The 52,230-nt window shown below is 62.7% G+C and carries 41 protein-coding genes; 19 read left to right on the top strand and 22 right to left on the bottom strand.

Annotated features, from left to right (window positions below; all coding sequences use genetic code 11):
• Nucleotides 1–138 precede the first annotated feature (138 nt).
• Nucleotides 139–477 (bottom strand): hypothetical protein, encoded by a 339-nt coding sequence (locus ABD819_RS18765; RefSeq protein WP_345126816.1) that lies wholly within the window; start codon nt 475–477, stop codon nt 139–141.
• Nucleotides 478–600: 123 nt separating this feature from the next.
• Between ABD819_RS18765 and ABD819_RS18760 the strand changes: the two genes are divergently transcribed.
• The 3 genes from ABD819_RS18760 to ABD819_RS18750 all read left to right on the top strand — a co-directional run bounded on the left by ABD819_RS18760 (nt 601) and on the right by ABD819_RS18750 (nt 4,974).
• Nucleotides 601–1,767, top strand: a complete 1,167-nt coding sequence (locus ABD819_RS18760) for an esterase/lipase family protein (RefSeq protein ID WP_345126813.1) — start codon at nt 601–603, stop codon at nt 1,765–1,767.
• A 127-nt stretch (nt 1,768–1,894) separates the two neighbouring features.
• A complete protein-coding gene (locus ABD819_RS18755) occupies nt 1,895–2,302 on the top strand; it encodes a thiol-disulfide oxidoreductase DCC family protein (protein ID WP_345126810.1) in 408 nt (135 codons plus the stop codon).
• A gap of 221 nt (nt 2,303–2,523) precedes the next feature.
• Complete coding sequence (locus ABD819_RS18750; protein ID WP_345126807.1) at nt 2,524–4,974, top strand: reprolysin-like metallopeptidase; 2,451 nt, start codon at nt 2,524–2,526, stop codon at nt 4,972–4,974.
• Nucleotides 4,975–5,068: 94 nt separating this feature from the next.
• On the opposite strand, the gene ABD819_RS18745 is transcribed toward ABD819_RS18750, so the two are convergent.
• On the bottom strand, nt 5,069–6,313 hold the full coding sequence (locus ABD819_RS18745; protein WP_345126804.1) for a serine hydrolase: 1,245 nt from the start codon (nt 6,311–6,313) through the stop codon (nt 5,069–5,071).
• On the bottom strand, nt 6,313–7,428 hold the full coding sequence (locus ABD819_RS18740; protein WP_345126801.1) for a mandelate racemase/muconate lactonizing enzyme family protein: 1,116 nt from the start codon (nt 7,426–7,428) through the stop codon (nt 6,313–6,315). The genes ABD819_RS18745 and ABD819_RS18740 overlap by 1 nt, the downstream gene beginning before the upstream one ends.
• Nucleotides 7,429–7,738: 310 nt before the next feature.
• On the opposite strand from ABD819_RS18740, the gene ABD819_RS18735 reads away from it, so the two are divergent.
• From ABD819_RS18735 to ABD819_RS18720, 4 genes are all read left to right on the top strand, one after another.
• Complete coding sequence (locus tag ABD819_RS18735) at nt 7,739–8,785, top strand: sensor histidine kinase (RefSeq protein ID WP_345126799.1); 1,047 nt, start codon at nt 7,739–7,741, stop codon at nt 8,783–8,785.
• Nucleotides 8,785–9,525 carry a LytR/AlgR family response regulator transcription factor gene (locus ABD819_RS18730; RefSeq protein ID WP_345126796.1) on the top strand — a complete coding sequence of 247 codons (741 nt, stop codon included), beginning with the start codon at nt 8,785–8,787 and terminating at the stop codon, nt 9,523–9,525. The genes ABD819_RS18735 and ABD819_RS18730 overlap by 1 nt, the downstream gene beginning before the upstream one ends.
• Before the next feature lie 174 nt (nt 9,526–9,699).
• Nucleotides 9,700–10,062 carry a hypothetical protein gene (locus ABD819_RS18725; protein ID WP_345126794.1) on the top strand — a complete coding sequence of 121 codons (363 nt, stop codon included), beginning with the start codon at nt 9,700–9,702 and terminating at the stop codon, nt 10,060–10,062.
• A gap of 399 nt (nt 10,063–10,461) precedes the next feature.
• Nucleotides 10,462–10,758, top strand: coding sequence for a hypothetical protein (locus ABD819_RS18720; RefSeq protein ID WP_345126792.1), 297 nt, complete (start codon nt 10,462–10,464; stop codon nt 10,756–10,758).
• A 41-nt stretch (nt 10,759–10,799) separates the two neighbouring features.
• Here the strand turns inward: ABD819_RS18720 and ABD819_RS18715 are convergent, their stop codons facing one another.
• Entirely contained in the window at nt 10,800–11,072 is a 273-nt protein-coding gene (locus ABD819_RS18715; protein WP_345126789.1) for a hypothetical protein, read from the bottom strand.
• A 24-nt stretch (nt 11,073–11,096) separates the two neighbouring features.
• Entirely contained in the window at nt 11,097–11,756 is a 660-nt protein-coding gene (locus tag ABD819_RS18710; RefSeq protein ID WP_345126786.1) for an outer membrane beta-barrel protein, read from the bottom strand.
• Between the two features lie 106 nt (nt 11,757–11,862).
• On the opposite strand from ABD819_RS18710, the gene ABD819_RS18705 reads away from it, so the two are divergent.
• Nucleotides 11,863–12,096, top strand: a complete 234-nt coding sequence (locus tag ABD819_RS18705; protein WP_345126784.1) for a hypothetical protein — start codon at nt 11,863–11,865, stop codon at nt 12,094–12,096.
• A 123-nt stretch (nt 12,097–12,219) separates the two neighbouring features.
• On the opposite strand, the gene ABD819_RS18700 is transcribed toward ABD819_RS18705, so the two are convergent.
• Nucleotides 12,220–12,945: an outer membrane beta-barrel protein gene (locus tag ABD819_RS18700; protein WP_345126781.1), complete on the bottom strand. Its 726-nt coding sequence runs from the start codon at nt 12,943–12,945 to the stop codon at nt 12,220–12,222.
• Nucleotides 12,946–13,755: 810 nt separating this feature from the next.
• On the opposite strand from ABD819_RS18700, the gene ABD819_RS18695 reads away from it, so the two are divergent.
• The gene (locus ABD819_RS18695; protein ID WP_345126778.1) at nt 13,756–13,959 is read left to right on the top strand and encodes a hypothetical protein; all 204 of its coding nucleotides are present in this window, start codon (nt 13,756–13,758) and stop codon (nt 13,957–13,959) included.
• 478 nt (nt 13,960–14,437) lie between these two features.
• On the opposite strand, the gene ABD819_RS18690 is transcribed toward ABD819_RS18695, so the two are convergent.
• On the bottom strand, nt 14,438–16,552 hold the full coding sequence (locus ABD819_RS18690; RefSeq protein WP_345126776.1) for an SBBP repeat-containing protein: 2,115 nt from the start codon (nt 16,550–16,552) through the stop codon (nt 14,438–14,440).
• 310 nt (nt 16,553–16,862) lie between these two features.
• On the opposite strand from ABD819_RS18690, the gene ABD819_RS18685 reads away from it, so the two are divergent.
• Entirely contained in the window at nt 16,863–17,120 is a 258-nt protein-coding gene (locus tag ABD819_RS18685) for a hypothetical protein (RefSeq protein ID WP_345126774.1), read from the top strand.
• Nucleotides 17,121–17,173: 53 nt separating this feature from the next.
• Here the strand turns inward: ABD819_RS18685 and ABD819_RS18680 are convergent, their stop codons facing one another.
• Together ABD819_RS18680 and ABD819_RS18675 are read right to left on the bottom strand one after the other, a co-directional pair.
• Entirely contained in the window at nt 17,174–17,965 is a 792-nt protein-coding gene (locus ABD819_RS18680; protein ID WP_345126771.1) for a toxin-antitoxin system YwqK family antitoxin, read from the bottom strand.
• Between the two features lie 50 nt (nt 17,966–18,015).
• Nucleotides 18,016–20,499, bottom strand: a complete 2,484-nt coding sequence (locus tag ABD819_RS18675; RefSeq protein WP_345126768.1) for a glycoside hydrolase family 31 protein — start codon at nt 20,497–20,499, stop codon at nt 18,016–18,018.
• Nucleotides 20,500–20,725: 226 nt separating this feature from the next.
• On the opposite strand from ABD819_RS18675, the gene ABD819_RS18670 reads away from it, so the two are divergent.
• The 4 genes from ABD819_RS18670 to ABD819_RS18655 all read left to right on the top strand — a co-directional run bounded on the left by ABD819_RS18670 (nt 20,726) and on the right by ABD819_RS18655 (nt 27,335).
• Entirely contained in the window at nt 20,726–22,036 is a 1,311-nt protein-coding gene (locus tag ABD819_RS18670; RefSeq protein ID WP_345126766.1) for a glycosyltransferase family 4 protein, read from the top strand.
• A gap of 44 nt (nt 22,037–22,080) precedes the next feature.
• Entirely contained in the window at nt 22,081–22,584 is a 504-nt protein-coding gene (locus ABD819_RS18665) for a YdeI/OmpD-associated family protein (protein ID WP_345126763.1), read from the top strand.
• A gap of 72 nt (nt 22,585–22,656) precedes the next feature.
• Entirely contained in the window at nt 22,657–24,555 is a 1,899-nt protein-coding gene (locus tag ABD819_RS18660; RefSeq protein ID WP_425554036.1) for a glycoside hydrolase family 13 protein, read from the top strand.
• A gap of 239 nt (nt 24,556–24,794) precedes the next feature.
• On the top strand, nt 24,795–27,335 hold the full coding sequence (locus ABD819_RS18655; RefSeq protein WP_345126759.1) for a T9SS type A sorting domain-containing protein: 2,541 nt from the start codon (nt 24,795–24,797) through the stop codon (nt 27,333–27,335).
• A 193-nt stretch (nt 27,336–27,528) separates the two neighbouring features.
• Here the strand turns inward: ABD819_RS18655 and ABD819_RS18650 are convergent, their stop codons facing one another.
• Nucleotides 27,529–28,212: a hypothetical protein gene (locus ABD819_RS18650; protein WP_345126756.1), complete on the bottom strand. Its 684-nt coding sequence runs from the start codon at nt 28,210–28,212 to the stop codon at nt 27,529–27,531.
• A 737-nt stretch (nt 28,213–28,949) separates the two neighbouring features.
• Between ABD819_RS18650 and ABD819_RS18645 the strand changes: the two genes are divergently transcribed.
• A complete protein-coding gene (locus ABD819_RS18645; protein WP_345126754.1) occupies nt 28,950–29,261 on the top strand; it encodes a hypothetical protein in 312 nt (103 codons plus the stop codon).
• A 221-nt stretch (nt 29,262–29,482) separates the two neighbouring features.
• Here the strand turns inward: ABD819_RS18645 and ABD819_RS18640 are convergent, their stop codons facing one another.
• The 3 genes from ABD819_RS18640 to ABD819_RS18630 all read right to left on the bottom strand — a co-directional run bounded on the left by ABD819_RS18640 (nt 29,483) and on the right by ABD819_RS18630 (nt 32,704).
• Nucleotides 29,483–30,028, bottom strand: a complete 546-nt coding sequence (locus ABD819_RS18640) for an REP-associated tyrosine transposase (RefSeq protein ID WP_345126751.1) — start codon at nt 30,026–30,028, stop codon at nt 29,483–29,485.
• Between the two features lie 56 nt (nt 30,029–30,084).
• Nucleotides 30,085–30,456, bottom strand: a complete 372-nt coding sequence (locus ABD819_RS18635; protein WP_345126749.1) for a transposase — start codon at nt 30,454–30,456, stop codon at nt 30,085–30,087.
• A gap of 199 nt (nt 30,457–30,655) precedes the next feature.
• A complete protein-coding gene (locus ABD819_RS18630; RefSeq protein WP_345126746.1) occupies nt 30,656–32,704 on the bottom strand; it encodes an alpha amylase C-terminal domain-containing protein in 2,049 nt (682 codons plus the stop codon).
• 329 nt (nt 32,705–33,033) lie between these two features.
• Here ABD819_RS18630 and ggt point away from each other — a divergent pair, with 329 nt between their 5' ends.
• The gene (gene ggt, locus ABD819_RS18625) at nt 33,034–34,788 is read left to right on the top strand and encodes a gamma-glutamyltransferase (RefSeq protein ID WP_345126743.1); all 1,755 of its coding nucleotides are present in this window, start codon (nt 33,034–33,036) and stop codon (nt 34,786–34,788) included.
• Nucleotides 34,789–34,974: 186 nt separating this feature from the next.
• On the opposite strand, the gene ABD819_RS18620 is transcribed toward ggt, so the two are convergent.
• From ABD819_RS18620 to ABD819_RS18610, 3 genes are all read right to left on the bottom strand, one after another.
• Nucleotides 34,975–35,343: a hypothetical protein gene (locus tag ABD819_RS18620; RefSeq protein WP_345126740.1), complete on the bottom strand. Its 369-nt coding sequence runs from the start codon at nt 35,341–35,343 to the stop codon at nt 34,975–34,977.
• Nucleotides 35,344–35,561: 218 nt separating this feature from the next.
• Nucleotides 35,562–35,912: a hypothetical protein gene (locus tag ABD819_RS18615; RefSeq protein ID WP_345126738.1), complete on the bottom strand. Its 351-nt coding sequence runs from the start codon at nt 35,910–35,912 to the stop codon at nt 35,562–35,564.
• Between the two features lie 159 nt (nt 35,913–36,071).
• Complete coding sequence (locus ABD819_RS18610; RefSeq protein WP_345126735.1) at nt 36,072–37,160, bottom strand: NYN domain-containing protein; 1,089 nt, start codon at nt 37,158–37,160, stop codon at nt 36,072–36,074.
• 298 nt (nt 37,161–37,458) lie between these two features.
• Here ABD819_RS18610 and ABD819_RS18605 point away from each other — a divergent pair, with 298 nt between their 5' ends.
• Nucleotides 37,459–40,473: a TIM-barrel domain-containing protein gene (locus ABD819_RS18605; RefSeq protein ID WP_345126733.1), complete on the top strand. Its 3,015-nt coding sequence runs from the start codon at nt 37,459–37,461 to the stop codon at nt 40,471–40,473.
• Nucleotides 40,474–40,623: 150 nt separating this feature from the next.
• On the top strand, nt 40,624–41,160 hold the full coding sequence (locus tag ABD819_RS18600; RefSeq protein WP_345126731.1) for a GNAT family N-acetyltransferase: 537 nt from the start codon (nt 40,624–40,626) through the stop codon (nt 41,158–41,160).
• A gap of 40 nt (nt 41,161–41,200) precedes the next feature.
• On the opposite strand, the gene ABD819_RS18595 is transcribed toward ABD819_RS18600, so the two are convergent.
• From ABD819_RS18595 to ABD819_RS18575, 5 genes are all read right to left on the bottom strand, one after another.
• A complete protein-coding gene (locus ABD819_RS18595; protein WP_345126729.1) occupies nt 41,201–41,860 on the bottom strand; it encodes a phosphatase PAP2 family protein in 660 nt (219 codons plus the stop codon).
• 331 nt (nt 41,861–42,191) lie between these two features.
• Nucleotides 42,192–42,929: a phosphatase PAP2 family protein gene (locus ABD819_RS18590; protein ID WP_345126727.1), complete on the bottom strand. Its 738-nt coding sequence runs from the start codon at nt 42,927–42,929 to the stop codon at nt 42,192–42,194.
• A 319-nt stretch (nt 42,930–43,248) separates the two neighbouring features.
• Nucleotides 43,249–43,806 carry a YceI family protein gene (locus tag ABD819_RS18585; RefSeq protein ID WP_345126725.1) on the bottom strand — a complete coding sequence of 186 codons (558 nt, stop codon included), beginning with the start codon at nt 43,804–43,806 and terminating at the stop codon, nt 43,249–43,251.
• 55 nt (nt 43,807–43,861) lie between these two features.
• A complete protein-coding gene (locus tag ABD819_RS18580) occupies nt 43,862–44,413 on the bottom strand; it encodes a hypothetical protein (protein WP_345126723.1) in 552 nt (183 codons plus the stop codon).
• A gap of 260 nt (nt 44,414–44,673) precedes the next feature.
• Nucleotides 44,674–45,879, bottom strand: a complete 1,206-nt coding sequence (locus tag ABD819_RS18575; RefSeq protein ID WP_345126721.1) for a helix-turn-helix domain-containing protein — start codon at nt 45,877–45,879, stop codon at nt 44,674–44,676.
• Between the two features lie 328 nt (nt 45,880–46,207).
• Between ABD819_RS18575 and ABD819_RS18570 the strand changes: the two genes are divergently transcribed.
• A complete protein-coding gene (locus ABD819_RS18570; protein ID WP_345126718.1) occupies nt 46,208–47,170 on the top strand; it encodes an aldo/keto reductase in 963 nt (320 codons plus the stop codon).
• Nucleotides 47,171–47,580: 410 nt separating this feature from the next.
• On the opposite strand, the gene ABD819_RS18565 is transcribed toward ABD819_RS18570, so the two are convergent.
• Entirely contained in the window at nt 47,581–51,831 is a 4,251-nt protein-coding gene (locus ABD819_RS18565) for a beta strand repeat-containing protein (protein WP_345126715.1), read from the bottom strand.
• Nucleotides 51,832–52,230: the final 399 nt, after the last annotated feature.

The following is a 52,230-nucleotide window of genomic DNA, read 5'->3' as shown; positions in this document are numbered from 1 at the left end:
AACGGCCCCACCTGGCCCTGAATTACTTAACCCCCAATCAAGTCCATTTGCAAGGAAAAAGCCCCGCCGGAAAATCCGAGCAGGGCCCTTGCCTTATTCCTGTCAACATATAGCCGGACGAGACATAGTTGCCGCAGGCTATTTGCGGTTCGTCAGGTCGGCGGGAGCGGCTAGCTGGCCGCTGGCGGTTTGCGAGGAAGCGGCATCCTTGCCGGCGGGGGCCGAATTCAACTGGTCCTGCACGGTGCCATTTTTGATGGCGATGGCCGAGCCTTCGCCGGAAGGCGGCAATACGGTTTGCTGGTTGTTGATGCTGTCGCGGTTCACGTCCGAAGTGTGCCAGCCGGGCGCGTTGGTGAAGCCGCGCTTGAATTGCGGGTTTTTGCCGGGGCTCCAGCTATTGTCGCAGGACGAAAGCGAGGCCGCGAGGGCGGTGCCCAGCAGCAGGGCCAGGGCGGAACGAGTGAAAAGCTTCATGAAGTAGTACTTGGGATTGGGAATGCAAAGTACGTTGATTTCGAGCGGAAGGCCAACGGAATACCCGCCGCGGCGGTACTTTCGGGTGGCGCAGCCGTCCTGTGGCCTCCACTTTTTCCGCTCATGCCCGATTCTGAGTCTCCCTCGCCTTCCCGATTTCGCCGGGCCCTCGGGGCCGTCGGGCGCGCCGCGCTGCTGCCCGTGAAGGGCGCGAGCTACCTGGTACGCTCGGGCAAGGCCCACCAGCACTTTTTTCTGCCCGTGCTCAACGGCGCGCTCGGCGACCAGCTGGCCGCCCGCTTCGACGCCCGCGCCATTCGCATGAGCTTCCGGCGCGGCGGGCAGGACGTGGCCGTGGCCGACCTGCGCTTCACCGAGCCGCACCAGAAAACCGTGGTGTACGTGCACGGCCTGATGGGCGACGAGCTCATCTGGCAATCCGGCTTTGGCGATGCGCCCGGCAGCCGCCGCTACGGCCCCCGCCTGGCCGAAGAAACCCGCAGCCGCGCCCTCTACCTGCGCTTCAACTCCGGCCTGCACCTGTCCGAAAACGGCCGCGAGCTCAGCCGCCTGCTCACCGAGCTGGTCGTGACTTACCCCGATGCCATCGGCGAGCTGGTGTTGGTGGGCCACAGCATGGGCGGACTCATCATCAGGAGCGCGGGGCATTATGGAAATGAATTAATAATTAATAATGAAGAATTAAAAATTGAGGCTGAAGTTCCCGCCGCATTGGTGCCGAACGACGAATTATTAATTATTAATTCTCAATTATTAATTAAAAACCAAGCGCCTTGGCTGTCCCACCTGCGGTCCATATTCCTCATCGGCACGCCCAACGACGGCTCGTGGCTGGAGCAGAACTCGCACTTCACGGCGCGGCTGCTGGAGCGTATCAACCTGTTTCCCACGCGCTTCCTTAGCAAAGCCCTCAACCAGCGCAGCAACGGCATCAAGGATTTGCGCTACTCCATTCTGGTGGATGAGGACTGGCAGGACGCCCACGCCAACGACCTCACGCCGCCGCGCACGGCCGTGCCGCCCCTGCCCGGCGTGCACTACCACATTCTGATGGGGGCGTGGCTGCGCGCCACCCGGCCCTCGGCCCTGCGCGAATACTTCGGCGATGGGCTGGTGGGCCAGGGCAGCGCCCGCGGTCACGCCACCTTCGGCGATGAAGCGGCCCTGCCCGCCGGGGCCAACGTGCGCACGGCCGTGTTCAGCCAGCAGCACCACGGCGGCCTGCTCACGCATCCGGAGGTATTCCAGTACCTCAAGCAATGGGCGTGAGTTAGTGGTTAATGGTTAATTATAAATGGTCAATGATTGCAGACCAAGTCAACAACTAACTGTTTATCCAGCGAAGCCGGGTTGAAATAGAATAATCATTAACCACTTACCACTAACCACTATCCCCATGCCTTCCGACATCATTTTTTTCGATGGCGTGTGCAACCTCTGCAACGGCTTCGTGCAGTTTGTCATTCGGCAGGACCCCAAGGGTCGCTTCCGTTTCGCGGCCCTGCAAAGCGAAGCCGGGCAGGCCTTGCTGGCTACATATGGCCTCACGCCCCCCGCCGGCGCGGCGGAGCTCGATTCGGTGCTGCTGCTGAGCGGCGGGCAGTTCTACTCCCACTCCTCGGCGGTGCTGCGCATTGCCCGGGGGCTGGGCGGCGTGTGGGCACTGGCGGGCGTGGGCGGGCTGCTGCCCCGCGCCTGGCGCGACGCGCTCTACCGCTTCATTGCTCGTAACCGCTACCGCTGGTTTGGGCGGCAGGAAAGCTGCATGCTGCCCACACCGGAGCTGCGGGCGCGGTTTCTGTAGGGGGCCGGGCCGTTTTTCATCATTCCAATACGCAGTTAGACAAATGTCATAAAACCGTTATCAATATTCTCTGAATCACTTTTAACGAGAACTTTTTAAGACTTTGGAGGGATATAAGAAAGTACATATGCCCTACCGGGCGCAGATTTTGACGGTGTGCCGGCCCTGCCAGCTCCTGCTGCCCCGGTGTCCGGCACCTGCCTTTTGCCTGATTCCCTGCTATGATGAAACGGTATTCTGTTGCCTCCCTGCTGCTCGCTCTGGCCCTGGCCCCGGCGGCCCGCGCCCAAACGCCCACCGCGCTGTGGCAGCCCGCCCCCGCCCCCCAGGCCCGCGGCGATGCCAGGCCCGAAGCCGGCCGCTGGTTTAGCCTCGATGCCGCCCAGCTGGCCGCCCGCCTGGCCCCGGCCCCGCCCGAAACCCGCCCCCGGGAGGCCGTGGTGCTGGAGCTGCCCTACCCCGATGGCCGCCTGCACCGCTTCGCCATTACGCACGTACCGGTGCTGGCCCCCGCCCTGGCGGCCCGCTACCCCGAAATTCAGACCTACGCCGGCCGCGGCCTCGACGAGCCCACGGCCACCGTGCGCCTCGAAACCGCACCGGCCGGCCTGCACGCGCAGGTGCTTGGGGCCGGCGGCGAGGTCGTAGCCCTGGCCCCCGACCCGGCGGCCCCCGGCCGCTACCACAGCCAGCCCGGTACCCCGCCGGCTTTCAGCTGCCAGGCCCTGCCGGTGCCCGGCTTTGCGGCCCGGCCGCAGTCGGGGGTGGGGGCGGCCCCGCCCGCGCCCTATGGCAGCCAGCTCCGCACGCTCCGCCTGGCCATGGCCGCTACCGGCGAATACACCCAAAGCCTGGGCGGCGGCACCGTGAGCGGTGCCCTTGCCAGCATGGCCACGCTGGTGAACACGCTCAATGCCGTGTACGAGCGCGACCTCGCGCTGCGGCTGCAGCTGGTGGCCAACAACAACCTGCTGGTGTACACCGACCCCGCCACCGACCCCTACGACAACGCTAACCTCACGACGATGCTGAACGGGAACCAGGCCATCGTGGACGGGGCCATTACCAGTGCGGCCTACGACGTGGGCCACGTGCTGGGCTACCGCGGCGGAGGCTACTCGGGCGTGGCCTACGTGGGCGTCATCTGCAACGGCACGTACAAGGCCCGCGGAACCTCTACCGGGGCATCGGCTTCGCTGATGGCCACGGTGCTGATGCACGAGATTGGCCACCAGCTGGGCTCGGGCCACACCTTCAACGGCGACCAGGGCAACTGCGGCAGCAGCAACCGCGGGGCCAACACGGCCTATGAGCCCGGCGCGGGCAACACCATTATGTCGTACGACTCGCGCTGCGCGCCCGACAACGTGGGGAGTGCCGTCAATTTCTTCCACGCGGGCAGCCTCACCAACATCATTCCTGAGCTGGCCTGCGCCGGCACCACGGCCAGCGGCAACCAGCCGCCCAGCCTCACCGTGCCCCCCAGCAACACCTACACCATTCCGCTGAGTACGCCCTTCACCCTAAGCGGCAGCGGCTCCGACCCCAACGGCGACGCCCTCACCTACTCCTGGGAACAGCTGGATTTGGGTAATGCCTCGGGCCTGGCCGGGGCCCCGACCGATGTATCGGCCCCGCCGCTGTTTCGCAGCTTTGCGCCGGTAGCCAGCCCTACCCGCACCTTTCCGTCGCTCCCGAACATTCTCAGCGGCACTGCCTCGACGAGTGAGCAGCTGCCGCGGGTAGCGCGGCCGCTCAACTTCCGCCTCACCGCCCGCGACAACCGCGGCGGCGTGGCCGGGGCCAACGTGACGCTGGCCGTGGCTGCCGCCGGTCCCTTCGCCGTCACGGCCCCCGGCGCCGCTTTCACAGCCGCACCGGGCAGCACCTACGCCCTCACCTGGAGCGTGCTGGGTACCGACCAGGCCCCGGTGAGCTGTGCCAACGTGCAGGTGCTGTTTTCCAGCGATGGGGGCCTCACCTTCCCCACGGAGCTGCTGGCCAGCACGCCCAACGATGGCTCGGCCAACGTGCGCCTGCCCGGCACCGCCACCACCCTGGGCCGCCTCAAAATTCAGGCTCTGGGCAACGTTTTCTTCGCCATCAACAACGCCAACATCACCCTGGCCGGCACGCCGCTGCCCGTCGAGCTGGTCGCCTTCAGCGCCGAGGCCCGCGGCCCCGTCGCCCACCTGGCCTGGACCACCGCTTCTGAAAAAAATAACGCCGGCTTCGAGGTCGAAGGCTCGCCCGACGGCCGCGCCTTCCGCCGCCTGGGTTGGGTAGCCGGCCAGGGCAGCAGCAGCGCGGCGCGCGCCTATCAGTTCGACGACGGCACCCTGGCCACCGCCGCCGGCCCGCAGATGTACTACCGCCTGCGCCAGCTCGACACCGATGGCACGGCCACTTTCTCGCCGGTGCGCACGGTGGCCGTGCCCACCAGCCGCCCCGCCCTGCTGCAGCTGTGGCCCAACCCGGCCCACGGCACGGTAGCAGTGGGTGGCATGGCCCCCGGCGAGGCCGTGCAGCTGCTCGACCTCGCCGGCCGCGTACTGCTCAGCGCCGTGCTGCCCGCCGAAGGGCCCTTGCAGCTGCCGCTGCCCGCCGGCCTCGCCCCCGGCGTGTACGTGGTGCGCAGCGGCAGCCAGACCCGCCGCCTGGCCGTGGAATAATCCCGCGAAAGCCTTCCGGCTAAGAACCTATCCGAACAGGCGGTCATGCTGACCGTCCTTTTTATCGGCTATCCGGACGCTTTTCGCTTCGACGTTACTTCTTCGCGCCCGCTTTTCGGCGGCACTCGGCCTCGTACACGCGCCGGCCCAGGTCGCGCAGGAAGGGAAAGCCGATGCTGTCGTACTCGTACTTGTCGTCATTCAGCACGCCGTCGGCATTCACGTAGAGCACGGCGCTGAGCAGGAATTCCACGCCGTGGGACTCGTCTTGCACGTAGGCATTGTCGATGAGAAAGCCGTAGGCCTCACCGATTTTATTGAACACCCGCACGCCGGGCGGCAGCGGCGCGATGCCGCCCCCACCGAGCAGGAATTTTACATACGTATCCGGGAAATGAGCGGCATCGTAGCGCGGGTGCGGGCTTTCGCGGGGCCGCTGCGAGAGGGCCTCGCGCAGCAGGGCATAGTCGGCGGGCAGCAGGCGGAGGCGCTGGGCGGGCGGAGTGGCTTCGGGAAATAGCACCCGGCGCAGCAGCAGCTGCAAGTCGGGCAGCGAGTGGGCGTTTTTCTGGCTGAAATCGAGGGGGCCGGGCACTTGCTGGTCGTTTTGGAGGTAGGCTTGGCCGATGGCTTCGCCCCGCAGGCCCAGCTGGGGCCAGGGGCCGGCGTAGTAGGCGGCGGGCTGCCGCAGCAGCAGCTGCGTGGCGGCGGTGTCGGCGAAGAAGCCGATGGGGTTGGTGTGGCGGCTGCCGGGCTCCTGGTCGCCCACAGAGAGGCGGTGCAGCAGGCGGCTCCGGCGCAGGCCCAGCCGGCGCATCTCTTCATTCAGCTCCTGCGGGCCCACAAACTCGTAGAGACGATTGAAGGCGTCGTTATCACTCACGATTAACGCCTTGCGCACGTAGTGGGCCACGCTGGGCCGGCCGCTGGCGCTGCTGGTGTCGCGCTGTACCCGCGACTGGCCCGCGAAGGCCGAATCGGTGAGCATGGGCGAATCGGCGGTCAGGCCGGGGGTTTGCGCGCTCAGCGCCCGCAGCTTTTGCAGGGCCAGGGCGGCGCCGGCCAGCTTCACGGTGCTGGCCGGGTAGAAGTAGTCGCGGGGCCGCACCCGGTAGCCGTAACTGCGGAAGTGGGGCACGCCCGCCGCATCGCGCCGAATGCGGGTGTAAAGGATTTGCAGGCGATACTTTTCCGGATTTGCCAGCACGCGGGCCAGCCCGGTGGTATCGTGCCGCAGCACCTGGCGCAGCGGGTTTTGGAGCAGCTGCGCGGCGGCCGGGCCGGCCCCGGCCAGCACCAGCGCCAGGATACTCAGCAATTGAAAACAGGTCTTGCGCATCAGAATACAACTTGTTCGGCGCGGCGCAGCCAGGCCTCGTCGATGGTGGCGCCCAGGCCCGGCGCGGTGGGCACTTCGATAACGCCGCCGGGGCGGTACTGGATGCCGCCCACCACGGGGTCGGCGGTGAATAGTAGCGGCGTGTCGAAGTCGCAGTGCCGGATGGCGGTGTTGGTGAGGGCCAGGTGGGCGGCGGCCGTCATGCCCAGCCGCGATTCGAGGAAGCCGCCCACTTGCAGGGTGAAGCCGGCGGCCTCGCCTAAGCGCGCGATTTTCCGGGCCCGGTGGAAGCCTGAGGACTTACCGAGCTTGATGTTGAACTGCTGGCAGGCCCGAAGCGCAATGAGCCGCTCGGCGTCGTGCTCGTCGCCACAGCTTTCGTCGGCCATTATCGGGATGGGCGAGGCGGCCGACACCCGGCTCAGCTCCATGAAGCGGTGGCGGAGGATGGGCTCCTCGCAGTGCTCGATGTTGAATTCGGCCAACGCCCGGAGCACAGCAATGGCCGTATCGGCCGTTTGCCAGCCTTGGTTGGCGTCGATGCGCAGCGGGTGCGCGGGCCCGATGCCTTCCCGAATGGCCCGGATGCGGGCCACGTCATCGGCCAGCGCCCCGCCCAGCTTCACCTTGATGGCCGGGAAACCCTGCTGCTGAAAGCGCACGGCATCGGCCCGCATTTTATCGGGCGGACCGAGGCTCACGGTCATGTCGGTATGCAGCACTTTGTCATTATTACCGCCCAGAAACTGGTAGAGCGGCAGGCCCGCCTGCTGGGCCGCAATGTCGTGCAGGGCCACGTCGAAGGCACTTTTGATGCTGGTGTTGCCGTAAATGATGCGGTCCATCTCGGCCAGACAGCCGGTCAGGTCCAGAGCGTCGCGGCCTTTGAGGGCCGGGGCAAAGTACTGGGCCACCGCAAAGCAGGTATCGATGCTTTCGCCGTTGATGGTCAGAAACGGGCTGCATTCGCCGAAGCCGGTGCAGCCGTCGGCGGTGCGCAGGCGCACCACCACGTTCTGCACGTGGCGGATGGGGCCCAGGGAAATGACGAACGGCTCGTGCAGCGGCACAAGTAGCTTGTAGATGTTGATGGATTGGATAGTAGTACCGGCCATGCGCTAAATGTACAGCCGCCGCCAATTACCAAGTGCGTACCGGCTGGCCCCGGCCCGTTGGTACCGAACAACGGGGCGTTGGTGTAATAATTTTTGGGCAGCGCAGGCGAGAGGCGAGGTTTGTTTCATCACTCCGGCAGAGCCGGACCTCCCTACTGCCCCTCCCCTTTTTTCTGCAAAACCCACCGCTTTCCCCTTGCCCCAGCGGCTGCCGGACACCGCCTGGGCCTATGCCAACAAGGCAGGAGGCACCTTCACCCCCGTTTTTATGAACACATTTGCGCTTTCTCCACCCGCTCCCGCTTTTTCCATGCCCTTGCCCACGGCCCGCGTCAAAACCGTTCTGATTCATCTGGCGGTATGGCTGGCGTATTATGTCTTTGAAGTCGGCTTCGTGCTGCTCTTAGGGTCGCCGATGCCGAATGGGTGGGACACGGCCCTGAGCTGGTCGCTGTACGCCGGACTGATTTACGTGAATGCGCTGTGGCTATTCCCGGTGTTTTTGCAGCAGCGGCGGTATGTTTCTTACGGGCTGAGGCTGGTGGGAATACTGCTCATTTATGGGGCCCTCAAATGCGTGGTGAGCGGCCACTTGTTGCCGTATCTGGGAGTCACCAAGCTTGTGATGCCCTACGGCAACCTGTACAGCTTTCTGGCGATGAGCTATTTCCGGGCCTTCACCTTCCTGGCCTACAGCATGGTGTATGCCTACGCCACCTACGCCATTGGCATGCAGAAGCAGCTGCGCGAGCAGGAGCACCAGCTCCGCATCCAGGAGCGCAGCCTGCTCGAAGCCGACATCGCCTTTCTCAAGAGCCAGATTAACCCGCACTTCCTTTTCAACGCCCTCAACTTTCTGTATTCGCAGATTTACCCGCTCTCCGAGCCCACGGCCAAGAGCGTGCTGCTGCTCTCCGACATCATGCGCTACGCCCTGAACGAGGGCGGCGAGCAGGGCAAGGTGATGCTGGAAAAGGAGGTGCAGCACCTGCGCAATTACCTGGCCCTGAATCAGCTTCGCTTCGGCCACAATCTGCAGGTGCAGTTTGAGGTGGAAGGCAGCACGCAGTTTCTCATGATTCTGCCGCTGGTGCTCATCACCTTCGTCGAGAACTGCTTCAAGCACGGCGAGCTGTTCGACCCGCAGCACCCGCTGCTGCTCCGGCTGCAGGTGCGCGAAAACGAGCTCACGCTCTACACCCACAACCGCAAGCGCACCGGCCCCATCGAGCATTCCACCGGCATCGGGCTTGATAACACCCGCCGCCGCCTGGAGGCCGTGTACGCCAACCGCCACCGCCTCACCATCGCCGACGAGCCCACCACCTACGCCGCCCACCTTCACCTCGCCCTCTAGTGTTAAACTGCCTGATAGTTGACGATGAGCAAGGGGCCATCGATATTCTGCGTCAGTACGTGGAAAAGACGCCCTACCTCACCCTGGCCGCCACCACCACCAACCCCGTGGAGGCCCTGCGCCTGGCCGCCACGCTGCCCATAGACCTGGTGTTTCTCGACATCCACATGCCCCAGCTTTCCGGGCTCGAGGTGATGCCGCTGCTCACCGGCAAGTGCCAGGTTATCCTCACCACGGCCTACAGCGAGTTTGCCGTGGCCGGCTTCGAGCTCGATGCCATCGACTACCTGCTCAAGCCCATTGCCTTCGAGCGCTTCCTCAAAGCCACCCAGAAAGCCCTCAAAGCCCAGGCCCCCGTGACCCAGCCGCTGGCCGTGCCGCCCGACAACTACATCTTCGTGAAGGGCGAAAGCAAGGGCCGCATGCGCAAGGTCGCCTTCGACGACATTGTGTACGTGGAGGGCCTGAAAAACTACGTGTCCATCTACACCGAGCAGGAGCGCATCATCACCCTGCTCAACATCAAAGACCTGCAGGACCGCCTGCCCGCCGCCCAGTTCATGCGCGTGCACAAGTCCTACATCGTGTCGCTGCCCCACATCAAGGCCCTCGACGGCAACCAGATTCTGTTCCGCGACGGCAAGGCCGTGGCCCCGCTCGGCGACACCTACCGGCGTGGTTTCTTCGAGGCCCTGCAGCGCAACGTGGTGGGCGGCAAAGCCAGCGCCGGGCTCGACTAACCCCCGTCGCGGGCCTGCTGCCGCGCTTGTGGGCCCGTGTTGGTACCGCCAAAAAGCCGGTTGGTGTAATAAAATTCCATTGGCCCCTTCCCCTTCCTAGGTTTGTTTCATGCTACCGCGGTTTCGCTGCGGGCCGGGTAGCCCGCTGCTTTTCTCACCTCCTTTCTGCGCCCCATGTTCACGATTTCCACCCTGCGTACGGCCACCGTTTTGTTCGGACTGCTGGTGGCGCTGCCGGCCCGGCCGCTGCGGGCGGCGCCGCCCGTAGCCCGGCTTGCCCGCGTGGCCCCCAGCGCCGGCACCCGCCCCGACACTGCCGACACCACCACCGGCCGCCGCCGCTACGGCGTAATTCCCCGCGTGTGGCACCGCATCGCGGCCCCGCTGGCGGCCGCCCAGCGCCAACCCCTGCTGCACCTGCGCGTGGGCCGCTTCGCGCTGGCCGTGCAGTCGCCGGCCGAGCGCTGCGCCCTGGTAGTGTCGGTGCTGAAGCCGGATGCCCCCGGCGCCCCGCTCGCCTTCGGCCTCGGCTTCTAATGGCCCGGCCGGGCCACGCCCGCTCCTCCGTCCTATCTCGCCCCCGGCGATACCCCGACTGTACCCCTTTCCCATTTCCAACCACTGCCTTGCTCACCGCTTTCGGCTACCCACGAAGCCCCGGCAACTGCTGATTTCTACCCCTCAGCAACCGCAGACGCCCCGCTGGCCCCGAATTTACCCTTCGGCCCAGCGGGGCGTTTTGGCTGGTATCGCTGAAACCCAAGCGGCGGGAGGGGCAGCTTAAATCCGTAATAATTACACGCAACCTATGAAGTAGGCCGGCGGTCATACCCGAGCAACCCGCTTTTTGTCTTTCACATGAAAAACACTTTTACTTGGAGTCTACTACTGCTACTTATGGCAAGTGGGTGCCGGAAATGTGAAGAGGGCCCGGCCATGACTTCAGAATCCTGTGCCCCGGATAAGCAAGGGGTGAAAGCGGTTGCGAATGTGGAAGGCACCATTGGCTTCAATTCCAGTCTGCAACAATACTTTATCCGGCGGGCAATACCGGGCACCATTGACTCGGTAGATTTCGGCCTGCTTTGCGGAGCCGTACCCGCCAACCTACAAGTGGTGGGTACCACTGTGCTGTTCAGCGGCACTTACAAGCCCTACGACAAGCAGCCCCCGTTTGGTCCAGCCGGCCAGACGTATTATTACCTGGGACTGACCAAGGCCGTAGTGAAGTAGGCCCGCTGGCGCACCTCTGCGTAAAACGAAAGGCGCACTCCTTACTTGGTCGGCGTAGCGGCCCGCTGGCGGTAGGCATCTTCGGCCAGGTAAAAGACCGTTTCTCGCTGATACGGCTGCAAATCCCAGCTCGGCTGCGCCCGGGCTACACTCACGGCCGCCTGCTGCAGCGCGGTGAGCTGCGTGGGCGCGCAGATAATGCTGGTGGCATCAGCCAGCGGCTGGTGCCCTGATACAGGAACATGCCAGTGCGACCACCCCGGATGGTCAAACCCGGTGAAAACCTTACGATACCATCCGCGAAACGGCCACAACGCCCATACGAGTGCTACCCTGAACTACCGCAGCCGATAGTTTGCGCCGAGCGCCACGCTGCCTCCCGGCGCGAGCGGGATATAGAAATTGTTAGCGCGTTGATAGTTTAGATTCAACAATAGGTCAGCAGCCAGCTCCAGCCGGGAGCCCAACCGCAGGCGACTGCCCAAACCGAAGTCAAGATAGCCGTTTACACTCCGGGTGTTTAGTACGTAGCGCGGCTCGGTTTCGACACCACCGCCACGTTGACGCAGGTTGAAATAGCTCAAGTGTACGCCCGCCAGGCCCTCGACCCGAAAGCGGCGCGGCCGGGCAGCAAAAGCCCAGCGCATCAGCACGGGCACCATCAGCAGACTGGTGATATACTCGGCCTGCGGGTAGTAGTTGAACTGCCCCGACGGTATATCGGCCGGGGTGCTGCCCCGCCCGTAGCTCAGGCCCGCCTGCACGGCCAGACGGGGGCTAAACTGGTAGCCGCCGTGGCCGCCCACCGTAGCTGCCGCCGCCCCAAAGCCCATACCTTGTTCAATGATGTATATCTTATGGCTGAGGCTTGCCTGAGCGCCAACGTACCACTTAGCCGAATCTTCCGGCGGAATACCCTGCGCATGAGTGGCGAAGCTGCCCAGCAGCAAACTCAGGGCAATGCCAGCCCCAGGCAAATCCGTAAACAAAGTTTTCATAAATAAGGGAAGGAAATTGGATGGGCAAAGCTAAGCCCGGACGCGGATTAGCAAGACATTCCTTCTGTTGTTTTCAAATTCGCACAACCATCTATTGGACAACGATATGCACCATGGCCAAGCACCTCTAACTACCACTACCGGGATTGTATGTTGTTTTTCGCTGACGCCGTTCCTTGCCCGCTACTGGCTGGCAGCCCCGGCCGCATTCCAGTCCCCCTCCAACCTCTGCGGCATCGGCAAGGCCCGCTACGCCACCACCGACGCCCGCAAATACGAGGACTACGTGGTGACGGATACGCCCGCGCCGGCCGTGGTGCCGGTGCCGGGCAAGGCGTAGTTTTTGGCTGGGTTGGAATGAAACAGGGCACCCCGTGGGGTGCCCTGTTTTGGTTTCGCTCGTTCGGGGTTGCACGCCGGAAGTGGCATGGTAGCGGAGTACAACGCTGAAAAAGCGAGGCTTTTAGAGTGAAGCTGGAGTTACCTCCTTTTTATGCAAGGCGAAGCGGTAGCGAAGGCCCAGACCAAAGGCGCGGGTTAGCCCGAGAGAACTACCCGACACCTGCTGATGCAAGCCCGCCGGTACTGACTTTAAATTGCGGCTGAGCGTGTAGTCAAATACGCCTTCGAAATGCTTGCCAAACGGATAGCGTGCGCCCAACCCAGCCGTGGCGTAAAATTGGGTGGCATGGTCGCCGGAGTAGTATTCACGCACAGTTTGCCCGTCAACAAAATCGGCTCCATAAACGCTGAAACGTGAACTCACCAACGTCAGTCCTGCTAACACATCCACTTGTAACCGGGGATGCGGCCGTCGAATCAGCGAGTAGCGCATCAAAAGGACCGCAGCCTGTTCTCGTGAATCCGAACCCCGGCGACCGGAAACATATTGACCGCTGAGAGTTGTACCCGTATACGATGGGTCTTCAATTGAACTGCGATTTGAGGTAGTGTACCCAACCTGCACCGCCCATCGGCGCGTCAGGTGTGCGCCTGCCACTACTTGCCACGGTTTGATACCCAACAAACGCGGCGTGGTGCGGTAGAACATCTCATAGCTACCCATAAAAGTTTGCAAGCCGACATAGTAACGATTTTGCAAAGCAGCTTTGGCCTCCTGGGCCTGGCAGGGAAACTGCAGCAAGGGGGCACCGATAGCCATGACTAAGAAGAGAAATGCGTGTTTCATCGCGTGCATTGCTATTATTTTAACGATAGCAAAAATAAATGTAGTCCCCACCGGCCCCTTCGTTTAGGTCACGTGGGTATTTCGCCCACCCCGACGGAGGATACAGCGTGCTAATATTTCCCGATAGAATCCCCACTTCCCGAAAAGGACGATAGTTCGGCACGAATGGACTTTTGGATTGAAAGGAATAAATGTAATCTCCCCCCGCGCCTGCATTAAGGTCTATCGTGCCCCAGTACACATTAGAATTTTGATTGGGTACCCAAATATTGTAGAAATAAGGGTCCCCGGCCGGGGCATTAGTCAAACTACCGTATTGGGTCTGAAACGCCGTGAGAATGTCATTAGGACTTGAATACGCATAATTGTAGGTGTATTCCAAACCGTTCAACACTTGGGCAGGGCTTCGCTGGAAACACAGGTAAATTTCGTTACCGCCGGCCCCCTTATTGAGGTTTGCATCCAATTTGGTGTAACCGGCCCTACCCAACGTCACTTGCGTGCTTGTAGAACTGTTGGCCCCTACCACAATCTTCAAATCGTAAATGTAGCCATTCCCACCAAGCGTTTCAGAGGTCGTAAATGTGGAAACAACGCCTGGTCCGCCGCCGCAGCCTTGAGGACCCACATAGCAAGGACCGCACGGGTCGGATTCCTGAGCTTCGCAGGGTCATCGATGGACCTACCCGCCGTAGTTGCACTTGGCGTCGTTGTCCGCAAGGCGTACCTTTTGCTGGCATCCCGTAACGAGACATCCACTTTAGGGCGGGCCAGACGATGCCCTTCCGCGTCTATTGCGGCTTTTGTACCTTGGGCTACGTACTGGCCGATGGGGTCCGTGATTTCGCCACGCTCTACCCGTTCTACGAAACGCAGCCACGCGACCTGGGCTGGGGTGGTTTCGCGGGTCGCTTCAGCCGCAACTACCTGCGGCGCGGTGCGGGCTACCGATTGATTAGGTTCTGGCTGCGCTACTTTCTCGCAACCCCAAAGTGCAAGCCCCCCCCCCAATAATGCCACAGATAGGGCATGGGTAATTCTTTTTTTCATGGTGATGAATGAAATGTGGTGAAAAGACAACGCCAAAGCTAGGCAAATTTTCTACCGTCGCAAGCCGTTCAGCGAAAGAGTTTTTACGCTTGGATTTGCTTGCTTGAAGCGGATTACCTCATCGGCGCAGCCTCCGTTCCCGCCCCCACCACGTTCACGCGCACCTCGCTGAAGCCGACGGGCACCACGAGGCTGGGCAGCTTGAGGCCCGTTGCTTGAGTGGCTTTGGTCACGGGGGCGGCGGGGCCCTCTTTGCCCAAACCGATGCCCGCAAATACGAGGACTACGTGGTGACCGACGCGCCCGCCCCCGTGGTGCCGTGCCCGTGGTGGGCAAGGCGTAGGCGCAGGTTGTGTTTTGCTAAAAAAAGGGCACCCTACAGGGTGCCCTTTTTGTTTTTTATTACTTAATCAGCCTGGAATACTGGCTGTGCGGGAGCTGCCTAGTAGCTGAGCAGCTTGAGGCAGGCCTGGCCCTGGGCTCCTTTCAGCTGCAGGTAGCAGCCGTTGAGCTCGTTGAGCTGCGGCGAAAAATCAAGTTCAGCTGTGCCCGTGGCGGACACGCTGAGGGTGCCCGCTTTCACCTGCTTGCCCACCGCCGACAGCAGCCGGTATGTCACTTCGCCTTGCAGCGCGGCCGGTAGCAGCAGGTGAAAGCGGCCATCGGCCGAGGGGTTGGGGTAGGCTTGAATCTGGTCGGTCACGAACGGCTGGGATGGACTATCGTGGAAGTTATTAGCTGGCGGCGTGGCCGTCTGCCGTTTCCAGAACTCGATGCCAGAGAAGTTGGCCCAGCCGCCCGTGGTGGTGAGCTGCACGCTGCCGGTGGCCGCGAGCGTGACGGTATAGGGACCGAGCCGGGCCCAGGTGCCGGCCGGCCCGCTGTTGTAGTTACGCTGCACCACATGGCCATTCACATGCAGGCTGTAGACTTCCGCGTTGTTATCCTCCCACACGTAGGCATACACCTGGTAGGTGCCCGCCGGCACGGCCGAGAGCGTTACCCGCAGGTTGGGGCTGTACACGGCCGTGCGAATCATGCCCGTGCGGGCGGCATCGGTGGCCGGTATCAGCGCCACGCTCTGGTTCTGGAAGGCAATGCCATTAGTAGAGTAGTGCGGAGCCGTGCTGCCGGCCCAGGCGTTGCCGTCCAGCGTCAGGGCCGGGCCATTCAGATTAATGGCCCGATAGAAGGCGAACGTGCTGCCCCCGGGCACCGCCTGGCTGTATTTGACAGTGAGGAAGTCGTAGTTGGTGACGGGGTCCTGGGCGTAGCCCGTTACCAGCACGTTGCCGCTATTGTCCACGGCCAGGCCCATTGCCAGGCCTTTCAGGCCGGCTTTTAGCTTGGTCCAGACCACGGCGCCATCGGTGGCGGCGTAGCGCAGGGTGGCGTAGTCACTTTCGGCGCCGTTGTAGCTGGTTCCGGTCACGTACACCCCGCCGGCATTGTCCACGGCCAGGGCTTGGGCGAAGTCGGCGCCGTTGGCAGGGCCGTTGTAGCGGCTGGCCCAGCTCTGCGCGCCCGTAGCGGCCGCGTAGCGCACGGTGGCGTAGTCCGTTGCGGGGATGCTGGTAGTGCTGGAGCTGCTTCCGGTCACGTACACCCCGCCGGCGTTGTCCACCGCAATGGCGGCCACCTGGTCGTTGCCGGCACCATCGTAGCGGCTGACCCAGCTCTGCGCGCCTGTAGCGGCCGCGTAGCGCACGGTGGCGTAGTCCACATTTTTGAAATTGTAGTTGGTTCCCGTGACGTACACTCCGCCGGCATTGTCCACGGCAATGGCCCGGCCATAGTCGTACTGACTGACGGGGCCGTTGTAGCGGCTGGCCCAGCTCTGAGTGCCCGTGGCGGCGGCGTAGCGCACGGTGGCGTAGTCCGTCCAGGTGGTCGTGCCGTAGCTGGTACCCGTGACGTAGACCCCGCCGGCATTGTCCACGGCAATGGCACTGGCGTAGTCGTTGCCGTTGTCGGGGCCGTTGTACGTGCTCACCCAGCTCTGCGCACCCGTGGCCGCCGCGTAGCGCACGGTGATGTAGTCGCTGCTGCCAGCACTGGTGCTGCTTTGGCCCGTGATATACACGCCGCCGACGTTGTCTACGGCCAGGGCGGTGGCGTTAGCGGGGCCGTTATATGTACTTAGCCAGCTCTGCGCCCCCGTAGCAGCATCGTAGCGCACGGTCACCGGGCCGGCGTTGCTGGTACCGGTCACGTACACCCCGCCGGCATTGTCCACGGCAATGGCGCTGGCTCTTGCTCCGCTGTACTCGCGTACCCAGAGCTGCTGCCCGGCTGGCGAATACTTGGCCGTGACCCATTTTGATGCGCCTGCTCCATTATCGCTGGAATTGCCGGTCACGTAACTGTTGCCGGCATTGTCCACGACTACCGCTGTGGCCATATCATTCGCGCTGCCCGGGCTGTCGTAGCGCGTGGCCCAGGCTTCCGTGGCCTGCTGTGCCCGCAGTGCCGGAGTGATGAACAAACCGCAGCAAAGCAGCAGCAGACGTATGCAAGCGGTGCGGGAGTGAAATCGGGAGTGGCGAGTACGGCTCATAGCATGAAGGAAAGGAGTGAAAAACAAGCACAGTCAGTCATTGGCCTTCCCATTGACGGGTGGCAGCATGGTGCCGGCGTGGACAAGACGTACCACTTCCGGGAACGAGAATCTACTTTGCCTCCGTGGCGGGTAAGGGGAGCGGGAGCCCCGGCGAGTGGTGGCTGGGGTTAAGGAAGGACAACCACCAATTTGATATAATATAAATATAGTTATTTAATATTAAATATTATGAATTTACTTTTCAATTCATGAAAAACTGTTTGAATGGTACTATGACAGCTAATGAAGCTGTTTAGGAAGTCCTCTGTTGGCCATGCTCGATGCGCTGGCCGCCTCAGCCACGGAGTTTCTGGCCCGCCTGGGCGAGCAGCAGGACGCCGAAACCGCCCGGGGCCGCGCCGCCGACGTGCGCGTGCTGGCCGGCAACGCCCTCTACACCGAGCTCATCGACCTCTGCGGCATCGGCAAGGCTCTCTACGCCACCACCGACGCCCGCAAATACGAGGACTACGTGGTGACCGATACGCCCGCGCCGGTGGTGGTGCCGGTGGTGGCGGAGGCATAGCTTTTGGGTTGGTTGGAATGAAACAGGGCACCCCGTGGGGTACCCTGTTTTGGTTACCTAATCTTCGTTTCAGACTTATTGGCTTTATTCATTACCCAAAAGTTATGTTTAAACCAATATAAATTCGTCCAAATAGTGTCGCTATTTTTTCGTGCCCACTGCTCATAAATTATTCCTCGGACAACGTGAGTACCCACGGAAGGTCTGTGTATTGTATATCTAGTAAGCGAATAAATCCCTTTCGTACTGTCCAACCCTAATATTCTAGGTCGCAAAGACACAGTGACGTGGTTGGAACGGCGGTTACCTAACCGGATTTCAAACTCATAATCACTCCCTTGGCTTATAGTATCTGCATCACTGAGGAAAATTGGGCGGATATAACTTGTATCAGTTAGGCCATTAGGATGCCATGCGCCAAAATCTATGCGACGCCCTTTGTCAGTGCGAACAATAACTTGCCGTAACTCTCCATTTGGGTAGTAAACGCGGGAAGTATCAATAGTAGTCTCCCCCAACATCGTTTTCTTGAACCATATTTTTCCATTAGGAAAGTATCCAGTCACAAGCCCATTAATGCTGTCATTCTTCCAAATTTCGGCGGATTCCAGCTTACCAGTGGCGTCATACCTTTTAAGCAAGCCATTAATATGACCACTCAGAAAGGGCACCGTTTTTATTCGCGTGCCGTCCGGCCGGAAATACGTACTGGTGAACTGGCCTTCATTATTCAGTGAGTCAGTCCATTTGATTTGTCCATTGGAATAATATTTGAAATTATCATTAGGCCGGCAAGAGGCGAAAAAACCAACGATTACATAAAAGGCAAGAGTGATTTTTTTCATAATTCAAGCATAAAAAAGGCGTTTTACAGAACGCCTTTTTTGATTAATGCTTAAGCAGCAGGAGCAACCGGTACAGCCCCCTTACCCGCCACGGGCGGCACCACGTTCACCCGCACCTCGCCAAACGCCACGCCCACCACGAGGCTGGGCAGCTTCAAACCCGTTTCTAAAGTGGCTTCGGTTACTTCGGCGGCCTGGCCGTCGGCAGTTACTTCGATGGGGCCGGCCACGCCGTGCAGCACCACGCGGTAGGTGGCGTAGCTGGGCTGGAAGTCGCCTTCGATGGCCTGGGTGATAACCAGGTTGTTTTCGGAGCCGGTGACGGTGAAACGGCGCAGGGTTTTGTGGCCGGTCTCGTAGGCGTAGCCTTCGCCGCCGTCGTCGTAGTGCACGCTCTCGGCGGTGCCGTTTTTGTAGTACACGTGCAGGGTGAGCTCCTCGATGGCGCGTTCGCCCACGTATTGCAGCACGGGCTGCATGGGGAGCACCGCCCCGGCGCGCACGAAGAGGGGAATGCGGGTGAGGTCGGCGGCGGCCCAGACTTCGGCCCCGCCGCTGGTGGGGGCATCGGTCCAGTAGTAAAACCAGTCGCCGCGGGGCAGGTACATCCAGCGGCCTTCGGCCCCGGGCTGGGTGATGGGGCAGACCAGCAGGTTATCGCCGAGGCCGAATTCGGCCATGCGCAGGTAGGTTTCGGTGTCGTTCTGGTCGAGGAAGGTGAGCGGGCGCAGCATGGGCGTGCCGGCGGTGGCGTACTGCCAGAAGGCGGTGTACATATAGGGCAGCAGGCGGTAGCGCAGCTCGATGAAGTGCCGGGCCACGTCGGTCACGGTCTCGCCGAAGCTCCAGGGCTCCTGGTCGCCGTGGTCGCCGGAGCTATGGGTGCGGAAGAACGGGTGGAAGGCCCCCAGCGCAATCCAGCGGGCGTAGAGCTCGCCGGTGGGCGTGTCCACGAAGCCGCCGATGTCGCTGCCGATGAAGCTGAAGCCCGAGATGCTCAGGCGCTGGCACTGGATGTTGGCCAGCCAGAGGTGGTCCCAGGAGGCGATGTTGTCGCCGGTCCAGCCCGAGGAGTAGCGCTGGCCGCCACTGTAAGTGCTGCGCGTGATGGTGAAGGGCCGGTTGGGGTAGCTGAACTGCTTCACGCCATCGTTGGTGGCGCGGGCCATCTGCATGCCGTAGATGTTGTGGGCCTTCTGGTGCGAGGCCGAGTGGCCGTCGTAGTCGAAGCGCACATCGGGCGGGAAGGTGCCTTTTTCGAATACCGCCGGCTCGTTCATGTCGTTCCACACGCCTTTTACGCCGATGTCCTGAATCAATTCCTGAAACAGACCGGCCCACCACTCGCGCACGCGGGGCGCGGTGAAATCGGGGAAGTTGCAGAGGCCGGGCCAGACGGAGCCCTTCATCAGCGGGCCATCGGCGCGGCGGCAGAAGTAGTTGTTGGCAATGCCTTCCTGGTACACCGGGTACTCGGGGTCAATCTTGATGCCGGGGTCGATGATGACGATGGTTTTGAAGCCGTCCTCGGCCAGCTCCCGCACCATGCGCTTAGGGTCGGGGAAACGCTCCTGGCTCCAGGTGAAGCAGCGGTAGCCCTCCATGTAATCGATGTCGAGGTAGAGCGCGTCGCAGGGAATCTTGCGGTCGCGCAGGCCCTTGGCTATCTCCTTCACGTTGCTCTCCGGGAAGTAGCTCCACTTGCACTGGTGGTAGCCCAGCGTCCAGAGCGGCGGCAGCTCGGGTGGGCAGGTGAGCAGGGTGTATTCCTGGGTCACCTCCATCAGCGTGGGGCCGTAGATGAAGTAGTAGTTCAGCTCGCCGCCCTGGGCCCAGAAGCTGGTCACATCGGCCCGCTCGGCCGCGAAGTCGAAGCTGGCTTTAAAGGTGTTATCGAAGAAAATGCCGTGCGCGATTTTCTGGTGCAATACGTGGTAGAACGGGATGTTCTTATACAGCGGGTCGGAGCCCTTCACGTAGCCGTAGGTGTCGGAGCCCCAGTTGGTGAAGCGCTTGCCGCGCAGGTTCATGTTGTCGGGCTTGTCGCCGAGGCCGTAGTAGTGCACGCCGGCGGGCACCTGCTTGCTCATCTTCACGATGTCGTTGCCGGTGTCGTAGTCGTACTCCCAGTGGAAGCCCTTTTCGTCGTCGCTGAGGATGGTGCCGGAGCGGTCGAGCACGCGGGCCTTCAGGTTCTCCTTCTGAATGATGCAGATGAGACGGGCCGTGGTGAGGCGGTAGTGGTCGGGCTTCTCGCGGAATTCCACTTGGTCGGGCGTGAGGCGCGACACGGCCTCGGCGGGCACGGCGTAGGAGAAATCGGGCGAGAGCGGGCCGTCGGTGAGGTAGCGGAAGCGCAGGATTTTGTCGCTCAGCACGTGCAGCAGCAGGCGCACGCCGTTCTGGCAATTGAATAGAAAGCGGTTATCGTCGAGCTGGTCGGCGCGAATAACTTCGCCGGGATAATGTTCCTGGTGGCTTTGGGCCGCCAGGTCGTTCACCATGTAGTTATTTTCCTGAATCGTGGTATCCATAAAGTAATTCTAAGCAAAAGGCAAAAACGAACCGCAAGGCGGGCAAAAAAACACCGACCAGGCCGGTTGCGGACAGAATAAGTACGCAAGTTACTTTTTTCCGGACCGGCCGGAAAGGTTTTTTGCCAAGATGTGGCCCCGCTGGCGTAGCATTGGGGGTTGATAGGTCGCAACGCCCCCGCCCGGGGGACCAGTGGCCCGATTCCGCGTTTCCCTTTCCCTGCCCATGACTCCGCCCGATTTTTCCGTCTTGCTGCTGGCCTGGGACGATGCCGACCCCAGCGTGGCCGTGCTCGGCGGGGCGGCCTTGCCTCCTACCCTGCCGCTGGTGTACCAGCTGGCCGCCCGGCAGCCCGTGGTGGCCGTGTTTCCGCACCTGCCGGCCGGCACCGCATCGGCCGCGCCCTCGCAGGCAGCGCCGGAAACCACCGCCTCCATCGAGCCGAAAACTGACGCAACCACCGCAGCAACCGCAGCCCCTGAGGCCCCTGAGGCACTTGAAGCAGCGAAAAGGGCTTTTGATACCACGGTGGCCTTGCCCGGCGTGCAGCTGCTGCCAGGCCAGGCCGCTTCGCAAGAATCGGCAGCTTCATCGCGGCCCTCACGCATTATCGGGCTGGCTGACCTGACACCCGCTGGCAGCTCCCTGCTGGCGGTATCGGCCCAATTATCGGGCGGTGCAAGTCCGGCGGCCCAGCCCCCGGCAGCCTCACGCAGCCAGTGGCCCACCGGCGCAAATTCTCCCGCCGCCAGCCGCCCCTGGCAAGCGCCCGCCGCCCCGTATCTGGGCGCGCAGGCCATTCAGGTTTTCCCGCCGCCGCCGCCCGCCCCGCCCCGGCCCGGGACTGCAGAATCAGCGGCCGATACCCCAGTCATTACGGCCGGGCAAACTATCCAGCCCCGGTCTCACCCCCAGGCCGGCGACCTGAATTTCGACCCCGACCCCGAGCTACCCGCCCTGCGCCGCCCCGCCATCTTCGATGAGCCCACGGAAGCAATAGGCTCCGCCGAAGCCCTCGACCTGGCCGCTCCCGAGGACGACCTCGTGCCCGATGCGCCGGTGCCGGCCGCAGCGGCACTGGTTGCGGCAGTGGCTCCGGAACCAGCGCCCGCGCCAATCGCAGAGGTCGCGCCGGTCGTGCTGGTGCCCGCGCTGGAGGGCCTGAACTTCCGCATGATTCAGTACGCCCGCCAGGCCGCGCAGCTGGTGCGCGGGCGGGCTGATTTCGGCGTGATTTACGCGCCCAGCTGGCCCGCGTGGCTGGCCGCGCTCGAAATCCGCAACAGCTCGGGGCGGCCGCTGGTGCTGTATGCCGCCGGCCTGGCCGCCGACCTGCCCAACCCCGCCGAGCGCGGCTGGCAGCTGGAAATAGAACGCATGACCATGCGCCGGGCGCGGCTTATTCTGGTGCCGACGGAGGTCCTGCGCCGCCGCCTGCTGGCCCTCTACGGCAGTACCATCAGCGAAGTGCGCGTGATAGCAGCCGCCAACGAACCGGCCGTGCAGCAGGTGCTGCGTGAAGTGACAGCGGGCTGAAAAATAGCGGTAGCTGGCGGCGCAATGGCTTACTTTGCCTCCCCATGACTATTTCACCCCAGCCCCAGCCCGGCCCCACGCCGCCCGAACACGAATTTGAAGCCGTCATAGAAGCCGGCGATGGCGACGGCAGCGTGTTCGTGGTACTACCTTTTTCGGTACCCGAAGTATACGGCAAGCGCGGCCAGGTGCCCGTGCAGGCCACTTTCGACGGCTACCCCTACCAGGGCAGCGTCACGCCGCTCGGCGATGGCCATCACGCCCTACACATCCTCAAGCAAATCCGCAAGGCCATTGCTAAAACGGTGGGCGACACAGTGCACGTAACCCTCTCCCGCGACGTGGCCGAACGCAAAATGGAAGCCCCCGCCGACCTGGCCGAGCGCCTGGCCGCCGAGCCCGCCGCCGCTGCCTACTTCGCCAAGCTGGCCTACACCCACCAGCGCGAATACGTGCGCTGGCTGGAAGGAGCAAAAAAGCCCGAAACCCGCACAAAGCTCCTCGGTGAAATAGTGGAAATGCTGGCGCAGGGCCGCAAGCGCGGATAATTACCTCGTCAATAATAAAAAAAACGGTCATGACGCCCTTCTGTATAATTCCTTTTTCTGTTCGCGCCCACCATGTTTAAGCACTTGAAAAATCGCCTTCTGCTGCCCTTTATCGCCCTGCTGCTGCCACTAGCGGCCACCGCCCAAACCGCTGCCATCGACCGCGTGAACCCGACCAACTGGTGGGTGGGCATGAAAAGCCCCAACGTGCAGCTGCTGGTGCACGGCCCCGGCGCGGGCACGCTGGCCTACACCGTGAATTACCCCGGCGTGAAGCTGGTGAAAAGCAGCACGGTTGAAAATCCGAACTACGCCTTTCTGGACTTGAGCATCTCCCCTACCGCCAAGCCCGGCCGGGTGCAGCTGGTGGGCAAAAAAGGCGGCCAGACCGTGACCCAGAGCTGGGAAATAAAAGCCCGCGACAACGCCCCCAAAGGCCAGGGCGTGACCGCCGCCGATTTCATCTACCTGGCCATGCCCGACCGGTTTGCCAACGGCGACCCGAGCAACGACAAGTTTGCCGACATGCGCGACCCCAACATGGACCGCGCCAATACCTTCTTCCGCCACGGCGGCGACCTCGCCGGGGCCGCCCAGCGCATTCCCTACCTCAAAGACCTGGGTGTGACGGCCATCTGGTTCACCCCGCTCACCGAAAACAACCAGCCGCTGACCAACGAGGGCGGCACCATGCGCGCCTCCTACCACGGCTACGGCTTCACCGACCAGTACAACATCGACAAGCGCTTTGGCGGCAACGCGGGCTACAAAAGCTACGTGCAGCAGGCCCACGCCGCCGGCCTGAAAGTGGTGCAGGATGCCGTGTACAACCACGTGGGCAACACCCACTGGATTTTGCAGGATTTGCCCATGAAAAGCTGGCTGCACCAGTGGCCCACCTACACCAATACCACCTACAAGTACCAACCCGTCACAGACCCGCACGCGGCCCAGTCGGACCGCAAAAACACCCTCGACGGCTGGTTTGTGCCCTTCCTGCCCGACCTCAATCAGCAGAACCCCTACGTGGCCAACTACCTGATTGAAAACGCCATCTGGTGCGTCGAGAACTTTGGCATCGATGCCTGGCGCATCGACACCTACATGTATAACGACCAGCCGTTTATGAACCGCTGCAACGCGGCGCTGCTGGCCGAGTACCCGCGCCTGCACATCTTCGGCGAGTCGATGGTGAACAACGTGGTGGACCAGTCCTACTACACCCGCAACACCATCGGCTTCCCCTTCAAATCGAACCAGCCGGGCACCATCGATTTCGTGCTGGAATACGCCATGCTCGCCGGCCTCAAGGAAGTGGGCTCGCCCAATGCCGCGGGCTGGGACAACGGCGCGCAGCACGTATATCAGGCCCTGGCGCAGGATGCCGTGTACCAGGACCCCACCAAGCTGGTGACCCTGCTCGACAACCACGACCAGAACCGCTTCCTCTCCGAAGTCGGCGACGACCTCGACAAGTATAAGATGGGCCTGACCTGGCTGCTCACCACCCGCGGCATCCCGAGCATGTACTACGGCACCGAAATCCTGATGAAGAACTTCAAGGACCCCACCGATGCCGAGGTGCGCAAGGATTTCCCCGGCGGCTGGGCGGGCGATAAGGAGGACAAGTTCACCGCCGCCGGCCGTTCGGCCCGCGAAAACGAGGCCTTCGACTTCGTGAAGAAACTGGCCACCTACCGCCGCGACCACAAAGTGCTGCACACCGGCAAGCTGATGCAGTACCTCCCGCAGGATGGCCTCTACGTGTACTTCCGCTACGATGCCACCGGCACCGTGCTGGTGGCCAGCAACACCACCGATAAGCCCGCCAGCCTGCCCACCGCCCGCTTCTCGGAGCGCATGGCTGGCTTCAGCAAAGCCCGCAATGTGCTGACGGGGGAAAGCCTGAGCAGCGTGGCAACTCTGCAGCTGCCTGCCAAAACCGCCGTGGTGCTGGAGCTGGGGAAGTAGCGGCAGATTCGAGCATTATTGCTTGCTTATGCACTCCAAAAGTTAAGATGGAGCAATTTTTGGGGTGAACCGAATGCACCTGAACTACAAGGTTCGTGCGGTTCACCCCAAGCTTTTCATTGTCTCCATTTGTGAAAAAATCTACCTGTCGTTTCTGCCTGTGTGTCCTGTTACTTCTCGGCCCTAAGCTTACCTACGGGCAAGGACCGACTGTTGACCCGACCTTTTTTTCCGGACAGGTGTACCAACCCGGTACCGTGACCCAGGCCCAGCGCCAGCCCGACGGCCAAACCCTGCTGCTTGGTCCTTTCCAGCGGGTGGCCAGCCAGGCCAGCAGCCAGTTGGTTCGCCTGTTAGCCGGCAGCACGCAGCCCGACCCAGCATTTCAAACCAACGTGGCGGGCCTGCAAGGACAGATAGACCGAATGGCGCTACTGCCCAACGGCAAAATCCTGCTCCTGGACAACGTCTACTACGGCATTCCTACCGGTTCCGGGGTCATCACACTAGGAAGCGTGAGCCGACAGGCGCTGCTACTGCTCAACGCCGACGGTACGCCGGATGCAGGCTTCGATGCCGGCCTGTCGGTTTTCGCCTCGGTGCGCCAGGCGTTGCCGCAGCCCGATGGCAAAATCCTGCTCGTGGGACGCTTTCCGGCCACAATAACTCAAGCAGGCCCCTGCCTTATAAGGCTTAATGCCGATGGCAGCCGCGATACAAGCTTCCAGGCCGTCGGGTTCGCTGACAACACCGCAAGTTATAGCCTCCCCTTTTTCGTAGCGTTGCAGCCCGATGGCAAGCTGCTCGTGACCGGCCCTTTCGCGGCAGCGGACGGCCAGCCCCAGCAGGGCGTGGCGCGGCTGCTGCCTACCGGTGCGCTCGACCCAACGTTTCAGTCCGCGCTGCCGCCAAACACGGACGTATTCACTGTAATGGTGCAGCCCGATGGCAACCTGCTGCTGACCTGTGCTGGCGCTCTGTCAACCCCAAACGTAATCCGTCTGCTGGCTACAGGCAGCATCGACCCGACCTTTCAACTGGGAGCGCGCTTCAATTACGGTTTTTCCGCTTCCGCCATCATTGCGCCGGTGGTGCAGCCCGATGGTCGGATACTCATCGCGACGCGCGCCACGGCCTTGGGCAGCACTCCCACCGGGCGGGTGGTGCGGCTGTTGCCCACCGGGGCACTCGACCCCAACTTCGATAACGGCCGGGCAGCGGCAGGCAAGCCCAACAGCAACGCCAGCACCTGGTATCCCGGTTCGGTGCAACTGCTGCCCAACGGGCAGGTGCTGGTGGCAGCAGGCCGCTTACCGGCTGAGCTGTTCCGCTACGCGCCCCTGGCCACGGAACTGCCCGTAGGCGTGGTTCTGCTAAATGCAGATGGCAGCCGTGATGCCAGCTTTGCCCCCCTGGTGCAGGAAGACGGGCGCGTGAATGACATGGCTTTGCAGCCCGATGGTAAGCTTTTGGTCGGCGGGTCGTTCTCCGAAATCAATGGGACACCCGTGCGCAACCTCGCCCGGCTACAGCCCAACGGACTGGTCGACGCCTCATTTGCCGCAGTTGCCGATGCCCAAGTACTAGCCCTTGCGCTACAGCCCGATGGGCGGTTGGCCGTTGGTGGCGACTTTGACTACCTGAATGGTGTGGCCCGTCCCGCCTTGGGGCGCGTACTGTCCACTGGTGCAGCTGACGCGTCTTTTGTACCGCCCATCGCCCCTGCCCCCACCAATGGTACCGGGGCCTTACCTACCAGCATACAACGGCTGGCCCTGGACCCGGCTACCGGAGGTGTGCTGGCCGCCGGTGATTTCCGGGTACAACAGGGTAGCACCACTCGTGCTGCCGTGCTGGCCCGGTTTGCGGGTGCTACTGGTCAGGTAGATGCCTCGTTTCAGTCAACAGCTCCGCCCAACGGCTTCCAGATACAGGACATGGTGCCCCAGGCCAACGGCGCGCTGCTGCTGGCAGGGCAATTGCCAGTTGGCGCTACACTGAGTGCGCCCATCTGGCGGCTGCTCCCCACGGGAGCCCTCGACCCTGGCTTCACGCTGACTACTTCTTCCTTTGGCGAGCTGGCCCTGGCAGTGGCTCAGGATAGCCAGGGCCGCCTTTACCTCACCGGTAATTTCGAAAACCTGGGGGCTCCGGGCAACCATTACATGGCCCGCCTGCTGGCTAACGGCTCGCCCGACCCCTCGTTTCAAGTGGTGCTGCCCGGCTCGTCGCCGCTGGCCAACACCGTGGTGGTGCAACCCAACGGGCGGGTGCTGCTGGGCGGCACATTGCCATCAGGAGCCTTCAACTCGGAAGGCACCCTGCGCCTGCTGCCCACGGGAGCGTTGGATACCAGCTATAACCCCTCGGCCGGCCCCATGGGCGGGGGCGGCCGCAACGGATATGTGCGCCGCCTGTTGCTCCAGCCCAACGGCGCTATTCTGGCGGCCGGTGCGTTTCCGCAGGTTGGCACCCTGCCCATCAACGCCTTGGTCCGGCTCACCGATGCCCATGTACTGGCCATCGGCCACCAGCAGGCAGCCGCTCGGCTAGCGGCTTGGCCTATCCCAGCTCATGAGGTGCTGCATTTGTCTTTGGATGCAGCTAGCCGCCCCCAGCGAGTGGAACTGTTCGATGCGCTCGGCCGGGTCGTGCTTACCCAACCGGTTTCTAACTCCGAATTGAGCTTGAACACTGCCGCTTTGCCAGCTGGGGTATACCTGTTGCGCGTACGCTACGCTCAAGCAGTCCCCGGGACGCGCCGCGTGGTAGTGGAGTAGGAGTTCTGCTAAACAAGTGAATTTATTCACTAATCAAATCTTAATCTGATTGGTAAATGACCTTCGTTCCATCGATTAGATTCTTACTGCCGCTGGCCGCAGTCTAAGCGAAGCGACGACTGCGCGCCACACGTAACAGCGAGTTTGTAACTCGCCGGGCTGGGAAGCTTGTGCTGGAGTTGCTGAAGCAGTGTTATTCCACACAAACTTTGTTTGCTTGCAATGAAAACCACCCTTGGAAATCATGCCGCGTGGTTTTCACGCCAAATTGGTCGTTGTTTATCCACCTGCCGTGCTTGGTTACAGCGTAGATGGGGTCGTACCACCAGCGGTTGGGGCCCTCGTACAATTGGGCCTTCACGCGCTTTCCCTCAAAATCAATGCAGACGGACAAGAAGGTGGTCGTCAGCGTTTTTTCAAGCAGCAAGTGGGCGCGCTTTTTTCCATCCCGAGCGACTTTTTCCGGATACATGAATCTGAACTGAATGTCACAACTTTTCACCTCGTGGCAGGCCCCTTCAAAAACCGCCAAATCCCACCCGTAGGCGTGGCATAGGTGCCGCACGGCGTCTTGCAGCGATTCTAAGAGATACAGCGCTTTATCAGCATCGACAGTTAGCGCGTTGTACGCCTGCGAGCTAAATCCATAATTAATAAGCGCGATAGAACCGGTCTTCCAGCAATGAGGAGGCGTATTCTCCGCTACCAAGCAAAGGCTAATACGAGAGATTTTCGGCGGTTTGTAGCCGTGCAGGCACTGGACATACAAGTCGCTTACATAGTTTGCCAGGAGCCTAAACGCTCTACTTCCCGGCACTTCGACACGTTGCCAAATGTCAAGGTTATCGTAGAATGTAATATCCGTAAGGCCTGCCATATAGAAATTGTGTCGGGTGCCTAACGCGCTAGTTACGATTTATTTCCTTTAAGCTGCCAACTGGCCGCAGTCTAAGCGAAGCGACGACTGCGCGCCTACCGTAAAGCGAGTTTGTAACTCGCCCCCGCGCAAGCCCCCTAAAACAACCGCTCAACCTCCAACACCGCCTCCAGTCCCGCATAAAACGAAGCGGAGGAATACACATAGTCCTCGGCCCGATAGCATATTCCCGCCCGCACCGGATTCTGATGAATGTAATTCAGCTTCTGCTGCGTCACGGCCTCGCTCAGAAGCTCGATGCTATGGCTGGGCTGCTGCCAGAGCTGAATGTTGATATTGCGCTGGTTGAAGTTGGCAGCGTTTACAGCTGCCCGCCAAAACCGCCGTGGTGCTGGAGCTGCTGAAGTAGCTATTGGGTTTCTGTACTGCCTATCAGCTGGAGCAAGATAGGTAGCTTAATGCGGCAATTGAAACCTGCCTATCAAAGTTCACGAAACTCATCTCCCTTGGGCATTTCGTGAACTTTGATTTTTGAATCAATTTACTGAACTCAATCTGGACTGTGGAGGGGGTTTTCAAGCCCACAGAGGTAGCAGTACATTCAATGGAGGATTATGGTACGACAATTGATAACGAGTATCTTGCACGTTCTATTGGTCTGCTTTAGGCCACGGACAACTAATTACCCCTTTATGAAAGCTGGAAGCTCCCTATTACCCATTCTATTCGCTGGTTTTATGGCCATGGCTGCCACCGGCTGCAAAAAATGCAAGGACGAAGACCCACGGGCCCGCATTACCAACAATGGCACCCAAATCGCTAGCGTGCAGGTGAAAACCTCGGGCGGCAACACGGTCAACATCAATAATGTGGCTCCGGGCGTCACCTCCGACTACGCCAACTACGCGGCGGGTCAAACCACCTTCACCCTCAAGGTCAACAACGTCGACTACGCCAAGACCGTAGACGTGAGCAAGTGCCACGAGTACACCATCGCCATTGACCGCAGCAACGTCGTTACGGTAACAGACACGGACCGCAACGACTAGACACTTGATTGTGTATTGTTGGACAGGGAGGGAAAAGCTTTAACCCAGAGCTTTTCCCTCCCTGTTTTTTGGCTAGAAGGGCGAATCTACACGCTAAGCCAAAGGGTCGCTGAGTTGGCTATACCAGTTAGGAGTTACCCCCCGCTGGCCGCAGTCTAAGCGAAGCGACGACTGCGCGCCCACCGTAAAGCGAGTTTGTAACTCGCCCCCGCACAAGCCCCCTAAAACAACCGCTCAACCTCCAGCACCGCCTCCAGTCCCGCATAAAACGAAGCGGAAGAATATACATAGTCCTCGGCCCGATAGCAAACTCCCGCCCGCACCGGATTCTGATGAATGTAGTTCAGCTTCTGCTGCGTCACGGCCTCGCTCAGAAGCTCGATGCTATGGCTGGGCTGCTGCCAGAACTGAATGTTGGTATTGCGCTGGTTGAAGTTGGCAGCGTTTTTAAATAGCCATTCCAGCCAGAAGCGCCGGCTTTCCTGCGGATTGGCGTGCAGGTTTTCAAAGATGCGCTTCGCGGTGTACTTCTTAAAATCGCGCATGATGTCGGACAAGTTATGGTCATCGGCAGCGCGGGCAATCAGGTGCAGGTGGTTGCTCATCAGGCAGTACGAAAACAACTCCAATCCCTTGGATTGCTGACAGTACCGCAGGCTTTCGATAATAATATCCTTGTAAATCGGACGGGTAAAGACATCAGCCCACTCGACGACGGTGCAGGTAATAAAGTACAAGCCCTCCTGGTTTCGGATGGGATAAGCCATGGGCAGTATTGGGTGGTAGATGGGTGATTGAAAAAGCTGGCGAAGCTGGCAACAGTCTAAGCGAAGCGACGAATGTTGGTATTGCGCTGGTTGAAGTTGGCAGCGTTTTTAAATAGCCATTCCAGCCAGAAGCGCCGGCTTTCCTGCGGATTGGCGTGCAGGTTTTCAAAGATGCGCTTCGCGGTGTACTTCTTAAAATCGCGCATGATGTTGGACAATTTATGGTCATCGGCAGCGCGGGCAATCAGGTGAAGGTGGTTGCTCATCAGGCAGTACGCAAACAGCTCCAATCCCTTGGATTGCTGACAGTACCGCAGGCTTTCGACAATAATATCCTTGTAAATCGGCCGGGTAAAGACATCAGCCCACTCGACGACGGTGCAGGTAATAAAGTACAAGCCCTCCTGGTTTCGGATGGGATAAGCCATGAGCAATATTGGGTGGTAGATGGATGATTGAAAAAGCCGGCGAAGCTGGCAACAGTCTAAGCGCAGCGTCGACTGTATGCCGGGCGTAAAGCGAGTTTGTAACTCGCCGGGCAGGGCCGCTTGCTCTCACGGCGAGTTACAAACTCGCTGTTACGCGCGGCTCGCAGTCGTCGCTGCGCTTAGACTGCGGCCAGCACTGTTAGACTGCGGCCAGCACCAGCGCCACCCGGCTCGGCACGTAGAGGCTGAGCTGGTGGTCATAGGTATCGTACTCAAACGTCTCATCGGGCCGGTTGAAGCCCCCGAAGCGGCTGTTGTCGGAGGATAAGACCACGCGGTACTTGCCCTCCTCCGTCACCCAGAAGCGGTAGTCGGTCAGGCTTTTTTCGACGTGGAAGTTGACCACGAACACCAGCCCGGCGCGCTCAAAAATCAGTACCTGGTTTTCCTCGTCGTGCTTGAGGAGGGTGGCGGGGGCGGCGGCCAGCAGGTGCTGCTCGCGGGCCAGGTACACCAGCGCCCGGTCAAAATTGCCCAGCTGGTTGAATTTCAGGTCGGGATTGTCGCCCAGGCTCCACTGGCGGCGGGCAAACTGGTAGCTCCAGCCGTTGCCCTCGCGGGGAAAATCGACCCACTCGGGGTGGCCAAACTCGTTGCCGATGAACGTGAGGTAGCCCTCGCCGCCCACCGCCAGCGTGAGCAGCCGGATGAGCTTATGCAGCGCCAGTGCCCGCGCCGCGCCGGGGTCGGGGTCGGCGGCGTGCATGTGGGTGTAGATAGCCGCATCGAACAGCCAGTGTGCGAGGGTTTTGTCGCCCACCAGGGCCTGGTCGTGGCTTTCGGCGTAGGCAATGGTTTTCTCGCCGGCGCGGCGGTTGGTGAGGGTATGCCAGAGGTCGCCGAGCGGCCATTTCTCGTCGGGCGTGTGTTTGAGCAGCTTAATCCAATAGTCGGGGATGCCCATGGCCAGGCGGAAATCGAAGCCCACGCCGCCCTCCTTGATGGGGCGGCAGAGGCCGGGCAGACCGCTCATGTCCTCAGCAATCAGGATGCTGCCTTTCTTGAATTCGTGGGCCAGCGTAGTGGCCAGCTGCAGGTAAAGAATGGCGTCCTCATCGGCGGCCGGGCCGAAGTAATTGTCGTAGCCCACGAAGGCCACGCCCTCGCCGTGGTGCTGGTAGAGCATGCTGGTCACGCCATCGAAGCGGAAGCCGTCGAAGTGGTATTCTTCGAGCCAGAAGCGCAGGTTGCTGAGCAGGAACTGCTGCACCTCGGGCCGGCCGTAGTCGAACAGCTTGCTGTCCCAGCCGGGGTGGTTGCCGCGCTCGCCCTTGTGAAAATAGAGGTTGCCGGAGCCGTCGAAATCGGCCAGGCCCTCGGCTTCGTTCTTCACGGCGTGCGAATGCACGATGTCGAGCAGCACCGCGATGCCGCGCCGGTGGGCCTCGTTGATGAGAAACTTCAGGTCCTCGGGCGTGCCGAAGCGGGAGCTGGCGGCAAATAAATTGGCCACGTGGTAGCCGAACGAGCCGTAGTACGGGTGCTCCTGCACGGCCATGAGCTGCACCACGTTGTAGCCGCCGGCCTCGATGCGGGGCAGGATATTTTCGGCGAATTCGCGGTAGGTGCCCACCCGGCTTTCCTCGGTGGCCATGCCCACGTGGGCCTCGTAGATGAGCGGCTCTTTGGCGGCGGTGGCGGGCCGAAACTTCTGGTCAGTCCAGGCAAATTCTGTTTCGGGCCGCCACACCTGGGCCGCGAAATCTTTGGTTTCCTCGTCCTGCACGGCGCGGCGCAGGGCGGCGGGCAGGCGGTCTTTGCCCCCGGCCGGGCTCACGACGTGGACCTTGTAGCGGCTGCCGTGACTGAAGCGGCTCGCGTATTCCGCATCCGACAGAAAGACTTCCCACACCCCAAATTCAAGCTTTTGCAGCGGGTTGGCCTGCCGGTCCCAACCATTGAAATCACCCACCAGAAACAGGCCTTCGGCGGCGGGGGCCCACTCGCGGTACACCCAGCCGCCCCGGCCGGCATCGTGGTTCAACCCGAGCTGCTGATGGGCGGTGGCGTAGTTCAGCAGCGAGCCATGGTGCTGCTCGATTTCGGCCATCCGGGCCTGCAGGCGCGCCTGGCGCTGGCGCAGAACCGGCTCGAAGGGTGCCAGCCAGGGGTCGGTTTTGACGAGGGCCAGTGGTGCGCGGCGGAGAGCCTTAGGGGCAGCGGGAGCAGTAGTTTTCGACTTTGACATGATACGGGAGAGGTTTGGGCCAAAAGTAACGGACGCCTTGCTGAATTAAGAATTAAGAATTAAGAATGAGTAACGTTCCGCTGAATGAGGACCCCTTCCCCAATTCTTAATTATTAGCTGATGTTACGCGGCGTGCTGCTGGCTGCCCACTGGGGGTTCGAGCCTGTGGCTCGGGGAGGAAACCATTGGCAAGCCCTGCCGCAAGTTCTTCGCGCCCGAGCCACAGGCTCGAATCCCAAGCGCCAGCACGTCGGTGCGTAATCAGTTATTAATTTTTAATTCTTAATTCCTCTAGTTGCCCAGCCGCAAACTTGGCGTTATTTTGCCCAATGATGAAGTCTCGCTTTTTAGCTATTCCGCTGGCGCTGCTGCTGGCTTGCTCCTCCGAGCGTCCGGTCACGTCCGCCTCCCGGGCTTTCGAGGCTTCGCTGGCCTCGCCGGTGCCCAAGGCGGCCGCGCCGCGGCTGGCCAACTACGCCATGGTCGTTTCAGCCCACCCCGAGGCCTCGAAAATCGGCACGCTGGTCCTGCAGCGGGGCGGCAATGCGTACGATGCGGCCGTGGCCGTACAGTTTGCGCTGGCGGTGGTGCTGCCCGTGGCGGGCAACGTGGGCGGCGGCGGCTTCCTGCTCTACCGCGACCGCAACGGCTCGGCCGGCAGCCTCGATTTCCGCGAAACCGCGCCCGCCGCAGCCACCCGCGACATGTACCTCGACAAGCAAGGCAACGTGGTGCCCAGCCTGAGCACCGCCGGCCCGCTGGCCGTGGGCACACCCGGCACCGTGGCCGGCATGGCCATGCTGCACAAGCAGCTGGGCAAGCTCTCGTGGCCGTCGCTGCTACAGCCGGCCGTGGCGCTGGCCACCCAGGGCTTCCGCCTCACCGAAAAGGAAGCCGCCGGCCTGAACCGGACCCGCGCCGACTTCACGAAGTACAACCCCGGCAGCAGCCCCGCCTACCTGCGCCCCAGCGGCGGCGACTGGAAAGCCGGCGATACCCTGCGCCTGCCCGAGCTGGGCCGCACCCTGGCCCGCGTGCGCGACCAGGGCCGGGCCGGCTTCTACCAGGGCGAAACCGCCCGCCTGCTGCTGGCCGAAATGAAGCGCGGCGGCGGCCTGGTCAGTCAGAAAGACCTCGACAACTACCAGCCCAAGTGGCGCGAGCCCCTGCGCGGCCGCTACCGCGACTACGAAGTCATCACCATGGCCCCGCCCAGCTCCGGCGGCGTGGCCCTGCTGCAAATGCTGCAAATGCTGGAGCCCATCGACCTGGCCCAGCTGGGCTACCACACGCCCCTGGCCGTGCACTACATCACCGAGGCCGAGCGGCGCGTGTACGCCGACCGCGCCGCCTACCTCGGCGACCCCGATTTCGGCGCCGTGCCCGTGCAGAAGCTGCTCGATGTGGACTACAACCACCAGCGGGCGGGCACCATGCGCGCCAGGGGCCGGGCCACGGCCAGCGCCGACGTGGCCGCCGGCAAGGGCCTGCCCGGCTACGAAAGCAGCGAAACCACCCACTACAGCATCGTCGACGCTTTTGGCAATGCCGTGAGCTGCACCACTACGCTCAACGGGGCCTACGGCAGCAAAGTAGTGGTACCCGGGGCCGGTTTCCTGCTTAACAATGAGATGGACGACTTCTCGGCCAAGGCCGGCGTGCCTAACGCCTACGGCCTGGTGGGCGGCTCGGCCAACGCCATCGCGCCCGGCAAGCGCATGCTCAGCAGCATGACGCCCACCATCCTCACCCGCAACGGCAAAGTGGCCCTCGTAACGGGCACGCCCGGTGGCAGCACCATCATTACCAGCGTGTTGCAGTCCATCATCGGCATTGTCGACTACGGCCTCAATGCCCAGCAGGTCGTGACCGCCCCGCGCCTGCACCACCAGTGGCTGCCCGACCTGCTCGACGTGGAAGCCGGGGCCCTGCTACCCGCCGCGCAGGATTCGTTGCGCGTCCGCGGCTACCGCCTCAACCCGCGCCAGCCCTGGGGCCGCCTCGACATCATCCACATTCGCCCCGAAGGCACGCTGGAAGGCGGCGCCGACCCCCGCGGCGACGATACGGCGCTGGGGTATTAGGCGCAGAGGATTAATTGGAATAAAAAAGAACGTCATGCTCATCTGGCGTCCGCGAAGCCGAAGCATCTCTACCACAATACTAAACCCAATCGATAGGATTAGTTACGCGGTAGAGATGCTTCGGCTTCGCGGACGCCAGATGAGCATGACGTTCTTCTTGTTTGGGTGCTTAACCCAACCAACTACCTAGTGCTGCGCGGGCATCTTGGCGATATGGCGCAGGTTGCCGGCGGCGGTAATCAGCTTCTGGCTGATTTCGCGGGCTTTGTCGCCTTCGCCTTTGAAGCTGTGGGTGGTCAGGGCCGACTGGGCCGTGAGCTCGCCCAGCGTTTGGAAGGACTGGGCCATGGCGGCCGCATTGTTGTTGTTGATGTGGCCGCGCAGGGTTTCCAGCTCCGTCACGATGGGGCGCAACACGGGCTGGTCGATGGAGCGCAGGTGCTGAATCCAGTTATCAATCTGGTTGAAGCCCGTGCCGGGGTCCATCTGAAAACCTTTGCTGGTGGCATCGAACAGGACGCGGATGCTGGATTCTACTTCGGAAATAAAGCTCATGAGAGAAATGAGAAGTGATTTGGTAAGGGAGCGCGGCGGCAAATTGTAGCTACGGCCAGCCGGCATTCGGCCGCGAAGATACGCAGCAAGGCAGGCAAACCGCCAACTCCTGAGCCCGCCAACGGGCTGCCAGCCGTCGTCATTTACGCACGAAAAAGGCTGCCAACCCAGAGGTTGGCAGCCTTTTTCGTGCGTGAGCTAACCGGGTTACCGGCCGTTTAGCCTTTCAGCTGGCTGGCAGCGCTGCTCAGGGCCTGGCCCAGCTGGCGCAGTTTGTCCTGGGCATCGGGAGTGGCAGCATCGGCGGCTTTGGTGGTATGCTCGCCGAGGGTGCGCAGGCTGGTAGCCAGCGCGCCGGTGTCAGAAGCACCACTTCCTAGGGCGTCGTGCAGGTTCTGCAGCTCCGAGCTGATGCCGGAGAGCTGCTGGTTGCCTTGCAGGGTTTTAATCCAGCCGGCGATGTTGGGGCCGGCGGCTCCAGCGGCGGCGGCCAGGCCACCTTGCAGAGCGTTGATGGTGGCGTCGAGCTGGCTGGTGCCCTGGCTGCTTTGCGATGGGTTGCTTTCCATAAGTTGTGAAAGGTTAGTTAGTGAATGATGCGCTACTAACCAGCCTGCTTCGAACTTGTTAATTACCTGACGTACAAGATTCCGGCATTTGATATTAAGTTATTCGCGGGCAAACCTTCTCCACGCAAACGGGTTTAGCAGCGGCCCTTCTTTCATTATTTATTCCGCGCCGGGGTGCAGCTCCTGCACGTCGGGGTGGCTGTAGTTGACCACGATGACGGAGAAGGGGTGCGGCTCGCCCTCGCGCTTTTCGATGCGGATGGTGCCGGCATCGCGCAGCTTGTTGAGCTGGTCGCGGCGCTCGTAGTCGGGCAGCTCGGGCAGCTCGTCGGTGAGCAGGCGCATGAACGGGCCCAGCCAGAGCTCCGTCACGCGGCGCTGCTGCTTGGTTTCGAGCTTCTGAAACTCGGCCAGCATGAAGGCCAGGGTGCGGCGCTCGGTGTCGGTGGCCAGGCGGCGGAGGGGCGCAAAATCGGGCACCTCCTCGGCAGGGCGCGAAATGAACGGCCGGGCCGGAACTGCCACCACGGGCCGGGGGGCGCTGGCCGACGGCACCGGGGCTACGGCGGCGGCTTTGGGCTGCGGGGCCGGGCCCTCGGCCTCCCCGCTGGCACTGGCGCGGGCCGCCAGCGCGGCGGCCGAAGTCACGCCGGCCAGGCCCTGCTCGCGCAGCAGGCGGCTTTGCTCGATGGTGCGCTGGCGGTCGGTGCGGCGCTTTTCGAGCTGTTCCACGCGCTCGGGGGCCAGCAGGTCGCGGGCATCGATGAACTGCGCGGCCCCGATGTTCTGGAGCAAATCGCCGGACACGGACTCGCGGAAACCGGCCACCAGCACCTGCCGGGCCTGCCGCCGCAAGTGCTGCAATACCGGAATGTAGTCGCGGTCGCCGGCCACGAGCACGAACGTGCCGATGTCGGGCCGGGTGTACATCACCTCCAGCGCATCGATGCAGAGTTGCATGTCGGCGGCGTTTTTATGGTCGGTGCCCAGCACGTTGCGGGTGCTCACGCCCATCAGGTAGAGCGCGCCTTGCGGGGCGGTGGCCAGGCGCTCAAAGTCGGCGTAGGCGTAGCTGATGAGCGAATCCAGGCCCTTGGCGCCGAGCTGCTCGCGCAGCGTGCGGACGATATCGAGGCAGATATCGTTCAGGTCGGGCGGGTCGTGAAAGTGGTTTTTGAGGAAGTAGTAAACGTTCTCGAAGTCGATAAAAACGGCGGCGTACGGGGAAGCGGGTGATTTTGACGACATAGCGTAAAGTTACAGCAGTTTCCAAGTCCATGTACAGAGTTAAAAGTTGAGAGTTAAAAGTTAAAAATCAGACGTATTGGGTTTTAACTTTTAACTCTCAACTTTTAACTGTTTTAAAAAATGTACACTGACTCGGAAACTGCCCTAGTATACCGCTAAACAGAAACGCGGCACCGCAGGGGTTTTACGGTCCCGCTTAAAACGGTAGTCTTTCCGGAAAGGGTTTGTCGAACAGCGCCGAACATCCGGCCTAGTTGGCTTCGGCAGTAACTTGCCGCCTCCGGCCATTTCTACGTTGATGAAGGTAAATTCCTGTTTTTCCGTTTCTCTTTTTCTGGCGGTGGTGCTGCACGGGGCGCTGGCCCCCGCCGCCCTCGCCCAGCGCGCCGATAACAGCCGGCCGGCCAACGACCCATTTGGGCGGCGCGTGGTGCCGGCGCGGGCCGTGCCGGGCGGGCGGTACAAGTCGCATACAGTGACCCACGACTTTGACAAGGAATTCAAGTCAATTCGACTAATACTGAACGTTCGAGGAACCGATGGCAGCCTGCGTCGATTTCAAACCTGGGCACCGGGAGTCGTTAAAATAAGCTATTTCCCCCTCGGTTCTGCCAATGCTGCCGACTCATCGGTGAGTGTAGTGCAGCCCCCGCAGCCATTGGAGTATGAGACGTTTTGCAACCACGGCTGCGATGGCCCGCCACCGGCCGAGACAGTCCGGAAATACGGCAATAACACTTGCTCAGGCGTCTATAATGAGCCCGCCAAACTGACACTCCGGGTCAATTGTCAATCCCTCATCATTGATAAACAAACGCTGGCAGTAAGCACTTCCGATGACGGCAGTACCGGCGTGGAACTAGTTAGCGAAGCCACCAGCCCTTTTCGTCGCATAGCTGCCCCTTCTGCGCCAGCTACCCAACCCGAACCCGGCGGCACGGCCGTGCGCTTCCGCCTCGCGCCGGGCGAGCGGCTCTACGGCACTGGCTCCCGCGCGCTGCCGCTGGACCGGCGCGGCTACCGCCTGGAGCTGTACAACCAGGCCCACTACGCTTCGCAGAACAACGAGCCCAACCTGAACATTACGCTGCCCACGGTGCTCAGCGGCCGGGGCTACATGCTGTTTTTCGACCACCACACGGCCGGCTACCTCGACCTGGGCAAGACCGACAAAAACGTGCTCGAATACGGCGGCGAAGGCCTGACTTCCCTCTCCTACTTCGTGATAACCGGCCGCGACCAGGCCGAAATCCTGGACCGCTACACCGCCCTGACGGGCCGCCAGCCGCTGCCGCCCCGCTGGGCCCTGGGCCTGATTCAGAGCCGCTTCGGCTACAAAACTGAGGCCGAGATGCAGCAGGTGGCCACCCGCATGCGCCGCGAAAACTTTCCCCTCGATGCGCTGGTGCTGGACTTGTACTGGTTTGGCGGCACCACCAGGCAGGGCGATTTGAGCTGGTACAAGCCCGGTTTCCCCGACCCGGTGGGCATGATGAGCAGCCTGAAAAAGCAGGGCGTGAAGACGATTTTGATATCGGAGCCTTACGTGATGCGCACCTCGCGCAACGACTCCACGGTGCGGACGCGGGGGCTGGTGGGCACCACCGCGGCCGGCAAACCCTTCACGGTGGCCTCGTTCTGGGCCGGGCCGGCCAGCATTCTCGACGTATTTAAGCCCGCCGCCCGCGACTGGCTGTGGGGCTACTACCGCACGCTACACAACCAGGGCGCGGCCGGCTGGTGGTCGGACCTCGGCGAGCCCGAAAACCACCCCGAGGCCATGCAGCACGCGGCCGGTCCCACGCGGGCCGTGCACAATGCCTACGGGCAGGTGTGGGCCGGCATTTTGCAGGATAACTACACCAAGGAATTCCCCGAGGAGCGGGTGTTCAACCTGGCCCGCTCGGGCTGGGCGGGCCTGCAGCGCAACTCGGTCTTCCCGTGGTCGGGCGACATTCAGCGCTCCTGGAGCGGCTACCAGGCCCAAGTGCCGGTGATGCTCGGCATGGGCCAGGGGGGCGTGGGCTACATGCACTCCGATGCCGGCGGCTTCTGCGTGGGCGGCATCGACAGTGAATTATACACCCGCTGGCTGCAAATGGCCAGCCTCTGCCCCATCCTGCGGCCCCACGGCGAGGGCGTGCCGCCGGAGCCCTACTACTACCCCGAGCCCTACAAAAGCGCCGTACGCAACGCCGTGCAGCTGCGGTATCAGCTGCTGCCCTACCTCTACACCCTGGCCTGGCAGAACACCACGACCGGCGCGCCGCTGGTACGCAGCATGGATTATGAAAGGAGTTATAAGTTAGGAGTTAGGAGTGAAGAGTTAAAAAGTACGAATGCTTCGGCCTCAGGCGCTTCATTGTTAACTCTTAACTCTTCACTTTTAACTCTCAACTCCACCGACCAGTACCTGCTCGGCCCCAACCTCCTGGTGGCGCCCGTGCTGCACCCCAGCCAGCGGCGGCGCAACGTGACGCTGCCCGCCGGCAGCTGGATTGACTTTCATACCAACCAGACTTACGCCGGGGGCCGCACCGTGGGCGTGCCCGCGCCGCTGGCCCGCACGCCCCTGCTGGTGCGCGCCGGGGCTTTCCTGCCGATGACGGCCTATCGACCCAGCACCGACCAGTTTCGGGCCGATACGCTGCTGCTGCGTTATTATCCCGACGCGCAAAACCCTGAATCGCAATTCACTCTGTATGAAGATGACGGTCATTCGGCCCAGGCGCTGGCTAAGTCCGAGTTTGACCTGCTGGCGCTAAGCGGCCATTTCACCGCTACGCAAACGACCGTTGAGCTGCATGTTAAGGGCGGCCACTATCCCGGCCAGCCGCTGCGGCGTACGGTGCTGCTGCTTGTGGCTCGCGTAGTTGCAGCTCCTACGGCTGTGCTGCTCGACGGCCAGCCACTGCCCGCCACTGCTCAGGCTTTCGACCCGGCCACCGGTGAGTTGCGCATAGAAATCCCATTTGCCAGGCAAGATGCAGTTTTGGCATTGCGCGGCCTGCGTTTGAACACCGTGCCCGCCCCGAACGCCGCGCCCGAAACGCTGACCCTCGAAGCACCCGACCAGCGCAGTTTTGGCCCCGGCGGCACCACGCTGCACTACACCCGGCACACGGCTGGCACGGCCCAGCTGCGCATCCGCAACGCGCAGGGCACGGTGGTGCGCGCCCTACCGCTGGAAACGTTGCCTGGCCCGCACTCCCAGCCCTGGGATGGCCGCGACGATGCCCACCAGCCCGTGCCCCCCGGCGTGTATCTGGCCGAAGTCGACGGCCAGCACCAGCGCCTGATTATGACGCGGTAATAGCGAACGAAGTAACGTGAACGGTCATGCTGAGCTTGCCGAAGCATCTCTACTGCGTAAGTAAATAATTACTGTTGCGGTAGAGATGCTTCGGCAAGCTCAGCATGACGGTCTCGTGTCAGGTTAAATTACCCGCAAAACCCTGCCGTCATGCAACCCTTCGACTCTGCCCGCCTGCACTTTCGCCCTTTTCTGGAAAGCGACACCGATGGCATGTTTGCCCTCGACTCGGACCCGAGCGTGCATCGATACCTCGGCGGCATTGGCGGGCATATGGCGACGGTGCCCGCTCAGAGCCTCGATACAATTCGCTTCATTCAGGCGCAGTACACGGCCAATGGCATCGGGCGCTGGGCCGTGCTGCTGCGCGAAACCGGCGAGTTTATGGGCTGGGCCGGCCTGAAGCTGGTGGCCGGGCCGATAAACGGGCAGCAGGATTTCTACGACCTCGGCTACCGGTTTCGGCCGCGCTTCTGGGGCCAGGGCTACGGCTTCGAGGCGGCCCGGGCCTGGCTCGACTACGGGTTTGGGGTGCTGCGGCTGCCCCGCATCTGCGCCTACGCCGATGCGCAAAACGGGGCCTCCCGGCGAATTCTGACCAAAATCGGACTGCGTGAGGGCGCGGAGTTTCTGGAGGAGGACGTGCGCTGCGTGTGGTACGAAACCGTGAATCCGGCAACTACCTGACCGCCGTTCCCGCAATCATCCCCGGCGGCAGCGCGCCACGCTACGCCGCTTTGCGTTGCAAAAATGGGGCTAGCCACCCGTGCACCAGCACCACCCAGGCCACGGCCGCCGCCCAGCCCGCCAGCACATCCGACGGGTAATGCACGCCCAGGTACACGCGCGCCCAGCCCACCGCCAGCGAGAATAGCGGGGCCAGCACCCACACCCACCACCGGGCGCGGTGCCGCCAGCACAGGAAGCACAGCGCCGCCGCAATCGCCGCCGTGTCCATGGCGTGCCCGCTGGGGAAGCTGAACGTGTGCTCGGGCCGAATGCTGGCCCACAGCGCGGGCCGCGGCCGGGCCACCAGCCGCTTAATAACCTGCGTGAGCAGCATCGAGCCGCCCACCGACAGGAAAAACACCCACGCCGCCTGCCGCTGCCGCCGCGCCAGCAGCCCCAGCCCCACCAGCAGCCCCAGCCCCACCATGGGCCCGGTATTGCCAACGATGGTGAGAAGAACAGCCAGCTCGTCGAGGGCAGGCGCGCGGTGGCGATGCCAGAAAGCCAGCAGTGGCGCATCCCAAGGCAAGCGGCCAGCGTGCGCCACGGCCACGGCCAGCCCGGCAAAGAGCGCCCCCGAAACCAGCAGCACCAGCAGCAGCGCCCGGGGCGTGGGGCGCGCATCGAAGGAAGAAGGAGAAGGCAGGGGCGAAACCATGACAAGAGCGGCCGAAGAGAAACCGACGGCAAGTAACGGCTTGCGTCGCCAGAGTGGTTTTCGCCCAGATGTACTTAGTTAAAAGTTAAAATTGAAGAGTTAAAATACAGCCTGAAAGGATTTTAACTGATGTTACGCGGGTTACTTTGGGTGCTTGTGTTTCAGGTTGTTTCTCGTTGCTGGTTTCTTGTTTCTTGTTGAATTTTAACCTGAAAACCGGCCCAAACACCTCAAAATAGAAACCAGCAACGAGAAACAGACTGCGTAACGTCAGATTTTAACTCTTCACTTTTAACCCACTTAAAAAACGTACAGTAACTTGGAAACCGCTCTAGGCCGGACTTTCCGCGTTGCCCGGGGCCGCCACTACGGTGGGCCACAGCCGGTGCAGGCCCGCCCGCCAGAGCCGCCGCAGCTGCTGAAACTCGGGCGAAAACAGCACGTGTAGCCCCGCCACCCAGCCCACCGAGCCCGTCCAGCCGGCCAGCACATCCGAGGGGTAATGCACGCCCAGGTACACCCGGCTCCAGCCCACGCCCAACACAAACCACGCGCCCACCCCCCAAACCAGCCACTGGCTTCGGTGCTGCCACAGCACAAATCCCAGCGCCGCCACCAGGGCCGCCGCGCCCATGGCATGCCCGCTGGGAAAGCTGTAGTAGAACGCCGGCTTGAGGCTGGGCCACAAATCTGGCCGGGGGCGGGCAAATAGCACCTTCACCAGCAGGTTCAGGGCCATGGCCCCGCCCACCGAGAGGCCGAAAAACCACGCCTTCTGCCGGGTGCTCCACACGGCCAGCCCCAGCGTGAGGAGCAGCGTCAGCCCGCTCATGGGCAGCGGGTCGGCGGCGGCGGTGAGGGCCAGCGCCAGCTTAGTGAGCCCCGGCGTGGCGTGCGCGTGCAGAAATCCCAGAATCCATTTATCGCCGATAAAGCCGCCGGACTCCCAGATGTCCTCAGCCACATTCACAAAAATGACCCACGGCGCAACCAGCCCCAGCAATAGGGAGAGCAGCAGCAGTTTGTGCACGCGCAGGGCGTGGCGCAGGCTTAGCAAAAGGGCAATCATGAAGTACGTAATGAGGTAAAAAGCACGTCGGCTTCGGCCAACGCAGCTAAGCGAACTACAGAGCTGCCACGCTGTATTTGGTGGGCAAATCCTGGTGGCTGACCGTGAAGGTGCCCGAGGCCCCATCCAGAGCAGTTTCGCTTTTTATGTACTGAGTTAAAAGTTGAGGGTTAAAAGTTAAAAATCAGATACAGTGCGCTTTAACTTTTACCTCTCAACTTTTAACTTTCTGCAAAAGTGTCCACTAACCTGAAAACCGCTGTAAGGTAATCGCATTGGTGATGCCGGGGGCACCCTTGCCGGTGGGCAGCCCGGCCACTTACCGCGCCACCACGTCGAACGCCACCTGAAAATCGTTGCGGATGGCGTAGCTGCCCAGGTTCTGAAAGAAGGAGGCGGAGTTGTAGTTCACCCCAAACTGCGTGCGGTCGATAGTGGCCGTGCCACGTAGCCGGAGCCCGCCGCCGGGCGCGGCTTCCACCGTAACCGGAAACGCCACCGGCCTGGTCTGGCCCTTGAGGGTGAGCGTGCCACGCGCCTGCCCGGCCTTAAATTCCGTTAGTTCAAACACGGCGGTCGGAAATTTCGCGACGTCGAAAAAATCGGCAGCGCGCAGGTGTTCGGCCAGCGGGGCCTGGTCGTGGGCAATGGTGGCCATGTCGACCACCACGCGGGCGGCGCGCACGGCCGGGCCGTCGGCCACCACGCGGCCCTCGCGCAGCCGGATACTGCCCTGCGGGGCCCAGGTGCCGGCTTCGGCGTGGCCGGTCCAGGTGAGGGTGCTGGCGGCGGGGTCGAGGTGGTAAGTGGTGGCGGCGGGCGGGCGAGCGGCCAGCAGAGCGAACACGGGGAGCAGGAAAATGAGCAGGGTTTTCATGGAGTATTGGTGAAATATTGGTTGGTTGGAATGGGTATCCAAAACGGCCGTAACGCTACCTGGCGGCCAGCACGTCGGCCTCCGTTTCAATCAGCCCGTAGCCCTTGTAGAGCCGCCCCTGGGCGTCCTTGGCGATGACGAACCACAGGGCATCGCCGCCATACAGCTGCCTGGCGCTATCGGCGTAGCGGTAGTTGCGGGCGAAGGTGTAGGTGACGCCCTTCCGGAGCCTGCCGCCCGGGCAGTTGAAGAGGGCGGCAAACCCGGCGGGCGTTTCGCGCAGGTTGCGCTGCCAGCCCGCGGCGCTGTACCAGATGTAGCTGCCGCAAACCACGATTTCCAGGTCGGCCTCCTCGGCCCGCACGGCGGTGCGGTGCTTCCACACGAAGCCACCCGGTGCGGCGGGGTTGGGCGTGGGGTGCACCACCCCCGGCGAGTGCCACAGCGTGAGGCCCACGGGCAGGCGGCGCAGCTCATCGGGCAGCACGCGGGAATGGTTGGTCCAGGCCTGCGGAGCGGGACCGTGCCCGGCAGGGGCGGTTTGGGCCACGGCCGGGGCCGGGCGGAGGGCCAGGCCCAGGAGGGCCGGCAGCAGGAAACGGGTCATAAGCGGGGCGTTTGGAGTACGACCCAAAGGTGGGGCGCTGCCCTACCGCCCCGCGCCCCAAAACCGGATGTGGGACGTATCAAAACCGGATGTGGGACCTATTGTAGTGATAAGCGGGCAAAAAATGAACGTCATGCTCATCTGGCGTCCGCGCAGCCGAAGCATCTCTACCGCTATACCAACTATGATTACTTCTGCGGTAGAGATGCTTCGACTACGCTCAGCATGACGTTCTTACCATTCTATATAGACCACGCCCCTCACCCCTGGTATTCGCGCGGGGCCACGCCGGTTACCTGCTTAAAAATTCGATTGAAAGTGGTTTTGGAATTGAAGCCGCTTTCGAACGCGATGCCCAGCAGGGTGAACCGGCGGGCATCGGGCGCGGCGAGGCGGCGCTGCACTTCGGCCACGCGGTAGCCATTCACCAGGTCGTTGAAGGAGCGGCCGAAGCCGGCGTTCACGGTGAAGGAAATGAGGCGCGGGGCCAGGCCGGTGTGGGCGGCCAGCTCGGCCAGGGTGAGGGTCGGGTTTTGGTACAGCTGGTCGTCGACCAGGGCCCGGCGGATGCGTTCCATGACGAGCGGGTCGGGCGCGGTTTTCGCAGTTACTTCCGGCGCTGCCGCAACTTGGGTTTGAGGAGTTACCAGGGTAGCGGCCGGCTCCGGCTCCGCTGGCTTCCTGGGCAGCATCCCGGCCGCTGCTATAGCCGTAGCTTCTTCAGTGGCGGCTTCCTCCGGCGCGAAACGCACGGCGCGCATATCGGCCTGCCGCAGCCCCACGATGCCAATCACGAATACGACTACGCCCAGCAGCTCGGTCGAGAAATCGTAGCGGTAGTACACGCCGAAAAACTCCCGCAGCACCAGCTCTACCAGCCACTGCCCGCTCACCACGGCCAGCAGCACGAGCAGCCAGCGCAGCCACCGCAGCCGCAGCCGCGATACTTCCGAGAAATTATCTTCCAGCCAGCGGCCGTACTGCCGCAGCAGGCGCAGGCTGAGAAACAGGTACCCCATCAGCGACACCCAGGTGCCGATAAACTCCAGCCGGTAGGTGAACGGCCGGTGCACCGTTTCCCAAAACTCGTTGCGCACCGCGTAGGGCTGAAAGCGTAGCCACCAGTACAGCCCGGCCTGCGACAGCACCGGAATAAAGTGCGCCCAATAGCGCGCCCGCCACCGAAACCCGTGGTTCACCAGGCTGCGCACGTAGAAATACAGCAGCGGCCCAAACCCCAGCGAGTAGTAGATGGGCGAAAAGTACAGGTTGGCATTTTGCCCGTAGAGTCCGGAAACGCGAAAAAATCCATCGAGCACCCACAGCGCGATGGCCACCATCAGCAGGGCCAGAAAGCGGTTCGACACCCGGTTGAAGGGCGCGCTGGCCAGCAGTCCGGCCGCGAACAATGCCTGCGCGATGACGGCAAACAGGGCCGCCGCCATGAACGTAATCGTGAGTTGCATAAGCCGTGAAGCCGGTTGGTCGGCGCAAAGATGCAGCCCCGCCGCCGTGCTTGATTTTCTTTATTTCGCGCCCTGAACGTCGCTTCTTTTTCCAGTATTTTCGGGACGCTGTTTCCGCTGCCGCTGATGCTGCCCAGGGCCAGCCGGCCGGGTATCACGTCGTCCGAAACCGCCGCCGGGGCCGCCGCACCCGAGTCAGCCGCCTTCACATTCCGGCACCCGCCCGTGGGCACCGACATTAGCCGGTTCCAGCTCCGGGGCAGCGTCGCGGCTAACCTTGGTGCCCGTTCTTCGGTTAGGGCAGCTCATTCTTCCGAACTTTTCCCCTATGCAAACCCGTGAACTCGGCCGCTCCGGCCTCGCTATTTCGCCCCTCATGCTGGGCGGCAACGTCTTTGGCTGGACCATTGATGAAGCCACGTCCTTCGCCGTGCTCGATGCCTTCATGGCCGGCGGCGGCAACGCCATCGACACCGCCGACGGCTACTCGGTGTGGGTGCCCGGCCACGTGGGCGGCGAGTCCGAAACCATCATCGGCAAGTGGCTGCGGCGGCGCGGCCGGCGCGATGATGTGGTCATCGCCACCAAAGTGGGCTGGGAGGTGAACGCCGATAACAAGGGCCTGAAAAAGGACTACATCCTGCGCGCCGTGGAAGGCTCGCTCAAGCGCCTCGGCACCGACTACATCGACCTGTACCAATCGCACAAAGACGACCCCAGCACTCCGGTCGAGGAAACGCTGGAAGCCTACGCCCAGCTGGTGAAGGCCGGCAAAGTGCGGGTCATCGGGGCCTCCAACTTCACGGCTGCCCGCCTGAGCGAGTCGCTGGATGCCAGCGCCAGGCATGGTTTCCCACGCTATGAGACGCTGCAAAATCTTTACAATCTCTACGACCGGGCGGAGTACGAAAAAGGCCTTAGCCCGCTGTTGCAGCAGGAAAACATCGGCGGAATCCCCTACTACGGCCTCGCCGCCGGCTTCCTCACCGGCAAGTACCGCGACCAGGCCGACCTCCGGAAAAGCCCGCGCGGCACCGGCGTGGGCCAGAAATATCTGAATGAAAAAGGCCTCGGCCTGCTCACCGCCCTCGATGCCGTGGCCGACCGCCAGCAGGCCACGCCCGCCCAGGTAGCCCTGGCCTGGCTGATGCAGGCCCCGGCCGTGACCGCGCCCATCGCCAGCGCCACCAGCGTGGGCCAGGTCACGGAGCTGCTCGAAGCTACCGAGCTACGGCTGACCGCGGAGGATTTGGCGACGCTGGAGCAAGCGCAGGCGGTGAAAGCGGAGTAGGGAGCGCCCGGAAGCTGGGAACCTAAAGCGGTTTTCAGGTTAGTGTACCCTTTTGCAGAAAGTTAAAAGCTGCTGTTACGCACCAACGAGCTGGCGCGCGTCTGTGACGCGCTACCAGCCCCGCTGCGTAACAGCAGTTAAAAGTTGAGAGTTAAAAGTTAAAACACATTGTGCCTGCTTTTTAACTTTTAACTCTCAACTTTTAACTCAGTACTCAAAAAGCGAGACCGCACTAACGTAACCCCGGCGGGTCGTGCCCCTCCCCTGCGAAAACGGGAGCCTGACAAAGCGGTAGAGGTACCCGACAGGCGGACGCCAGATGAGCAGGACGGTCTAATTAAATTCACGATAACAAAAAGCCCCGCCAGCAGCTGCTGACGGGGCTTTCTGTTGCACTGGCAGGCTCAGTCCTACTCGCGCACGAAGCGGCGGGTGGCCGTGCCATCGGCCGTGGTGGCGCGCAGCAGGTACACGCCGGTGGGCAGGGCGCTCAGGTCGAGCGGCTGCGTGGCGGCGGCCGAAGCCGGTACCGCCACCCGGTACACTACCTGCCCCAGCGTATTGAGCACGCTGAGCTGCACCGCCTGGTGGGCGTTGGTCAGCGTCACCGTCAGCTTGCCGTCGGGCGTGGGGTTGGGGTAGAGCTGGAGCGCGGCATCGGCCAGCTGCCGGGCCGTGGCCGTGACTACGAGCGGAGCCGAAGGCGACGATAAGCAGCCGTTGGCGTTAGTCGTCGTCACGGTGTACGAACCCAGCTGCGCGGCCGAATTCACCACGTAGGTTGGGTCGGTGGCCCCGGCAATGGCCGTACCGTTGAGGTACCACTGGTTGCCGGTGGGCGCGCTGCTGGTGAGCGTGGTGGTAGGCCCGTTGTACTGGGCGGTCACCGTGGGGCGTACGGGCAGCGGGTTAATCGTAACCGTGGCCGTGGCCGACGTACCGCCGCAGGCATTGGTGCTGCTCACCGTATTGGTGATGGTATAGGTGCCCAGCGCGCTGGCAGCCAGGTCGATGGCCCCGGTCGTCGCATTCAGAACCAGGCCCGTGGTTGATGAGAACGCGCCGGCGCTGGCCCCCGTGGCCAGGCTGGGTATGGCCGTGCCGCTGGCGCACAGCGTGGCGCTGCCGTAGTTGAACGCCGCCGAGGCCGGGGCCGAAATGGTGACGGTGGCCGTGCTGCTGCTGGGGCAGGTGCCGCCCACGCTGTACGTCACGGTGTAGGTGCCGGGCGTGGAAGTGGCCGGCGTGATGGCCCCCGTGCCAGCGTTCAGGCTCAGGCCCGCAGCGGCAGCAAACGTGCCGCCCGCCGTGCCCGCGATGCTGGGCGTGGAAGTCGGGCTGCTGAGGCAGTAGCCGGTGGCCGGGTAGCTGAAGGCCGCCGAGGTAGCGGGGTTTACCGTGACGGCCGTGACCGCCGAGCTAGCCGAACAGCCGCTGGCGCTGGTGACCACCACCGCGTAGCTGCCGGCCGCACTGGCCGCGTAGCTAGCCGCCGTAGCCCCGGCAATGGCCTGGCCGTTCAGCAGGAACTGATAGGTAGCGCCCGCCCCGCCGCCGGTGGCCGTCAGCAGCACCGAAGTACCCTGGCAGATGGCCGTGGAGCCGCCAGCCGTCAGGCCGGCTACCGGAGCCGGGCTGATGGTAATCGGAGCCGTGGCCGTAGTGGTCGCGCACGAGCCCGAAGCCGCGATGGTATTGGTCACCACGTAGCTGCCGGCCTGGCTGGCGGCCAGGTTCACCACGCCGGTGGCCGGGTCGAGGCTCAGGCCGGTGGTGGAGGAGAACGTGCCGGCGCTGGCCCCGCCGCTAAACACCGGGGCCACGTTGCCCTGGGCCGCCGCGCAGAAGCTGGTGGTCGGGTAGCTGAACGAGGCCACCGGGGCCGTGGTAATGGTGACGCTGGCCGAAGCCGCCGCCGTGCAGGTGCCGCTCACGGTGTACGTCACGGTGTAGCTGCCCGCCGTGCTGGCCGCCAGGTCGATGGCGCCGGTGCTGGTATTCAGGCTCAGGCCCGCAGTGGATGCAAACGTGCCGCCCGTCGTGCCCGTGATGGCCGGCGTGGCCGTGCCCCCACTGGCGCACAGCGTCGACGAAGCGTAGGCAAACGCCGCGCTCGGGGCGGCGTTGATGGTGACGCTGGCCGTGCCGGTGCCCGGGCAGGGACTGCCCGCCGAGTAGCTCACGGTGTAGGTGCCGGGCTGGCTGGCGGCCAGGTTAATAACGCCGGTGCTGCCGTTCAGGCTCAGGCCCGTAGCCGACGAAAACGTGCCGCCCGTGATGGAAACCGTGGGGCCGGGATTGGTGCCCGCGTTCTGGCAGTAGCTGGTAGCACCGTAGGCCACGGTGGGCGTGGCCACGGGGTTCACCGTGATGGTGGTGCCGGCCGAGGTGGCCGTGCAGTTGCCGGGGTTGGTAATGACTACGCTGTAGGTACCGGCCTGGGTGGCGGCGTAGGTAGCGGCCGTGGCCCCGCCGATGGCCTGGCCATTCAGCAGAAACTGGTAGGTGGCTCCGGTGCTGCCGCCGTTGGCCGTCAGCGTCACGGTGCTGCCCTGGCAGATGGTGGTGGGGCCGCTCACGGCCAAAGCCGCCGCCGGCACCGCGCTGATGCTCACCTGCGTGGTGGCTGAGGCGGCTTGGCAGGCCCCGTTAGGCGCTACGGTATTCGTTACGGTATAGGTACCGGGCTGGCTGGCGGCCAGGTTGATGGCCCCGGTGCTGGCGTTCAGGCTCAGGCCCGCGGGCGAAGCCGTGAACGTGCCGGCCGCCGCGCCCGCCGCGAGGGTGGCCGTGGGGTTGGCCCCGCTGGCGCAATACGCCGCGCTGGCGTAGCTGAAACCGGCCGCGCCGGGCGTGGCCACGGTCACTTGCTGGGTACTGGTGCTGGGGCAGGGCCCGCCCACGCTGTAGGTAACGGTGTAGGTGCCGGCCGTGCTGGCCGCCAGGTTAATCTGGCCGGTGGCGGCATTCAGGCTCAGTCCGCTGGCCGACGTGAACGTACCGCCCGCCGTGCCGCTAATCGTGGGCGTAGGGTTGGCGCTGCTCTGGCAATACGAAGCCGTGTTGTAGGCGAAGGCCGCCGAGGTGGTCGGATTCACCGTCACCGGCACCGTGCTGGTGTTCGAGCAGCCGTTGCTCGACGCCGTGAGGGTGTAGGTCGTGGTGATGGGCGCGCCGGTGGTGTTGGTCAGCGACACGGTGGTTTGGGCGGCGGTGGCGTTGGCCAGGCCGGTGGCCGGGCTCCAGCTATAGGTGTAGCCCGCTACCGGGGCCGCTCCGCCCAGCGGGGCCGAGCCCCCCGAGCAGAAAGCTCGCGCCGCGCCGGCATTCGCGGTCACGGCGGGGTTCACCGTCACGCGCACCGTGCTGCTGCCCACGCAGCCCGTGGCCGATACGGCCGTGAGCGTATAGACGGTCGTGCGCGGGGCCGTACCGGTATTGGTGAGGGTGATGGTGGGCTGGGCGCTGGATGTGCTGCTCAGGCCCGTGCTGGGCGACCAGCTATAGGTGAGGCCCGCCGCGGGCGCGCTGCCCAACTGGGCCGATTGGCCCGAGCACAGCACGCGGTCGGGGCCGGCGTTGGGCGTGGGCAGGGGCTCCACGGTCACGGTCACGGTGCCCGTGGCCGAGCAGCCGCCGTTGTCGCCGGTCACGGTGTAGGTGGTCGTGGTGGTGGGCGAGGCAATGGGCGTGGCCGAGCGCGGGTTGTTCAGCCCCGTACTCGGCGACCAGGTGTAGTTCTGCGCGCCGCTGGCGGAGAGCGTGGTGGAGGTGCCGGCGCAGATGGTGCGGTCGGCCGACACGGTGAGCACCGGCGTGGCGCGCACCGTCACCGTCACCTGGGCGGTGCTCTGGCAGCCGGCGGCGTTGGTCACGGTCACGGTGTAAATAGTCGAGGCGGTGGGCGAAGCCACCGGGCTGGCCACCGTGGCGCTGCTCAGGCCGGTGGCGGGGCTCCACGAGTAGCTGGTGCCGCCGCTGGCGTTGAGCGTGATGGACTGCCCCGCGCAGATGTTGCCGAAGCCCGGGTTCACGCTGGCGTTGGGCAGCGCGTTCACCGTCACGGCCACCGTGGAGGTGGCCGTACAGCCGTTCACGTTCGCCGTCACGGTGTAGGTGCCCGAGCGGTTCACGCCCACGTTGGCGATGGTCGGGTTTTGCAGCAGCGAGGTAAAGCCGTTGGGGCCGGTCCAGGAATAGCTGGCTCCCGGCACGGTGCTGGCCGTGAGCAGCAGGTTGCCACTGGCGCACAGCGGCGAGTTGCTCCCCGCCGTCACGGTCCCGATGTTGTTGATGGTCAGGTCCTGACCGTTATCGGTGCCAATGGTGACGGGGTTGGAAGCCACCACCCGCACGCGGTAGCCCGAGCCCGTGACCACCCCCGCCGGCAGCGCCGCCGTGATGGTGCTGCCCGCCGTGCCCGCCAGCGAGCCAATGGCCACCGGCGCGGCAAACGAGCCCGTTTCGTCCGACAGCTGGGCCGTGAACACGTTGCTGGGGTCAAGGGCCCCGCTCACGGTGTAGCTCACCCGCACGGCCGTATTCTGGCAAAACGTCGGCCCGTTCAGGACCGAGGTAGTGATGGTGGCCGCCGCGCCCGTGCGGCCCCAGGCTAGGCTTACCAGCGCGAGCAGGAAGCCAAAGAGTAACCGGTGTTTCATGTCAAGCAGGGAAAAAAATGAAGAAAAAGATAACCCAATGGCCAGCAAGTTAGTACCCCCACATGAGCGCAGCATGATGAGCGCAGCATGATGAGCCCCGCCAAACCGCAGGTTTCGCGTTCGATGCTCCGCGCCGACTGAAGTTTAAGCCCGGCAACGCTTTCGCGCTCCTTTTTTTCTCCCGCCCAAACGCCCTCCTCCCCCACCCGAACCCGCCCAAACGCAGCGGCCCGCCGACGCTGCCGGAGCGCTGGCGGGCCGGGTCGGTTTCCCATACTACTTACTAATGGCACTCTCCTTGTTAAAGCGCCTCGGGGGATGTAGCGCGGACTTTGTAGTCCGCGAGTCTGCGCCGCTACAACCACTACACGGCGCAGACTCGCGGACTACAAAGTCCGC

The organism is Hymenobacter antarcticus, from assembly GCF_039539545.1.
Taxonomy (GTDB): domain Bacteria; phylum Bacteroidota; class Bacteroidia; order Cytophagales; family Hymenobacteraceae; genus Hymenobacter; species Hymenobacter antarcticus.
Note: the sequence above shows the minus strand (reverse complement) of the source record. Positions and strands in the feature narration are given on the sequence as shown.

Coding starts and splice junctions, on each gene's coding strand:
- ABD819_RS18765 (WP_345126816.1), bottom strand. CDS start 477: ATGAAGCTTTTCACTCGTTCCGCCCTGGCCCTGCTGCTGGGCACCGCC.
- ABD819_RS18760 (WP_345126813.1), top strand. CDS start 601: ATGCCCGATTCTGAGTCTCCCTCGCCTTCCCGATTTCGCCGGGCCCTC.
- ABD819_RS18755 (WP_345126810.1), top strand. CDS start 1,895: ATGCCTTCCGACATCATTTTTTTCGATGGCGTGTGCAACCTCTGCAAC.
- ABD819_RS18750 (WP_345126807.1), top strand. CDS start 2,524: ATGATGAAACGGTATTCTGTTGCCTCCCTGCTGCTCGCTCTGGCCCTG.
- ABD819_RS18745 (WP_345126804.1), bottom strand. CDS start 6,313: ATGCGCAAGACCTGTTTTCAATTGCTGAGTATCCTGGCGCTGGTGCTG.
- ABD819_RS18740 (WP_345126801.1), bottom strand. CDS start 7,428: ATGGCCGGTACTACTATCCAATCCATCAACATCTACAAGCTACTTGTG.
- ABD819_RS18735 (WP_345126799.1), top strand. CDS start 7,739: ATGCCCTTGCCCACGGCCCGCGTCAAAACCGTTCTGATTCATCTGGCG.
- ABD819_RS18725 (WP_345126794.1), top strand. CDS start 9,700: ATGTTCACGATTTCCACCCTGCGTACGGCCACCGTTTTGTTCGGACTG.
- ABD819_RS18720 (WP_345126792.1), top strand. CDS start 10,462: ATGACTTCAGAATCCTGTGCCCCGGATAAGCAAGGGGTGAAAGCGGTT.
- ABD819_RS18710 (WP_345126786.1), bottom strand. CDS start 11,756: ATGAAAACTTTGTTTACGGATTTGCCTGGGGCTGGCATTGCCCTGAGT.
- ABD819_RS18705 (WP_345126784.1), top strand. CDS start 11,863: ATGCACCATGGCCAAGCACCTCTAACTACCACTACCGGGATTGTATGT.
- ABD819_RS18700 (WP_345126781.1), bottom strand. CDS start 12,945: ATGAAACACGCATTTCTCTTCTTAGTCATGGCTATCGGTGCCCCCTTG.
- ABD819_RS18690 (WP_345126776.1), bottom strand. CDS start 16,552: ATGAGCCGTACTCGCCACTCCCGATTTCACTCCCGCACCGCTTGCATA.
- ABD819_RS18680 (WP_345126771.1), bottom strand. CDS start 17,965: ATGAAAAAAATCACTCTTGCCTTTTATGTAATCGTTGGTTTTTTCGCC.
- ABD819_RS18675 (WP_345126768.1), bottom strand. CDS start 20,499: ATGGATACCACGATTCAGGAAAATAACTACATGGTGAACGACCTGGCG.
- ABD819_RS18670 (WP_345126766.1), top strand. CDS start 20,726: ATGACTCCGCCCGATTTTTCCGTCTTGCTGCTGGCCTGGGACGATGCC.
- ABD819_RS18665 (WP_345126763.1), top strand. CDS start 22,081: ATGACTATTTCACCCCAGCCCCAGCCCGGCCCCACGCCGCCCGAACAC.
- ABD819_RS18660 (WP_425554036.1), top strand. CDS start 22,657: ATGTTTAAGCACTTGAAAAATCGCCTTCTGCTGCCCTTTATCGCCCTG.
- ABD819_RS18650 (WP_345126756.1), bottom strand. CDS start 28,212: ATGGCAGGCCTTACGGATATTACATTCTACGATAACCTTGACATTTGG.
- ABD819_RS18645 (WP_345126754.1), top strand. CDS start 28,950: ATGGCCATGGCTGCCACCGGCTGCAAAAAATGCAAGGACGAAGACCCA.
- ABD819_RS18640 (WP_345126751.1), bottom strand. CDS start 30,028: ATGGCTTATCCCATCCGAAACCAGGAGGGCTTGTACTTTATTACCTGC.
- ABD819_RS18635 (WP_345126749.1), bottom strand. CDS start 30,456: ATGGCTTATCCCATCCGAAACCAGGAGGGCTTGTACTTTATTACCTGC.
- ABD819_RS18630 (WP_345126746.1), bottom strand. CDS start 32,704: ATGTCAAAGTCGAAAACTACTGCTCCCGCTGCCCCTAAGGCTCTCCGC.
- ggt (WP_345126743.1), top strand. CDS start 33,034: ATGATGAAGTCTCGCTTTTTAGCTATTCCGCTGGCGCTGCTGCTGGCT.
- ABD819_RS18620 (WP_345126740.1), bottom strand. CDS start 35,343: ATGAGCTTTATTTCCGAAGTAGAATCCAGCATCCGCGTCCTGTTCGAT.
- ABD819_RS18615 (WP_345126738.1), bottom strand. CDS start 35,912: ATGGAAAGCAACCCATCGCAAAGCAGCCAGGGCACCAGCCAGCTCGAC.
- ABD819_RS18610 (WP_345126735.1), bottom strand. CDS start 37,160: ATGTCGTCAAAATCACCCGCTTCCCCGTACGCCGCCGTTTTTATCGAC.
- ABD819_RS18605 (WP_345126733.1), top strand. CDS start 37,459: ATGAAGGTAAATTCCTGTTTTTCCGTTTCTCTTTTTCTGGCGGTGGTG.
- ABD819_RS18600 (WP_345126731.1), top strand. CDS start 40,624: ATGCAACCCTTCGACTCTGCCCGCCTGCACTTTCGCCCTTTTCTGGAA.
- ABD819_RS18595 (WP_345126729.1), bottom strand. CDS start 41,860: ATGGTTTCGCCCCTGCCTTCTCCTTCTTCCTTCGATGCGCGCCCCACG.
- ABD819_RS18590 (WP_345126727.1), bottom strand. CDS start 42,929: ATGATTGCCCTTTTGCTAAGCCTGCGCCACGCCCTGCGCGTGCACAAA.
- ABD819_RS18585 (WP_345126725.1), bottom strand. CDS start 43,806: ATGAAAACCCTGCTCATTTTCCTGCTCCCCGTGTTCGCTCTGCTGGCC.
- ABD819_RS18580 (WP_345126723.1), bottom strand. CDS start 44,413: ATGACCCGTTTCCTGCTGCCGGCCCTCCTGGGCCTGGCCCTCCGCCCG.
- ABD819_RS18575 (WP_345126721.1), bottom strand. CDS start 45,879: ATGCAACTCACGATTACGTTCATGGCGGCGGCCCTGTTTGCCGTCATC.
- ABD819_RS18570 (WP_345126718.1), top strand. CDS start 46,208: ATGCAAACCCGTGAACTCGGCCGCTCCGGCCTCGCTATTTCGCCCCTC.
- ABD819_RS18565 (WP_345126715.1), bottom strand. CDS start 51,831: ATGAAACACCGGTTACTCTTTGGCTTCCTGCTCGCGCTGGTAAGCCTA.